Genomic DNA, 53506 nt, shown 5'->3' with positions numbered 1-53506 from the left:
TGTATCTAAAATTTATATCATTCAAAGCTCTATTGGCGTACAGTCTGCAGTGTAGATGGCTCAGTCTAGCTGCTCTATGAGCTTGTTAGTTGCGTTGTGGGTTTATGTGACGACGTATGTTGATTACATCTACATTATACGCAGGACGCGATGTCATAAGTTGTACTGACATAATGGCGTTAAAAGGTTCTATGGTTGGCTTTCTGTACTGTAGAGACGCTTGGTGTATCGAGTAGCATATGACCGCGGATGGCTACCTTGATACATATGAGACGTTAAGGCGTGTTTAGAATCGAGCTTTTTGTATGCTTTCCACAAAGCTGCCTAATACGTTTAAACGCATTTGTATGTGCGCGTAAGTACTACCAAGCAACCTACGCGTTCGATGGAAGGGGAGAGGACACTGCCGTGAGATTGATGAATGACGTGATTCAGAGTATCTACGCTCTGCTTGTAGGGTACGTCTGCTTTCTAATATAGGAGTTACAGTTACCGTTTTCTACACTTACTCGCCACCCTTACGTAGCTGATAGACATCGAAAAGAAGCATCTTGCTAAGAACAAGTAAAGCCAGTTGGCAGATACCAACTGGCTTTAGATTTCTTACAGATTAAGAGATGTTTTTAATCAATATCTGATACACAAATACTAGCGTTAGTTACCCAGTCTCCTTCTTCATAACTTCCACCAAAAATATTCATATTTTTACTAATATGGCTGTTCGCTGCTTTTCCACTATCCTTAGTCCAATATTCAAGTCCACCATTACCGACTGGCCAGCCAAAAGCGTTACCGACATCACCTATAGTCGACTGAATAGTTTGTAATTCTTCTTCTGTAGCTAGCCTTTTTCCCGAACCTGTACAACTAGCAACCGAATCCTGCCATGTACCGACACCCCACCAAAAATCATTTTCATAATGATTATGGGACCCATCTGGATTTAACATTAACTCAGATAAGCTGTATTCATGCTTTCCTAAGGTAAATGTTCTATTAAAATCGATGTTAGTGAGATTGATAAGGTTACTGGTTACTTTTGTTTTATTATCACCGATGGCAAATATAGCCGCTGAGCTTTGGTCATGCGAAATAGCAAGTACAGTACTGCCAAATAAATAAAAAGCTTCCTCTTCTTGATTTAGCTGCCATTTGACATTATCTGTGATATCTAACGAAACAGTATCATGCGAATCATTGATAGTGTACTCTCCGATAGCCTTATAAGTTCGACTTTTATTATATGGAACGGTATTTAGATCTGGGTAGTTAGGGTAGTTATGTATTTCTGAAATTGTAATGCTTTTAAGTTCCCCCGCAACAACGTTAAACTCTTTCGATATATTATAATCTTTACCATTAATTTCTGCATTGATGGATATGTTGTTAGACTCTTTTATTGGCATGAAAGTATTATGCCCCGTCTGTTTTATAACTGTCTCGTCTGAACTTGACCAGTCAACAAAGGGCGTAATATCCGCTGTTATTTTATTGTCAACATTTTCATTACTTTGATAATGACCGATTGCGGAAAGTGAAAATTCAACATTGTTAACCAAATTATTTGTGCCAGTAATTTCAATATATTCCAATGTGGAATCAGAAATTGTCATTTCTTGTGGATTACTTTCGACATCAAACATTCTTGCAGATATAGTAGCTTTGCTTTTGCCTACTCCACTATCAGCGGTAAAAAGATTGTTACCCTCAGCATTATTGAATACATCTGGTGCACTTGAGATCCATCTTACATCTTTTGTGATATCAATATGCTTTACCTGTTCATCTCTTGGATCTTGATAGACACCCACTGCAGTAAACTCTAGGCTTGTTCCGTACAAAGCGCTGCTTAATTGAGTTGTCTTCTCAGAGTTAGTGGTTGGTCTAATAATAATCTCTTTTAGCATCGCATCGCTTATTGTTAATGAAATACTATTACTTGTAAAACCATCAAAATTAGCCGTTAGGTCTGTTATATCTGCAATATCACCTATAGCTTTGAAGCGACTTTTTTCAGACGAGCTTTGAGAAAAACTGTTGTTATCTAGAGTCCATGAAATATAACTTGTGCCATCACGTTTTGAACGGTCACTCCACTCCACGATACAATCAAGTTTTATCGAGGTGCCATTTGGCACATAAACTGTTTGGTTATTATCAAAATCTATTGTTTTGGCCCGAGGCGAAATTGTAATCGCGACAGGCTCTAATATAGAGAGTGACCAAGTCGCACTAATATTGGTTGCTTTTGCGATAATAGTTGTTTGTCCGGTTTGATGTGTCTTTAATTGTGCTGGTTTATCAAAGCTGGCTAAATCAGGTTCACTGCTGACCCACTGTACTGACGATGTGATATCACTAGTGCTATTATCGTCATAATACCCGATTGCTTTAAATGTTAATGTTGTATCTAATAAAGCCTCATTAGAGTCTAGGATATTATTGTTAGAGACTTCTTCGATGGTGATCTTTTCTAATCTCTTTGTATGTGAATCATCCTTGCTATCACCGCCCCCTCCACCACATGCAGTTAATGATGGGATTATAATGAATAAAATAAAAATTAATGAAATCGACTTCTTAATATTATTTTTTATGTGCTGTGAAAACATATGAAAAATGACACCTCAGTGATAAATTAGAGGTGTAAATTATATAGTGCCCAAATTTTGACAAGTAACAAGATAGAGACAATAAATAGCAAGAAGAGGACATATTTCGTATCAATGTGAATTATTGTTAATGGAGCTAAGAGGGGGATTTGGTTACATCGTAGGGGAAACATAGTTTTCATTGATACCTTGTCACCAAGAACAATTTGTATTTGTTATGAAAAATTGAGCAGTATCGTTCGCGATAAGGGGAAGCTCTAGGCTTAAGATATTAAAAAGCAGAGCATTTAGGCTCTGCTTTAGTATTCTTGAATGTAGTTAATTAGACATGGCTTATTTTGCCACGTTACCTGCAACGTTCAGTGCATCCCAAGTACGAGCAAATGGTGGGGCGTAGCAGAAGTCCATATAGCCTAACTGCTGAGTGGTCATTTTCGCTGTGATGGCTACAGCTAATGCGTTGATTCTGCCCACAGCTCCTTTCTTACCGACAATTTCGCCGCCTAGAAGAACGTTGGTCTCTGGGTGATAAACCAGTTTAACCTTGATGTCTTCTTGCCCTGGGTAGTAATCGGTTTGGTTCTTGTCTGAAATTGTTGATACTTTCACATCTAAGTTATGTTCTTTCGCCAAAAGTTCATTTACGCCAGTACACGCCAGTTCATAATCGAGCACCTTCAAACAAGACGAACCTAAGAAGCCTGACATATAGGTATCTTTACCTGCTAGTTTGTCAGCCATCATGCGCGCTTGTTTGTTGGCTGTAGTTGCTAGAGGAACATAAACGGGTTTGCCTAGCGCCATATGATGGACAACGGCACAGTCACCGACTGCATGGATATAAGCGTCTTCTGTAGCGCCATATTCATTTACCAATAACGCGCCATTTGCTGCTTTTGGTAGTTCGAATGCTTCAGTATTTGGTTTGAAACCGAGTGACAGGATCACGACATCGGCTTCTACGTTGCCGTTATCAGTTTCAACAATGTAACCACCTTGCTCCGCATCGCGAATAGCAGACACGCTACAGCCTGTTTTAAGCTCAGCACCTGATTCACGAATCGCACCTTCGACCACTTCAATGATCTCTGGGCTGAACTGACGGCTCATGATGTGCTGTTCACGTTCGATGATCGTCACGTGTTTGTCTAAGCCATGTGCCGCATCAAAGACTTCCAGCCCGATAAAGCCTGCGCCAATGACGCACACGCGTTGTTTACGATCATCTTTAAGCGCTTCTTTTACTGCTAAACCATCTTCCATGCTTGTTAGTGTGTATACGTGTTCCGGATTGAATTCACCGAATGAGGGGACGATCGGACGTGCGCCTGTCGCAATGACCAACATATCGTAATCGATAGTGCTCACTACGTTTTGGTGACGTACTGTAATATGTTTTTCAGTACGGTCGAACGACACCATTTCTGTTTCTACGCGTACATCTAAACCAGATTTGATTGCTTGTTCTGGCGTACGAGAGATCATTCGCTCGGTATCATCAAACATGCCGCCTGCAAAGTAAGGTAAGCCACAGGCTCCAAAAGAGATGTAACTGCGCTTATCTAATACGATGACTTCGTCTGATGGTTGATTACGTTTGTATTTTGCTGCGAAACTCATACCAGCGGCGCTACCGCCTATAACAACAACTTTCATATTTATTACCTAAATAGCCTGAACTCAGGAAAAACAGAAGAGCACTCACGAGGAGTGCCCTTAATTAAGTTTGAGAATTATACTGCTGCTTCTTTTGATACTGTCGCTGTAACGTCAGCGTCGTATTGTTCTGTGTTTAGCGAGCCGTTTTTCTTAGCTGTTAGAACACCAGACAACATAGAGCCTGAGATGTTTAGCGCTGTACGAGCCATATCAATTAGTGCTTCGATAGACACCAGAATCGCTACTACTGTGATGTCTAGGCCCATGATGGTCAGTACTGCTACTGCTGCGAACGTTGCACCGCCACCCACACCCGCGATACCGAATGAAGCAATCGCGATAACAGCAATCAGTTGTAGGATGAAGCCTAGGTCGACTGGCATACCCATTACTTGAGCCGCCATGATGGCTAGCATTGCTGGGTAGATACCCGCACAGCCGTTTTGACCGATACTGGTACCAAATGTCGCTGACATGTTTGCTGTTTCTTCGTCTACCCCTAGGCGTTGAGTTTGTGTTTCAACGTTTAGTGGGATAGCCGCCATACTTGAGCGAGAACCGAAGCCGAATACCAATACTGGCCAGATTTTCTTCATGAACTTAGCCGGAGACAAGCCGAACATCGATACCATCACGAAGTGGATGCCGAACATTACGCCGATTGCTACGTAGCTCGCTAGAAGGAAGCGGCCCATTTCAGCGAGCGCGAACAGGTCATTCGTCATCATGAACGTGGTCATCAGAGCAAATACACCGTAAGGCGTTAGCTTCAGGATTTCACGAACCATTGAAAGAACCACTTCTTTTGCAGAGTTGATGAAATCAACGAAGTTTTGCACTTTCTCTGGCTTACGGTTCTTCACTTGAAGGATACAGTAACCAAGGAACATACCGAACAATACAGTTGATAACGTAGAAGTACGTTGAGAACCCGTTAGCATGTCAAAGATGTTGGTTGGAATGATAGACAGAGCCATACCAGACAGACCACTGCTTGCCATTGCATCTTGTGTTGCTACCAGTGAATCACCGCGAGCTTCAATTGCACTGTTGGTGCCGATTGTGCTGACTAGCGCGTTTGCATCGATACCAAATAGGTAAATACTCGCGATACCAACGGCTGCTGAGATTGCACAAGTGAAAAGTAGAATACCGATGATCTTTGGTGCGATACGAGATAGCGCACCACCGCCTTCAACGTTCATGATCGAAGAGATCATCGCCACGAATACAAGTGGGATAACGATCATTTGTAGAAGTTTGATGTAGCCTTTACCGAACACAGAAATCAGTTCAGCGAAGCCAGATGTCGCAACGTTACCGACACCGAAAACAAGTTGAATAGCGCCACCGAACAGTAAGCCAGCAGCAAGCGCACTAAGTACTCGGAAGTTAAAACTTTTCTTTTGCTTTTTGAAGTTCGACAGCAGTGCGTAGAACCCAAAGAACAGTATGCTTAATCCAATAAATGAAACGCTCATGAGAATCTCCTATGATACCCATTAATACCTAAGTCGGTTATTTTTTGTATGCGATGGCTTCAACTTCAACCAGTGCGTCTTTTGGTAGTCTTGCTGCTTCTACACAAGAACGAGCAGGTGCGTTCTCCGTGCCAAATACTTCGGTGTACACTTCGTTAAATGCAACGAAGTTTTCCATGTCTGAAAGGAAGCAGGTTGTCTTCAATACTGTGTCTAGCCCAGCTCCGCTTGCTTCTAAAACAGCCTTCAAATTTTCAAGAGACTGGCGAGCTTGCTCTTTAATACCGCCCTCAACAAATTGCATGGTTTCTGGAACAAGAGGTAATTGACCTGAGGTATAAACCATTTCGCCGTAAGACGTACCTTGTGAGTACGGCCCGATAGCTGCTGGTGCTTGTTCAGTGGCAATGATCTGTTTCACGATGTAACTCCTAAATTATTGGTTTTATTCTGATTTAAATTCACGGATAAACTTGTAAACCGCCTGACGGCTGATCCCAAGTTGTTCTGATACTTGTGTCGTCGTCTCTTTTAGCTCAAATACGCCGTTATCAAACAAACAACGAATGATGGCTTTGTTGCGACTTTTGCAGGAAATCGTTTCGTCTTGTTCCACTTCTTTTATTGCAGCAGTCAGTGCTTGTTGAATCACATCGTTTGCACTTTTGCTGAAAGTCTCACTGACTAGTGTTTGAGAGACGTTACACGTTGGCATTAACGTTTTAACGATTTCAGGGAATGGGAAGGATAAGTTCATGTTGATACACAGCATGCCAATCGGCTTTTTCTGTGGACCAGCTAGCACACAGGTGGTCGATTTTAGTAGGGAACCATCTGCTGCATTCGTGAAGTAACTCTTTGGAGAAACTTCGCCAGTTTTCTCGAAGGTGCTCCACATACGTAAACCGAGATCTGTGATTGGAGAACCAATTTCACGACCTGTGTGATGACCGTTGACGATTTTCACGACCGAGTTTTCTAAGCTTTCAAATGAATGAATGACTACTTCGCAGTAGGGGCCAATTAAATCAGCGAGCGTGTCTGCTAAGCGAAAGTAATTGCTTAAACATTCTCTATCTTCATCGGTGAATCTAACTTGTTTTACATTCATAGTTTCGGTTTACATTTTTGAACTCGATGACTGGAATCTACTCCTTTGGTGGTATTTGAACAAGATGCAGTAAACTTCTGTAAACCGATAAAAGGCGCCTAAAACACCAACAAATAACGGAACTTTAACCTAAATTAAGAGTGAAATTTGAACAGGATCACCAAACCATCTTCAATATGGTTTAATTTCTTAAACTTCATCAAAGTTTAAATATTTAAAACCAAAGATTGCATTTTTGAACACTTTAATGATCTAGAACAAATTCTAAAGGGGCATAAAAATCGGTTCTATGGATGTTTCTTATGTCCGGAAATCTAGCTAGTAATTCTGAGATTGAAATTATGCTGGTTGGTATGTTTTTTGGGGCGGAAGTAAGGTTTAATCGAAGAGAATTCAGTAACAAAGGATAGTCAGTGGAAGGATCGTAAATCAGAACTTGGATAACAAAAAAAGCAGCCTAAGTGGCTGCTTTTTTTGGAATTTAACAACTAAAAGCTAACAACTCGCTAGTTGGCTAGCTTAGCCTCAACTTGCCCAAGCGCGCGTCGGTACATAAACCATGCACAGATACCGGCAAACACATTACCGACCATGGCACCCCAGAACAGACCTTCAATTCCGGCAAGATGAGAGCCAATCCATAAACAAGGTAAGAAGAAAGCGAACAGGCGCAGTGCTGAAATCGTTAATGCGGTATAAGACTTACCTAGTGCGTTGGACACCGATACCATCAACATGCAAATTCCCAGAGGACCAAGGCTGATAGGGACAATCATTAGGTGATAATTGAGGATTGTGGTCACATCACTATCACTGGTCATCAATCCTGCTAATCCACTTGAGAATACCCAAGTCACCAGCGCAATAACGACTTGAAAGCCGAGTACAAAGGTAGCAGCGATCTTAATCAAGCTACGTATGTCAGTTAGGTTCTTTTCCCCCAACATGCGGCCAACCATTGGTGGCATCGACATGGTCAATGCTAACACTGCTACAATGGAGAAGAACTCAAAACGAGAACCCAACGCCCAAGCTGCAACGGCTGCAGTGCCATAACCAGCAAGCAGCTTAGTCGCTAACATAGAAGAGACTGGCGGCAGCAGTTGGCTGATCATCGCTGGGCCCATGATGTTACCAATCGAGCGAACACTCTTGCCGATATCAAGATCGTGCCAGTCAAACGTCATCCAATGTTTCTTGGTTACTTTGGGAGCTACAATAAAGATGCCTGCACCAAACGCCAAAATCGTCGCGATAGCTGCACCATTGATACCCATGTCGAGAGTAAAGATAAAAATCGGGTCCAATATCAGGTTAATGATACTAGTCGCGATCATCATCGAGCCGGGCAGCATAGTATTACCGTTGGCACGACACACACTGTAGTAAAAGTAGAGTAGTGCGCCTGTCCAAGAACTAATTAACCAATAGATCCAGTAAGAGTCGATGATCGGCAATACGCTTGCTGGTGCGTCGAGCAATTCTAAAATGGGGCCGCGAAGCAGATAAATGATGACGGAGAAAAGCGCAACACTCACGCTGCCCATTGCAACTACTAATCCACCTAACTGCTTAGCGTAGCGAATTTCGTTAGCACCAATCGCTCTCGCTATCACAGCAGTTGTCGCGATGCCTAGCCCGACTTGAATTCCGATGATGATCATCTGTATAGGCAGAGTGAAACCTTGAACAGCAAGCGGCAGAACGCCGAGCTGACCAATGAAGGCACTGTCTACAAGTTGGAAGCTCATCAGGGAAAGTACCCCAAACAGCATTGGCCATGTCATGGTATAGAGTTGTCGGCCAAGTGAAGGCGAAGGGGTTGCGGTAGTCGAATTCATATCTGTCTTATTGGTCTTGAAGAGAGGCTCATTGTGAAGAAAGCCTATCTGTGAAGAATTGGGTAAAGGATAACGTAAGGTCAGCTCGATACCAATCATTGTTACCGGATCTCGGCATATTCCTTACTTTAGATTAAGGTGGGCTTAGAACATTTGGTGCTGTGTCTTTATGGAACTACCTCTCAAACCTTAGCTATTTTATAGGCTTATCGTTATTGGTTGATGTAATTATCAAATCTATAAACTAATATCGTTATAGGAAAACGGATAGTGTATCCGACAGTACAGAATGAACTGCATATTGGAGAGGGAACTAAGATATGCCGACCACAGAAGAAATTCAGATTAGCCAAGAGCAAGTTAGGAAGAATAAGGCTAAGGTGCTCGCCAAGATAAACCAGCAAGGCATCATGTCTCAGGGCTTTCGTCTAGTTAACGTCAAAGATTACCAACAGAAGCTACAAGCTCTAAAACAGAAGGTCGAAAACTTCGATTACCTGAATGAAGCGAATAAAAAGCAAGATCAGGTCATTCTCGACATCATGACGCAGAAAGAGAAGATTCATAATTACTTGGATGAATCATCGAGTCAGAAGCTAGCAAACGGTAACCTAGATTTTGGTTCTCGAAATCAGGTTGCCAATGCCGCGCTTAAGAAAAAGCAGCTTTTCATGATGTTTATGGAAACCGTTGAAGCGCAAGAAGCGCTCAGAGAGTTTGCTGTTAAAGTGGCTTCAGTATGTAACGGTACACTCAAACAGCCGCCGGGAGCTTATCTTGGTGTAAAAGATTTCCATGGGGCGTTAGACAAGATCACTAACCGTAAACGTCATTACGATATTGGTGACCTGAAAGATGCAGCCCGCATGACCATCGTATTCGAAACCATGGAAGATATGATCATAGCCAAAGCGATGATCATCCTGACCAAAGAGTTTGTCGAGCTGAAGCATCACCAATCTGCAATGAAAGATCGCTACGGTACCAGCCAAGGCGACAACGCGAAATTCAACTGTGGTGCAACAGACGCTGGCTACAAAGACATTAAGTTCTTCTTAAAGATGGCCAATGGGCACATTGGTGAGCTGCAGCTCAATACCAAGAACATGATGGTGGCGAAGAAGAACGGCCACATCATCTATGACATCCTTCGAGATGGAGGCAATCTTGATAAGGCATTTACCATTACCAATACTGAGGTGCTTGCCAAGATAAGTCGTAATATGAGTGAAAAGTGGTTCACCTTTATGAATACTCGTGTGCCTAAAGCGAGAGATGATTTGCAGGCAGTTCAACAGCTCGTTGACCGCCTAAGAGCGAATTTAGGAAGAGGGCAAAACTCACTTCAAGTGAGCATGGAAGAGATAACCATACTTTCGCGTGTCAGCCTGTATATCTATGAGCAAGGTGATAATGCCAGAGCCCTGCTAGACTAGAGATTTATTGTTGATTCCCTTGAAGTCCGGTCGTTTGGCCGGACTTTTTCGTTTTAGTTCGATAGCTTGGTGCTGTGCACCCCAGCCAACCTTTAAAGGCACGGTTAAAGTTACTCAAATCGCTGTAGCCCACCTGCCAGCTGATCTCTTGCACGGATAGCTCTGTTTCCTCAAGGAGCTTTCTCGCTTTGTTTTCCCGCACCTTTTCCTTGGCTTCTTTAAATAGAATATCTCGACTCTTCAGGTTTCGTTGCAGTGTCCGCTTTGTCATGCCGAGCATGCTGGAAAACCATTCGATGTTGAACCAAGGCAAGGTCGCATAGGTATTAATCAAAGTTTCGACTGCTTGATGCCAGTTCTGTGAGGCATCTTGTTCAGAGATAGCTCGATAATCATCCGTTAGAGGGACAGCTATTGCACCATATGACTGTTGAAACTGAATGTTAGTGTAGTGGAAATGGTGCGGAAGTCTGTCGGCGTTTTTGCCTGAAGATACAAGCTTGGCGTGTGAAGGTTGCCAGCGCTCAGCAATAAAAAGGCGGCATAGGCTAATTATGGTAAGGGCTCTAAACCATTCAGCTTGCTCAAACCCTACGGTAGAAGGGTGATAGCTGCTGCGATGACATAGCCACCACATTCCATCTCGCTTTTCCGTCCAAATGGAGACGTGATTATTTAAGGTAGGCATCTCCGCAATTAAGCAGCGTATCGCTTGCTCAAGGGATGCACATTGGCTGATTTTCCGACTTAGTTCTGGTGAGAGTTGTTCAAGCGTCGCTTTGCGTCCAACCTCAATCCCTATCGAATAGCCAAATGTACGCTCTAAGCCATGAATAAAGCGAATCAAGTCTTGGGTTGGTAGCCACTGGTTAGAGTGCGTCAGTTCAATTGGCAGCCCACATTCGGTAGCAACCGAGCGCCAATCAAGTGAACGCTCCTCGCAATATTGAATATAGGGTGCGATGTTACTGGTGGAGCTCAACAGTATGTTGGTGGTGTTCGATGATGCTTTCATTGCTGTTTACGCTTACTCTCTAAATGTCACCAAATGACCTAATTAAGTGTAGCGCAACTCCATATACTTCTTCCAACCCAAATGAGGAGAAGAACATGAAACTTAAACCCCTTACCCTAATTATCTCATCACTCACGCTTTCATCGCTTGCTGTGTCATCAACTGTATTTGCAGAGAACCCAGTTGAAGCAGCACTTAAAGTTGAAGGTGCTCAAGTGACTTTGACTGTCAAAGATGCACCAAAGGCGTTCACCCCTGAATTTGTCAACGCAGCACGTGAAAACTTTAATAACTTCCATTGGCAAATGGGTGGTGACCACAGTGTTTACTATAACTTGCACATGAGTGAGTTCATGCCAACGGCGTTTGCTGCACCGAGCGAGAATTACAAGCCGCTGGTTAAAAATATTGACCCACGTCTTGCCAAGCTCAAGGTAGAAACAGACACCAAGGGCGAGCTGACTATGGCTGATTACCTAGCTGATGAACAGTTCAGAACTCAAGGTTTCATGCTAATTCACAAAGGTGAGATCGTTTACGAAGCGTATCCAGGTATGAGCCCGACAGACAGTCACGTTTGGGCTTCAACAGCTAAAACCACCGTCGGCACAGTTGTCGCAATGCTGGTGGAAGAGGGCAAAGTCGACCCAGAAAAGAGCATCACTCACTATGTTCCAGAGTTGAAAGGAACAAACTGGGAAGATATCACGGTCCATCAAGTGCTCAATATGTCTACCGCTCTTGATAACGAAGAGACGCTTGAGTCGATCTTAAACCCAGACTCTGACGTTGTGCGTTTCTTTGCTGCTTCATTCAATTCGCCAAGAGCCAAAACAGGTGAAATGGAAACATGGATGAATGTCGCTAAAGGCGCTCAGAAACTCGAAGGTGAGCAAGCAGGCGACCATTTCCGTTATGCGTCTATCAACACCATGGTACTGACCAAAATGGTGGAGAACATCGAAAACAAAACATGGACTCAAGTGTTTGAAGACCGTGTTTGGTCAAAAGTACATGCCCGCCAATCGATGGAGTTCAACCTAACGCCTGACGGCATGGCGATCGCCGTTGGTTTGGTGTCGACAACAGTTGAAGACATGGCGCGCTGGGGCACTCTGTTTACCCCAAGTTGGAAAGCAGTAGCGGATGAGCCAGTTATCTCGCAAGCCGTGATTGATCGTATTCGCAACGGTGGTGATCCAAAAGCCTTTGTTGGTACTAGCAAAGAGAGCAGCTCACTGCACGCCTACAACGAAAAAGCCGATTACAACGCCTACCAATTCGACTTCATCTTCAATGATGGTGCTATGTCGAAAAGTGGCAACCTTGGTCAGTTCATCTACATCGATCCAGAGCGTGATTTTGTTGGCGTAATGTTTTCGAACAACCCTTACCACTCTGGTTTCGGTGAGAACAAAGGCCCTGCACTGATGCGTTCTGCTGCAAAACTACTTGCTGACAAATAACAACCCATTTGAGACAGAAGGACTTTCTAGCTTCAAGGAAGAAGCAAACGACTTTCGAGAGATATAATGAAAAAGTTTGCCCTTATTATTCCATTGAGCTTAGGTTTATCGATTCCCGTACATGCTGAGTCCGAGCGCGTTATCGACCCTGCCGACGTGACCAAGGTGTATACACAGACTGCGCTGATGGTGAGCGGAAGTTCTGATATTCAATTTCAGGGACAGGTTTCTGGTGGTATGGATAACGGTCATCAGTTTGCGTTACTCGCAGAAGCGACCTTTGTTGATGACAATGATGAAGCACAGCGCGATCCGAACGACTTTGGTTCGGAATACAGCAATTCGCGAATCCAGTATTTCCATGTTTTCGAGACAGGTACTAAGGCTACGCCTAAAGTGGGTCTGTCGTTAGACTACGTCAATACACGCACAAGCATTAAAAATGATTTGTTGTCGGTCGGCGGTGTTGTAGCAATCAATCCAGCTTATACCGGTGGCTTCTTGGTTTTCCCAAGAGCTGGTTTGATGACAGGCAGTATGGAAATTCCCGCTATGAACTCATCTAAAGACGACTTAACAGGTTATTCGCTTGGGCTTATCACGGCAAAGCACTTAGGTGATTCAGGTGCTTATGTTTCTTTAGTGCCAGAGTGGCAAGATCTATCGGGGAGTGATATCAACATGCAAAACTTCTCGTTGAAAACATCACTGAATGTACCAATGAACAGTGCCCGCACTTGGTGGTTGAATACTCGATATGACATCACTAAAGGTGATATCGATGTGAATGGTTTGTCTATGCCGAGTGAATGGCAAACTGAAGCTTGGGTAGGCGTTAGATACTACTTCTAAAGTGCTCCGTGTTTCGTCCTAAAATACAGTAAATAAAAAAGCCAGTCGTACTGACTGGCTTTATTCGTATCTTGATTAGAGAAGGTTACTTGCTAGCAACGTTGCCTAGCTTCAACCATGTATCGATAACTGTATCTGGGTTTAGGGATACAGAGCTGATGCCTTGCTCCATTAACCACTCCGCTAGGTCATCATGGTCAGATGGGCCCTGGCCACAAATGCCCACGTACTTACCCGCTTTGGTTGCCGCGTCGATAGACATTTTCAGCATCGCTTTCACAGCTGGGTTACGCTCATCGAATAGGTGTGCAACGTCACCAGAGTCACGGTCTAGACCAAGCGTCAGCTGAGTCATATCGTTTGAGCCGATAGAGAAGCCATCGAAGTACTTCAAGAACTCTTCAGCCAAAATTGCATTCGATGGTAGCTCACACATCATGATCACTTTCAGGCCTTGGTCGCCACGGCGAAGGTCGAATTTAGCCAGAATGTCGATAACCGATGCCGCTTCGCTTGGTGTACGAACGAATGGAATCATGATTTCAACGTTCTTAAGACCCATTTCGTTGCGAACACGTTTGATCGCTTGAGTCTCTAGCTCGAAACAGTCTTCGAATACTGGCGAGATGTAACGAGATGCACCACGGAAGCCCAGCATTGGGTTCTCTTCATGTGGTTCAAACGTTTTGCCACCTACAAGGTTGCTGTATTCGTTCGACTTAAAGTCAGACATACGTACGATCACACGCTTAGGCCAGAATGCAGAAGCGATAGTCGCGATGCCTTCTGTTAATTTGCTTACGTAGAAATCGATAGGATCTTTGTAGCCGCGAATACGTTCGTTGATTTCCGCTTTTAGCTCATCCGTTTGCGCATCGAAGTTAAGCAGCGCTTTAGGGTGAATACCGATCATCTTGTTGATGATGAATTCAAGACGAGCAAGGCCAACACCTTCGTTTGGAATCTGCGCGAAGTCGAAGGCGCGATCTGGGTTACCCACGTTCATCATGACTTTGGTTGGCAGCATTGGTAGCTCATCAACTTCAGAACGTTTAATTTCAAAGTCGAGTTCGCCGTTGTAAACGTAGCCTGTTTCGCCTTCTGAACATGACACTGTCACGGTATCGCCATCGTTTAGGCTGCTTGTCGCTGTACCACAGCCAACGATTGCAGGAATGCCGAGCTCACGAGCGATGATTGCTGCGTGGCAAGTACGGCCACCACGGTTAGTGACAATCGCAGAGGCTTTCTTCATCACAGGTTCCCAGTCTGGGTCTGTCATGTCTGTTACCAATACGTCGCCTTCTTGAACCAGCGACATTTGGTCTAGTGAATCAACCAAGCGAACTGGGCCTGAGCCGATGCGTTGACCGATAGCACGACCTTCAACCAAGACATCCGCCTTGTTGTTTAGCTCGTAACGCTCAATAACGTTTTGGTCGCTTTGAGAACATACGGTTTCTGGGCGAGCCTGAACGATGTAAAGCTTGCCGTCGATGCCATCTTTCGCCCACTCAATGTCCATTGGACGTTGGTAGTGCTTCTCGATGATCATCGCTTGTTTTGCTAGCTCTTTGATCTCTTCATCGTTGAGTGAGAACTCGTTACGCTCTTGAGCGTCGGTGTCGATGATATCAACTTGCTTGCCAATCTCTTGATTGGTCGAGTAGATCATTTTGATCAGCTTAGAACCAAACGTCTTTTTAACTATTGGGTAGTGACCCGCTTCTAACATTGGCTTGTGAACGTAGAACTCATCTGGGTTCACTGCGCCCTGTACAACCATTTCACCCAAGCCCCAAGAAGAGGTGATGAATACCACTTGGTCGAAGCCAGACTCAGTATCAAGTGTGAACATCACACCTGAAGAGGCTTTGTCTGAGCGAACCATGCGCTGGATACCCGCAGACAATGAAATGCCACGGTGGTCAAAGCCTTGGTGTACACGGTAAGAGATAGCGCGGTCGTTAAAGAGTGATGCGTAAACGTGCTTGGTTGCTTCGAGTACCGCATCGATACCTTTCACGTTAAGGAAGGTCTCTTGCTGGCCTGCGAAAGAAGCATCTGGAAGATCTTCTGCGGTTGCCGATGAACGAACCGCTACAGATAATTCTTCGTTGTCTTCAATTAGCTCACGGTAGTTCTCACGGATATTTTGCTCTAGTGATTCTGGGAAGGGGGCGTCTAGAACCCATTGTCGAATCGTTGCACCTGTCTTACGCAGTGCGTCAACGTCTTCAACATCAAGTTCGTCAAGTAATTGGTGAATGCGCTCATCAAGACCTTTGTAGTCAAGAAAGTCGTTAAACGCATGAGAGGTGGTAGCAAAACCATTTGGTACAGAAACACCAGCATTGGATAGGTTAGAAACCATCTCGCCCAGTGAGGCGTTCTTACCGCCGACTTTGTCGACATCTTCCATGGATAGGCCATTGAACCATAGGGTATTATTTTGCATTTATTTCTCCAGAAACATAGCAAGCATTGTAGGGATTTAAAGGCAAACGATTACGTATTAGTTTAAAAAAATGTAAATTATTTTTAAAAGCTGTGGGGGACGTAATAGTCAGCAGGGTTTTGTTATATATATTATGGTTACCATCCTACTCAAAATAATTTTAAACATTAAATAAAAAATGCAAATTGATATTCAAAGTCGTGATGTATTCTATGTTTCTGATGGAACGGCCATAACATGTGAGACTTTAGGGCATGTTGTTCTAGGTCAATTTCCCTTCAAAGCCAATGAGAAAACCTTTCCTTTTGTTGAAAGCGAGGACAAACTTTCTGATTTATTGAAAGAGATTGAAACTTCGTACCGTGAGAGTGGCCAGCAACCTTTGGTGTTCTTTTCGATTGTGATTCCTGAAATCAAAGCGAAGTTGCTTGAAGCGCCTGCTCATTGCTATGACGTGTTGGAAAGTATTGTTCAGAAGGTACAAGATGATATCCATATGGCGCCGACTCCTAAGCTGCAACGCTCACGCAGTGTAAACAAGGACTCGGTGAAGTATTTCGACCGCATTGCCGCAATAGAGTACACGCTTGCGCACGATGATGGCATTACGCTTAAAGGTCTAGAGGAAGCCGACATCATCTTACTGGGTGTGTCTCGAAGTGGTAAAACCCCAACAAGCTTGTATATGGCGATGCAGTTTGGTTTAAGAGTGGCAAACTACCCGTTCATTCATGATGATTTGGCACGATTAAAGCTGTTGCCAGAGTTTGAGATATACCGACATAAGCTGTTTGGTTTAACCATTGATGCAGAAAGATTGACTGAAATCCGTGAGAATCGTTTAGCGGGCAGTGAATACGCGAGCGACTCACAATGTCTGTATGAGTTGCAAACCGTAGAGGCGATGTTCCGTAGAGAGGCAGTGCCGTATATCAATACCTCATCGTTATCGGTTGAAGAGATTTCTACCCGTATCCTAGAGCGAACCGGCTTGAGAAGGCGCCTGTTGTAACAACAAGAGCTTGATGTCATCGAAATAGTGAAAGATAAAAAAATCGAAGCTAGCAGGTGGAGATACCTGATGGCTTCGATTTTTTGTTTGTGCTTGTTGTAATCGTTCTAGCGAAGAAGAGACAGTTTTAGCTTTTCACTCTGCTTTTCTAACCAACGTTCTAGAGCTGGTGGCCATGTGATGCTTGGCTCAACGCAGAAGCCACGCAGCATAGAGAAGTACACTGCTTGGTCGATAAGAGGCAGCGAAGACTCCCCGTTCTCTATGTTAAGTAGCAGTTCTGCATCTTTCAGAAGCGGGTTAATCTGTTCAACAAACTGCGGTGTTTGTTCAATCAGCTTGTCGAAGTTCAGCTCTTCGGTTTCTTTAGCTGCGCGCCATGCTTCTTTGCTTGCTGGTGATTGGTACTCAGCAAGGTCCAGTTTCCACCAACGTGGCAAACCGATGCGCTGGCTTAGCGGGAATGCGCGAGTTTGGAACAGGGTCACTTGCTCTGATGGCTCACGCTGCTCGTCACTAGATTTCAAATCCATGAAGTAAGCGATGATATCTAGGCTCTCAGCCATGATAGAGCCATCGTCTTTTTGTAATACGGGTACCATCTTTTTACCGATTAAATCGATAAGGGTTTGGGCATCATCATAATCCACAGAAATAAGTTCGATGTTTAAGCCTAGAGATTGAGCGATGTAGGCGACTCGTGCACAGAAAGGGCAGTGGTCGTAAATATAAAGCTTCATAGCTTCCCTCAGTTCATGGTCATTGTGAGTATAAGGTGATGCTAATGTACCAGAAAATTCTGTAAACACTAAACATCAATAGAGAGTGCGTATCAGTAGGCAATAAGCCTTTGTTGTTACGCTTTAATTCATTCTATTGTCTGTTGGAACTGACTTTGCTGCAATGACTAAACCTGTAGGAAGGCTAGCAGATATAAAAAAGGCCCTGGCTGTTAACTCTAATGCAGAAGAGTAAAGCAGCCAAGGCCTCAATTTTGTTACCTTTAGCAGAGTGACTACTAAAAGAGCAGAGCGGTTAGACTATGCTTTTTTAAGATCTTGCATTGGGTAAGTAAGCGGCATTGCGCCTTCTACTGTTGTAACGTGAACGTAGTAACCACCAGCACTTAGACCAGTTACTACCATTTCACCAAGTTCAACACCTTTTGTTGCTACAACGCGATCGTCAACTGAAAACACTTTACACACCTTCAATAAATTAAATAAATACGATAGATATCGAACGCGGATTTAATCAGATAGCCCTCTGATCAACTAATCCGGTTATTTGTCGTAAGGATTAAATTTAGTTATGCATAAACTGATATGTGACTAAAATCAGAGTGTTAGCTTAATGGTCTGTATTATTTATCTGCAGGATAAACGACACCAACCTGTTGACGCATCTTTGTAATTAACTTGGCAACGGTTAATGCGCGCTGTTTAGCATCGGTTTGTGTGGTGTGATCGCCAGCAATACAATCAGCAAAGGCTTGCGCTTCGTAACTCATTGAGTTTTCGCTTTGTACTTGAGTGAGATTTTCAATGCTTCCATCACGGTAGCGGATCTTAACATCGGTACATTCAGCGATGTGATCAATGATGATCGCACCTTGCTCACCCTGGATCTCGCTTGGCGCATATGAGTCGCTGACCTTAGAGTGTGCAAGGGTCACGTCAAATTCAGGGTATTGGAAGATGGCACAGCCATGCGCATCAACGCCTGATTCCAGCAGTTTTGCAGATGCCTGGGCGTTATCAGGTTCACCAAACAGCGCTACCGTTGCTGCAACGCAATAGAAGCCGATATCGACCAATGAGCCATTTGAGAAAGCCGGATTAAAAGTGTTTGGGTTTTCACCATTCAGGTATTTTTGGTAACGCGATGAATACTGGCAGTAGTTGATGTGCGCTTTATGTACCTTGCCGATTTTTTCTAGCCCAAGTTGGACTTGTTTAAAGTTAGGTAGGAATTGAGACTTATACGCCTCAAACAGTACCACACCGTTTTTCTCAGCGACTTCAAACATGCGTGTGGCTTCCACAATATTCGATGCAACAGGCTTCTCACAGATGACGTGCTTACCATGCTCCATCATCAGAATCGACTGCTCACAGTGCAGTGAATTGGGTGAGGCGATGTATACCGCTTCAACCGTATTGTCGTTGGCTAATGCGTCAAGTGAGTCATATGTGGTTTCAACACAGAATTCTTGTGCGAACTGCGCGGCGCTGTCTAGGTTTCGTGAATAAACAGCAGTCAACTGCATCGATTGTGATTCATGTGCAGCTTGAACGAACTTTTGTGTAATCCAATTGGTTCCAATTACAGCGAACTTAATCATAGAGGTGTCCAGTCGTTAGTGTATTGATTCTGCAGAGATAGTAGCACTCAAAGGCTGGTAATGTGCCTGAGATTTGCGGAACAATTTCCCCAAACTTAGTGCCTAATATTTATCACATGCCTTCACAGAGCGTCTGAGTCGACCAGTGGAACGGTGCACATTTAAGCCATTTTTGCTAAGGTGTTATTGAATTCAAACAAGGTGATGATATGCAAATTCGGAATGCTAAGGTAACTGACATCAACGCGATTTTAGCGCTCTCTGATCAGATAAATCATCAACATCATCTCGGTGCGCCTATGGTGTTTGCGCCGCCGTCACAAAGCAAAGCAGACAGCGAGGAGTACTGGCTGGGCTTAATGATTGACCCGACTGGGGCCTTCTTTGTCGCTGTTGAACAGGATGTAGTGATTGGTTTTCTCGTGGGTAAGGTCACGCAGAACAAAGGCGTGAGCTTTATTCAGTCTCATAAGGTGGCGAGAGTGAACACTATTGTGGTGAGTGACCAAATTCAGAGTAAAGGCGTTGGTCGAGCGCTAATGAAGTCATTCAATCAATGGGCGCAAGCTCAAGGAGCGATCGAATTAAGATTAGAGGTGATGGAGTTTAATCAACAAGCTCAGAGCTTTTATGAGTCGCTAGGAATGGAGACTCAGTCCCGAATCATGTCGATGCGTTTTGAGGAGATATAAGGGTGCGTCCGTTTTTACCACTATCACTATGCTTATTCTTGATGAGTCCGATTGTACTCGCCGAAAAGGTCGTCGTTGAGAAGATAGTGTCTGACGCTACCGCTATTGAAACCATTGTCTTTGAGTCAGCACCAGCTCATTCACAACGCATCTCAACTTCATCTCCTAACTCTACTGGTACGTCAAAATCAAAGCATGTGATTGATGTAGATGAGGTGCTGGGTGAGGGGCAATCCACTCACATTGCTCAACTGGCACAAGGTTCATCGCAACGCTTACCTAAAGCTTCTGCTCAAGCTTCATTATTAGAACCCTACATGGCGCCCGATTCTTTTTCTGAAATTGATCCTCTGTTGCAAGTAGTGACCTTAGTGAAAGTCGATAAATCGAAACGCAGAATGTACCTACTCAAAGGGGATGAAGTGGTACAAGAGTTTCGTATCGCTTTGGGTAAGGAACCGAAAGGTCATAAACGCTTTGAAGGGGATAACCGAACGCCAGAAGGGGAATACACGCTCGACTATATCATGGAGCGCTCTGAGTTTTACCGTTCGGTACACATCAACTATCCGCGCTCTTCTGATAGACAGTGGGCTGAAGAGAATGATGTTGACCCAGGTGGTAACATCAAAATTCATGGTATTAAAAACGGCGAACGTCGTGCACCAGGTTTTATCCAAAGTTTCGATTGGACAGATGGCTGTATCGCATTAACCAACCAAGATATGGATGAGTTTATTCAACTAGTCAAAATGGGCACTCCTATCCATATCGAGTGGTAGGTACGGGTACCCATCTTCCTTTCAGAAATTAGACCGTTCGTTACAACAGAACTCGACCTGCACTAAAGAATGCAATCACGATAAGTAGCCCGATAGTGACAGGCTTAAATTTCTCTCCACCAAATCTCTCGAACAGTTTCGAACCGACATAGCCACCAAACATACTGCTTGGTAACAGGGCCAGTGTAAGCCAAACCACATCACGGTCGACGAGCCCTGCAATGGATGCAGAAACAAAGGCACTCGAATCCGCCAATACAAAGAACGCAATCAAACCTGCTCTGGCGACGTGCGGAGCCACAGGGCTCGCCAATGCGTGGGTGCCAATTGGTGGGCCAGACATAGAAGCCGCACCATTCATTATTCCAGCAAGGCTTCCTAGGATATAGGGAGCAAATTTCGGTTCACTTTTATATTGAAAGCCTCGGTAGATCATAAGTGCAGACGCAAAGATAAAGGCGCTGATGATCAAGATAATGGTGTCTTGGCTAACTGATTTGAGTAAAACCAGGCCAACAGGTGTGAACACAAGGCAAGGGATAAATACTTTTGCTACCCAGCGCCAATTGACATGTTTTTTGACCTTAGGCAGTAATTGAACGTTGCCAAGCAGGTCGATAAGCATGAACACAGGAACAAGCTCAATAACCGGCACGAATAACGCACTTAGAGGCAATGCGACTAGGGTGAAACCGAAGCCTGAGAAGCCACGAACGATAGCGGCAAAAATGAAGATTGCACCCAAAATTGGGAAAGTTGGACTAAAAATGAGATCCATAAATTAAGTAACCAATAAAGCTGCCTAAATAGTGCGAGCTAATGAAACCAAGTGAGCAGCGGAATGTACTCCTACTCACTTGTGTTTGCTACTTAATTTTAAGGTTTATCGAGGTAAATTTTCCCGTCTTAAACGTTTACTACTTTGGTATTTGCTTGGTCAATTTTTCGCGCTAAATCTATCTGGAAAATCAGTGAATATCGCATCGACGGTGGATAGGAATTTGAACTTAGACGGATCATTGACGGTGTAGCACCATGTTTGAATCTTTGCTTCGGCAAGCGTATCAAGATCATCCTGATTGACGTTTTCGTAATTCATATGACAACTGAACGCTTTCACCTGATCAATAAGCAAAAGATCGTCTTGAGAGAGCTGCTCTGTGATCACGCCAATGCGGTATCTTGGTAAGTGGCGAGCCATTTCTGCAACAACTTCATGGCTGAAACTTGAAAGCAGCACTCTGTCCGTGTCTATGTTTGAGCGGATCAGCTCACTGTGTAGAAGATCAACCACATGAGGGGCTTGGTGTCGGCTATCGACTTTTATCTCTAGGTTAACGCTTAGGTTATGTTCTTCAACAAGTTCAAGTAACTCGCTAAGTGTGAGTATTCGTTCTCCTTCGAACTGTTCTGACTTCCAGCCACCAAAATCAAGCTGACGCAGCTCTGCCAAAGTGTGTTCATCAACACGGCCCTTGCCATCACTACAGCGTTCGAGAGTGTGGTCGTGGCAAACGACAAGCTCATCATCTTGAGTTTGCTGAATATCGACTTCAATCCATTTCAAGCCAAGTTTAGCGGCTTGTTCAATACTTGCTTTGGTGTTTTCTGGGTGAGTACCCGCTACACCACGGTGACCTACGATGATAGATGACATAATTAATCCTTCTTGAATGCGCATCGTAAATATTTATTAAATATCAGTTTTCCCGAATACGCCAGAGTAATTGCTGGGCAAGAGTCTCTACACAGGATTCGGCTCATAAAAGTGATATTTTCCTCTTAGTACTTTCCTAGCAGTACTAAGAGGAAAAGCCTCTCAAGTGGAGAGGCTTTGGATGAGATGAGGCTTTGACCCGAACCTCGCTTTAGTGAGCGATATCGAGTTGGTTGTCTTTCACGCCGTTGATACGGAACCAACCTGCGATACTGAATCGTTCTGTGTTGGTTGGCAGAACTTCGTGTGGGAACTGCTCTGATAAGAACACAAACAAACGGCCAGACTTTGGCGGAATGGTTGCGATGTGATTATCTTGTAGATCGTAAACCATAAGCTCACCAGCGTCTTCCTCTGTCCACTCGTCATTCATGTAGAACACGGTAGTCAGACGGCGGTTCTCATTGCCTTTGAAGCAGTCTAAGTGCTTTTGGTAGAAGTCGCCTTTTTCGTATTTAGCAAAGTGCGCTTCGTACTCGAACAGACCCAAAAAGAACGCTTTGTTTGCTTCTAAACGAATCTGCTCCATTTTATCTAGGAACAGAGAAGCAGGCTCACCCATGTCGCGGTGTACCCACTGAATTTTGTCGCTACGAATGGTCGACTCTCGCGTTACTTCATCGTTACGGCCAATCCTAGCCTTTTTCCAGTTCTCTGGAATGCAATCCCTCAATGCCACCACTTCTTCATGCGTTAAGAAGTCATCCCAAACAAAGTAGCCTTGGGTAGAAAGAGCATCGATTAGTTGGTTCATGTATAGCACTCAGACAATAAATTAGAGGCGCATATATAGTCCTAATAACTCAGGTCAACAAATCACGTATTTTGTCGTCACGATAAAAGAGCGGAAGAGCATGGTACTTTGATGTGATTTTGTAGTTAACAAATTTGTTACAAATAAATATGAGTTTGCTATGGTATAGGTCTGACCAGTTGAATTATCACAAGGAGTGGGTTTGCAACTGCATACCATTAAAGGCTATATCCAAGACATGTATTTGGTCGAGTATCCGGACAAATTACTGTTGCTTGATGGCGCATGTCGAGCCGACATCCCGCATTTGAAGACTTTTATTGAAACCGAACTTATGCGTGATTTTTCTGATCTCCACACGGTTGTGGTGACACACATGCATCCTGACCATGCAGGGGCAGCGCACAAGCTAAGAAAGCTCACGAACTGTAACTTGGTGGCAGCAAACCGAGATAAGGATTGGTATCACGGTATCGATGGTATCTTGATGCATTTGACCGATCTCGCATTAGCAAGATGGATGGCAAACCGCTTAGGAAAGCCGAAAGCGAACTTGTGGTATTCAAGAAAGTTAAAGCCGGACTACAAACTGTCGGATGGTGAGAGCATTCCGGGTTTTGATGATTGGTTGGTTCTAGAAACCCCGGGTCACACCGACAGAGATCTTTCGGTTTATTGCCCATCTCACAGCGTTGCCTATGTGGCAGACCTCATGGTGGAAGTGAAAAAGAAGCTGATTCCGCCTTTCCCTATCTTTCACCCTAACAAGTACCGAGAGTCAGTATCTCGCATCTATGACATGCAACTTGATACCTTGCTGGTGGCGCATGGAGGACAAGTCGATTTTAGTCAGACAGCTTTTGAACACTTATTGATGAGCGCCCCAAGAAGACCGGTGACACATTGGCGGGTAACAAAAATCAAAGCCAAGAAACTGTTGTTATCGATTTGGCGTTTTGGTTTTCAATCTCATGGTAAATCTAAGAAATAGATCAGCAAAAAGTGGCAACTCGAAATTAAAGAATTGAAAGCAATAAGGCCAGTCATGAGACTGGCCTTATATCGTTGTGACGAGCTTTAGTTATAACCTGTGGAGCGGTTACGATGACTCTGATTAGGGCATGTTGATCTTTCGAGCTGATTTTTGCAGCGAGTTGCTGGGTATTTATACAAGGCAGAGGCATCGATGTGTAGCTAGCCTACATGAGAAGCCGATAACGCAGTAGAAATGACCAGCAAACGCTGCCCGAAGGGTTCGGCTAAAAGCGTTTTACTCTTTGTTGAGGGAGATTTGCTTAGAATGACTAGGCTACTTCTCCCTCGCCGCGATTAAAACGCTTTTATCTCGAACAAAATTTAACCGCGAAAGGTCAACACGCCCTAGTGAGTCAGCAGGAATTCACCCGCTGGGTCAACAATCACTTTGTCACTCATGCCTTGACGACCAAGCAACATCATGTAAGTCATGTCTTGACGGTTGCTTAGCGTGATATCGATAGGCCATTGTTGGCCACCGATTCTCAGCATGGTCTCAATCACACAACGGTGTTCAACTTCGCCGTTAGATGATTTGATTTTCTTACTTGTTTTCAGTTTCGCTTTGCAGCGCACTGTCTCTTCTAGGTGATAAACGTCTGGGTGAAGATCAAACTCAACGAAGTTCTCACCGTCTGTTTTTACACATAGTAGATTGTCTACGTGTAGAGAAGAGGTTTTAGCCCCTGTATCAACACGTGTATGTAGTCCAGTTATCCCTAACTCTGGTAAGCAAAGTGCTTCGGTATTCCCTATGATCATTTTATTGTTCATTTTCTTTCCAATCATGAGTTAACGGTATTCAATCAGCCCTTGCCACGAGTACGGTTAGCGTTTGGCTTTGCATTTTTTTCGATGAACTCGAAAATCATGTCTGCTACATCTTTACCCGTTGCTTTCTCGATGCCTTCTAGGCCTGGAGAAGAGTTTACTTCCATTACCACTGGGCCGTTCTTAGATTGTAGAATATCTACACCACATAGGTTTAGTCCCATGATTTTCGCTGCATTGATTGCTGTTGCGCGCTCTTCTTTGGTTAGTTTAACCAGTTGAGCAGTACCGCCACGGTGCAGGTTAGAGCGGAATTCACCCTCACCAGCTTGACGTTTCATTGCAGCAATTACTTTGTTGCCAACAACAAAACAACGGATGTCTGCGCCATTTGCTTCTTCAATGAACTCTTGAACCAAGATGTTCGCTTTTAGGCCCATGAACGCTTCGATAACGCTTTCTGCTGCTTTGTTTGTTTCAGCTAGAACTACACCGATACCTTGAGTACCTTCAAGTAGCTTGATTACAAGTGGCGCGCCACCCACGTTTTTGATCAGGTCTTGAATTTTGTCTGGGCGGCTAGCGAAACCTGTTTTTGGTAAGCCAATACCTTTACGAGACAACAGTTGTAGTGAGCGCAGTTTGTCGCGAGAACGACTGATAGCTACTGACTCATTGATACAAAAAGTGCCCATCATTTCGAATTGGCGAACAACCGCAGTTCCGTAAAAGGTAATGGAAGCGCCAATACGTGGAATAACAGCATCGTATTGAGGTAGCTCTTCACCCATGTAGCGAATCTTCGGATTGTTACTCGCGATATCTATATCACAGTGCAACGTGTCGATAACATCGACCTGATGACCACGTGCTTCTCCAGCCTGCTTTAGACGAGCGGTAGAGTATAGATTTTCGTTGCGAGAAAGAATTGCGATACGCATGGCGTTTCCTTAGTTAATACCTGATTGGTAACTGCAAATAAATTAGTTGTTAGCTGAGCTTTCAGTTTTTTCTGAGGCTCCTTGCTTGCTTCGGGGCGAACCTTAAGGCTTTTCGTTTAACTAAGAAAACGAATTAAATTTGTCGAGTCGACAACAGAAATTTATCGAATGTGTGAGCTATTGGTACAGCAGGCTTGAGAGGGGATTTAGAATGGAAAAGCGAGTTGAGACCTAACTCATATTGGGGGTAGGAGCATATTAGGTTGTGCTCAACTCGCGTTAACTCGTGCTAAAAAGTGTACTAATAACGCCAGTTACATAGCTCTATAAGTGTTCGTAGTGCTTCTCTTTCGAGCTTGCTACAGGTGCTTTTTAACTTATTAAGATAGTATTTTCTCATGGTCATTACTCTCTCTGGTTAGGCTTTATTTACAACCTATGGTTTGTTGCTGACCCGTTCATTATGGATAATTAAGAGGAACTAAAAAACAGATGTTATTTTTATTGGTTGTTCCTGTTTTGTTCGTATTACACTACTTTTTGATGAATGTGTTTTATAATGGGCTTAATTAGGAAGAGCTATCTTTAAAAGGTTCATTATTTGTCTGATCTAAACATGATGCGTTACTACACGCGGCTAGAGTCGTTCGAGCCAAACATTTCTCATTCAGTCACCCTAACCGAAGTAGCGGATATGCTGTTTACAAGCTTGCGTCACGCTCGAACCTTACTTGGTAAGATGCATCAAGCTGAATGGGTGGTGTGGGAGCCAAAAGTTGGCAGGAATCAACGCTCTAACTTAACACTGCGTTTTAGCAATTCAGAGTTGGCGCAGCATGTTGCAAGTAAACTGATAGAGCAGGGCAAGTACGAAAAAGCACTTTCCATATTGGATAATGACCGCGCTGTGTTTGGTTCTTTACTGCAAGAAACTTCCGGCGCGACCATGCGTGAAGGGCTGCTGCACGTTCAATTAACCTATAAGCGTAAGTTTGAGGATTTGTTTCCGCACCATATACACCGCAGTAGCGAACGATTTTTGATCAGACAGGTTTTTAGCTGCCTAGTGACGTGTAATGGTAAAGGTGAGTTAAAGCCTGAATTAGCTCACCATTGGGAATATGACACCGAGCAACTTGTTTGGACTTTCTATCTGCGCCCCGGTCTGACTTTTCATGATGGTCAGCCAGTAGATGCCAAGCAGCTGGTTGCTTTGTTTACTGCTTTACAAGCTCTGCCTTTCTATCAAGCTGAGTTAGATCATGTCGCTTCCATCTACAGTGAGCAGCCATTAAGGATCAGTTTTAAATTAACCCAAGCGGACACAGGTTTTGCGGGGTTGCTTGCTGGTGTTAAGTATTCGATTCAACCCGCCGAGCAAGTGATGCGTGAACCATTACCATTGAACTCAATGTCTCATGCTGTGATTGGTACTGGCCCTTTCAGAGTGGTTGAAACCAATAGTGAGCGCATCAAGCTCTCGGCATTCGAACACTTTTACGGTTGTCGCTCTTTAACCGATGAAGTGACTATTTGGCAGTTTGAAGAGTCGATGACTGGCAGTGCTCGATTCGATGATAGCCAGATGCAGGTGTCACCTTATGAAGACTCCGCCTGTTTTCACCAATTAGGGAAAAGCGACACAAAGCTGGTCTCGGCTGAAACAGACGGGCTTAGTAGTCGAATCGAAGATGGTTGTTTGTTTGTTCTTTTCAATCAAAACTCAGCAGTGAATCCGTTAAGCGACGAGCAACGTAAGTACCTATCAGCCCTTGCAAACCCTCAGGCTATTTTGGCGCAACTGGAGAAAAACCAAGGATTATTCAGTGTCTCTTTGGCTCAGAACATATTGCCAAGTTGGCAGAAGCTGTATCGAACGCCTTCCAGAGAGAGCGAGTTGCCTAAGAAATTGAGCATTGCGGTATATAACTACTATGCACTTTATCGGTGTGCCATTTCCGTGTCGGACATCCTTAAACGACATGGAGTGGAAGTTGAAGTGAACACCTACAGCTTTCGAGAGTTGGCGCAGCTTTCTCAGCGGGGCGACTTAAAAGAAGATTTGGTGCTGTGTAACCTGAATCTCGATGATAATGCGCCATCTTCGCTGTTCTCGTGGTTGATGAATGACCCTGTATTGCATTCCGCGCTCGGAGAGATGAACAGCGATTGGCTCAAGCAGCGCTTAGATCAGCACAAAGCAACGGTTGAATTACCGGATTACTTGGCTGAGTTGGAACCTATTGCATCGACATTGATTTCTGATTATTGGTTAGTCCCGATGTTCCATCACTTACAAACCGTGCGTTTCCAAGGGATTCTTAAAAATGTAGCCATCACCAACTGGGGATGGCCAGATTTCAAGAATGTATGGTCTGCTGATTAACTTGAATGGAGTGGTCAGCGTATTTCATGTTCCATTGAAGCTAGCATTTGAATTGAGAAACCAAACTCGTTAAATGCATTGCTTTGGCGCGTAGGTGCTGACACTCCTGAGCCGTTTTCTCTATCATGCGATCGCTCTCTCTAGCTATTTCAGAAATGCCAGAGATATGCGGTGAGATCTCGTTGATGACGTTCGATTGCTGACCCGTTGCTGAGGCGATCTGCATGTTCATGGCATTCATCTCGTCGACACTATGAGAAATACTCGAGAGTTGTTTCTCTGAGTTGGAGGCTTCAACCTGACAATTACTGCCAAGGGTCGTGCTGGTCTCGATAGCTGTCACGGCTTGTTGAGTGCGTTGCTGAAGCTTTTCAATAATACCTCGTATCTCTTCGGTCGATGCTTGGCTTCGTGAGGCGAGAGTCCTTACTTCGTCTGCTACCACTGCAAAACCTCTACCTTGTTCGCCGGCTCGAGCGGCCTCTATCGCGGCATTAAGAGCTAATAAGTTCGTTTGCTCAGAGACACTGTTGATGACATCTAACACGGTATCAATGGAGTTCGCATCTTGAGCGAGTTGATTTATAATCTCCGTTGTGTCATCAAGCTGCTTGTTCATATGCTCGATGCTTTCTGAAGTGACAGAAACGGACTTTTGACCAATGCTAATCGCACTCGCTGCATGTTGTGCGCTATCGGCGGCACCATTGGCATTTTGTGCGATTTCGTCAGAACTGGCTCCCATCTCGTGAATGGCTGTTGCAACTTGTTCTATCTGGCTGGTTTGTTGCTTGATGTCTTGCTCCATCGACTGCGCCATGTGATCGACACCTTGAATAGATTCAGATATTTGGATACCCGTGTTTGAGACATCTTTGAGTAAATCACTTAGATATTGCACGAACTGATTGTAGCCTTTCGCGATCTGTCCTATTTCATCATGTCGCGAATCATCTAAGCGAAAGGTGAGATCACCACCGCCTTTCCCTATCTGTTGTAATCGCTCAGCCACTTCTACAAACGGCAGTAAGAGCTTGTTGGTCGCCCATGCAGCGATCGGCGTATAGATGGCAGCAATGAGTAGCGCCATAAAGATGATGGTTTGGCTGAAGCCATTTAATTCACCTAGTACGTCTTGTTTGGGAATCTGAGTAATCAGAGTCCAACCAATGCCCGGCATTGCTTTAGAGCCTAGGATCTGCGGCTGTCCTTCGACGATAGCTTCATGAACGACAGTTTGTTTACTGCCGATTAACTGACTAGCTTTAATGCCTACAGAGTCTAGTGAAAGTCCAATCAGGCTCTTATCTGGGTGAACCTTGATGATCCCTTGTCGATCGACAAGAAAAACAATACCGCTTTCTCCGACGCTATAGTTGCTGATCAATTGAGTAATACTTTCCAACGTTAAGCCAATACCAGTTACGCCAATACGTTCGCCATTGCGAGTGACTGCATAGTTAACAAACAGTGCCGGGATTCCGGTGGCTGCATCAATATCTAAAGAGAGCTCAAATGGCTGATTTGACTCGATGAATCGATAGAACCATTGGTCGCTTTGTTCATTGGTAGAGATCGTTTTTAGCACGCCGTTATGGGTGTAGTAAGTGCTTGCTTCGTTGGAAACGTAATAGGCACTGATCGCGTTGAACTCATTTTTAACAGATTGAAGATAGGTTTGAAGCTCTTCTTGCGAAAGTCTGGTTTGTTGCATTAAAGGTGAAAGCGTCATCATCTTTGATGCAAGAATAGGCGTTTCCAGCTTGAGATTGATTTCATTGCTCACCTCGCCAAGTGACGCGGGAAGCTCTCTTTCAAAGGTTCTGTCAATCAGGATGGTTCGGCTTGATTGAAATGAATATATCCCCATCACGCTAATAATGGCCAGCGCAGCGATGATCGTCGCCAATATTGCTTTAGTTCGTATCGTAAAGTGCAATTTAGATTCCCTTCTAAAAACATTCAATTCCATTTGTAAATGTAATGTTAATTAAAACCTGACTTTCTGGTCAATAAATGAAGTCTGGAAATGAGTGCTGTGCGATATTTGTACAGTTTTAAGATGTCCACATTGGTCTTTGCTCGGCATACGGAGCGTTTCAGATCCAAATTCAACGAATAAAAATATTACACTCACTGGTTTACTTTTGTTTTTTGGCATGTAAACTATCCAGTGTATTTTTTGGGTTGGGCTTTCCCAACGGTTGAAGAGAGACTAATGAAAAAATATCTATTACCGATTTTAGGAGTACTTGCCGTGGTCGCTATCGTAAGCACAGGTTCACAATCAAATGACAATCTAGATAAGCTTCCGAAGAAGTTTGTTAACAGTGAACTGGAATACAAATCGGGTATGTCTGATATTTTTTCAATATTGAAAGCTTACGTGACCGTGGAAAGAAATGAGCCAGTACCGCGCGCTGAATTGCCTTTGATTCCAATGACAGCCGAGCAATTGATCGAAGAACAACAAGATGTTGCGTACCGTTTAGGTCACTCAAGCGTGATGATGAAGCTGGATGGCAAGTTAGTGATGACCGATCCTGTATTCAGTGATCGTGCATCACCCGTGCAATGGATGGGACCAAAGCGTTTCCACCCAACACCAATTTCACTACAAGAATTACCTGATATTGATGTGGTAGTGATCAGCCATGATCATTACGACCATTTAGATAAAGGTGCGGTTAAAGTATTAGCCGACAAAGTAGGGATATTCTTAGTGCCATTAAGAGTGGGCGCACTGTTGGAAAAGTGGGGCGTGGATAAAGCAAAGATCATTGAGTTGAACTGGTGGGAATCGGCAATAGCCTCAGATATCGAGTTCACTTTGACGCCGACACAGCACTTCTCTGGCCGTGGCCTACTTGACCGTGACCAAACTCTATGGGGTAGCTGGGTGATTAACGCTTCAGATAAGAAAGTATTCTTTAGTGGTGACTCTGGTTACTTCAATGGTTTTAAAGAGATTGGTGAGCGTTTTGGACCGTTTGATTTAACCATGGTAGAAACGGGCGCATACAACTCACTTTGGGCCGATATTCATATGTTCCCAGAGCAGAGCGTTCAAGCGCACATCGACCTTCAAGGTAAGGTGATGATGCCAATCCACAACAGTACGTTCGATCTTTCTATGCACGACTGGCAAGACCCAATGGAACAAGCTCTGGCGATAAGCAAAGAGCGAGATGTACAGATGGTGATCCCTGTGATGGGTGAACGACTCGTCATTTCAGAGCCAGTACCCGTGCAAGCTTGGTGGAAACTGGCATCGAATTAGAGCTTGTATCAAGATAGATATAGCTAAACTGTACAAACCCAGCTCATACACAAAACGCCACCGATCATAGGATTCGGTGGCGTTTTTGCTTTTTGAAACGAGTGGCTTGTTCGAAAGGGCTTCTTCTTATTTAGAGCAACTTTCCAGATTCTTAGCCATTTTGTTGGCGACCTTTCGGAACTGTTCTAGTTCATCTTCAGCCATGCCTTTGGTCATTCTCTGCAGCATCTCTCGATCAATATTCGAGACCTTACCCATGATCTCTTCACCCTTATCGGTCAGAACCAATAACTGGCTGCGCTTGTCTTCTGGATTTGGAGACTTCTTCACAAGCTCTTGATTGATCAAGGCGTTAACTAATCTCGTGACCTGTGCTTTATCGCGATTTAAGAAGTGCGCGATATCGATAGCCGTACATGGAGACTTCTTAGTGATGATCTTCATGACACGAATGTTCATGGGTGCGATCTCAGAATCCAAGCTCTCAATCTGCTCGCTCATTTGACGTTTCAAAGAGTGCACTAAGCGAAAGATGGACTCTAGCGATGTGTTATCAGACATAAACGACCCTCAGAAAAGTAGTTGACATTATCAACCACTATATTTATAGTTGACATTATCAACTTAATTGTTCGTAAATTCAAGACAGGAAATAGATATGACGATTCAAGCAACACTAACGCCAACTCTTCCTGAGCAAAAAGGCACACCCGTTTTATACAAAATTATGGTCATGATGAGCTTAATGCTAACCATTGGCGGCAGCTTAACGGCCGTGATGACCTACATGAATGTCGGATTCGGTGAGGCATTCATCGGCAACTGGCTCTCTTCGTTAGCCCTAGTTGTCGTGATTATGATGCCAATTGGCATGGTAATGATGACTTTGGTGACTAAGTTGGTCGCCAAGGTATTGCCCAATTACGGCGAGAAAGCTCGCAACCTAATCGTGGGATTGATTATGGCTTTTATCATGGAGTCCATCATGGCATTTGTAACAGCGGCAAATAACATTGGATTTTCGGATACATCGGCGTTTACCAGTGGATGGTTTAATGGATTTATTGCCGCACTTCCGATTGGCCTTGCGATCATGGTCGTGATGTCGATGACGGTTAAACCTAAGCTCGAACGATTCATGAAGAGCTAACCAAAACACTTTTTAAGCATTTTAGGAAATCCACATGAAAGCATTCACAGGCAAACACAATAACTACCGTATCACTATCGAAGAAGTGAATATCAAAGAAGATCGTGAACTGCAAACCATGCAGTTTGAAATTGAAGATAGAGAAAATATGTTCGCGATTGTTGAGAAGATCAAACAAGACAGCGGCTTAGACGAGCAATCAGCAGCGCGACTAGGAGTGAGTATTCGCTTGCTAGGTCCATTGATGATGCAAGATAGAAAACACCCTCTGTTTGTTGATTTCATGCCTCACTTCAGAAACTTCATGCAGAATCTGAAGAAGACGTTGAAAGGGCAGTAAAGCCCAATCATCAGCAATACATCGAAAAGCCAGTAAGCAACTTACTGGCTTTTATGTTCTTTAAATCAAAATAATTTCAGTTGTTTGCGTCTAGAATATGTGAAAATTGAGGACTGAATTTTCGGTGGTGCATCGTTGTTGAATTGTCTATTCAAGCTTCAATAAATCCGATATTATACGGGTCATAAAAATAAAGGTGGTATTATATGACAAATGTATTTAGACAAGCGGCTGAAGAACTGCTAAGTCGCCGCGTTGCGGGAACCAAAGCACCAAGATTGAACGAACAGTACCGTCCGAACAACTTGGAAGATGCGCTAAAGATTCAATCATCAATGATCGATCTCAAGAGCGATAAAGTCGGTGGTTGGAAGTGTTTGCTTCCTCTGGCTGAAGACAAGTTTGTTGTTGCACCTATCTTTTCGGGTAGCGTTCAACAAGGTGAAGTTTGCGAACTGTTTGCTGACAACGACGTAGTGCGTGTTGAGCCTGAAATTGCATTCACGCTTGCTAAGAGCCTGCCTGCAAACCAAGAAGGCTACAGCGAAGAGCAAATCAACGACGCGATCGGTTCTTGCCACATGGCACTTGAGCTAATGCAGTCTCGTTTTGCTGATGACAGCGGCGCTGAGTTCTACGAAAAGCTTGCTGACGGCCTAGTAAACCAAGGTTTGTTCATTGGTCCAGAGATTGATCGTGAAAAAGCATTCACTTCTGCTGAGATCAATATCGAAGTGACTCAAGGCGAACAAGTTCAAGCGTTCGCAGGTAAGCACCCAAATACATTACCACCAAGCCCTATCTACTGGCTGATTAACTACATGACTCGTCGTGGCGTTGATTTCCAAGCGGGTGAAGCCATTATCACGGGCTCTTACTGCGGTATCGTGGAGATCGGCTTCGATAAGCCGACGACTTTCCACTACGAAGGCATTGGTGAATACCAAGTGACGTTCAAACAAAAAAGCTAAACTAGCAAGCGCACTAAATAAGCAAAAGCGAGTTTCTGTGTAAACGCTATCTATTCTCAAAAGGCTATTTACTGGTGAGTAAATAGCCTTTTCTATTATGTGATGTTCAATGGTGTGCTTATTACTTTGCATTAAATTGGGCGTTTAGACGTCTAGACGTTGACAAGTCCTAAGTGTGACATTAGTCTGCTCTCCTTCCTGTTCTATAGTGTTGTCGTTCCATGTCCAATTCAAAAAATTCTAATGCGGTAATTGCCCCTTCGGCAGTGGCACTTATCCCTCTGATTGTGTTCCTTGCGCTGTTTATTGGCGTAGGTACCTACCTGTCGTTGCAAGGCGTCGATTTTGCTTTCTATCAACTTCCAGCTCCGATTGCGGCTCTACCTGCTGTGATGTTGGCGCTGCTGTTGAGCAAAGATAAATTGAACCGTGCTATCGAACAGTTCTTAAGTGGAGTAGGTCACAAAGACATTATCGCAATGTGTATGATCTACCTATTGGCAGGTGCTTTTGCGGCGGTTGCTAAGGCTTCTGGTGGTGTTGATGCGACGGTAAATCTTGGTCTATCTGCGATTCCGACAAGCATGATTCTACCGGGTATCTTCCTTATTTCGGCTTTCATTGCAACCGCAATGGGCACATCTATGGGTACCATCGCAGCTGTAGCACCTGTAGCACTAGGCATTGCTGATTCAGCAGGCATGAGCATTCCACTAACTGCAGGCGTTGTTTTAAGTGGCGCGATGTTTGGTGACAACCTTTCTATCATCTCTGATACCACGATTGCTGCGACGCGCTCGCAAGGCTGTGAGATGAGAGACAAGTTTAAAGAGAACATCCGTATCGCACTTCCTGCTGCACTAATCGCGATTGTTATCTTTGCTTTTAACAGCACGGCAACTCAAGTGCCTGAAACGGGTCCTATCGAGTGGCTGAAAGTACTGCCTTACATCACTATCTTGATTCTTGCAGTATCAGGTATGAATGTGTTCGTTGTGCTAACCATCGGTATCTTACTGGCAGGTGGCGTTAGCTTAGGTTCTGTGGAGAACTACGGCTTAACGGATTACGCTCAAGATATCTATGCAGGCTTTGGCAACATGCAGGAAATTTTCTTACTGTCGATGCTGATCGGTGGTTTGAGTGAGCTGATGCGTCGCCAAGGTGGCCTAGCTTTCTTGACTAACCTAGTCAGTAGCATGATTCGTGCATTCGGCTCTTCACACTCTAAGCAAGCGAACGGCCGCGCAAGTGAGTTGGGTATTGCTGGTTTGGTGTCTATGGTCAACATGTGCACGGCAAACAACACCGTAGCGATTATTGTGTCTGGTAGCGTGGCTCGTCAATTAGCAGAAGAGAACGATGTATCTCCACGTCGCTCAGCAAGTTTATTGGATATCTTTTCTTGTGTGATTCAAGGTGTGTTGCCATACGGTGCTCAGGTATTGTTATTAGGTTCGGTATTTAACCTATCTCCGCTAGAGATTGTTTCTAACTCGTACTATTGTTTCGCATTGGCTATTGTTGCTATCGTTGCTGTGTTTATTAAGCATCCTGCGCGTCAAACTGCCGCAGCTTAATAAGAAATTGTTTCTAGTCAGAAGGCGCCTTAATCGGCGCCTTTTTTGTGCTTTTAATAGGTAGACCGTCAGTTTAGGTGGCAATCACGAATCAGAGAGCTTGCCACTTAGGCGGAGCTTGATTAAAGCAGCTTCTCTAGCTCGTTTGCTGTGGCAACGTTGCTATAACCAAAGCTAAGTGCTGCCATGAATGCCGCGTGAACATGTGCTGCCGGTACTTTAACGCCATTGAACTCCATATCCAGTGTGGTGCAAGCATCATGGGCGACGTGACATTCATAACCCAAGTCAGTTGCTGCGCGAGTCACTGCGTCAATACACATGTGGCTCATCGCGCCGACAATGATTAGCCTTTCAACGCCTTGTTCCTTCAATACTTTGTCCAGTTCTGTATCTCTAAAGCTATTGATCTGCTGTTTCACAATCACTGGCTCACCTTGCAGAGGTGCTACGCTGTTATGGATTTGAGCACCATCGGAATGTGGCAAGAAGAACGGTGCTTCATTGGTTGGAAATTCATGGCGTACATGAACAATTGGTAGTTTCTTATTGCGGAATGTCTCGAGTAATTGCGCGCCTTTTTCTGCCGCTTTTTCTGTTTCAGAGAGTGCCCATTTCGCGCCTTCGTATGAAGGAAAGTAGTCGTTTTGGAAATCAATAAGTAGTAGTGCAGTATTGCTCATAATTCATACCTTTGTTGTTAATGTCTTGTGGTGTAGGGATATTATGACTACTCTCTGTTTTTTAATGCACGTCAAAAATGACATACTCTATGGCAATAGTGACAAAATCAGTAAAGGTCGAAATCATCGATTACCCAGGCTCTCTGCAGAGCGCTGTGTTCGGAGTAAAAGAGTTCCTTCAGATGGCGAACAGCCTTGATTCTGAAAGTGAAACGGTTCAGTTCCAGGTTGAGATCAAGCCTTATGGCGACTTATCGGTTTCATCGGGTAACTCAAATGAAGAGTCTAAAGCCGATATCATTTTATTGCCGCCCAACCTAGATGGCAGCTACTACCTAGAGCGTGATGATAGGCTAACGGATTACCTGATTGACTCTCATCAAAAGGGTTCAATATTGTGTTCAGCGTGCGCAGGCGTGTTCATTCTTGCTCAAACCGGATTGCTAGAAGGGCGAACCGTCACCACGCACTGGCAAGCTCAACAACTGTTTTCGGAGCTCCATACTGGAATCGAAGTGGATATCGATAAAATTCTTATCGATGACGATGACATCATTACTGCTGGTGGTTTGATGTCGTGGATGGATTTGGCTCTGTTTATCCTGACTAAATACACGACGCCAACCAATACGCGTAATTTGGGTAAATATCTGGTGTTGGATACGGGGCTGAGAGAGCAGCGCTACTACCAAAGTTTTGTGCCTAACTACGCTCATGGGAATGACAAGATTGTGTCAGTGCAGCGCTTTATTCAAAAGAATCACCACCTTCCTTTGACACTAGATCAATTGTCGGAGGAAGCCTTCATGACGCGACGAACCTTTATTCGACAATTTACCAAAGCGACGACCTTGACTCCGATTAACTATATTCAACATGTGCGTGTTCAAAGCGCGTGTGAGCTACTGGAAAGTTCCCATAAACCAGTAGAACAAATCAGCTACTTAGTTGGGTATGAAGACGTCAATAGCTTCCGAAAAGTCTTTATGAAAATCATTGGTTTAACACCATCAAGGTTTCGCTCTAGATTTTTGTCAGAGGAATGATTTACCATAGATTGATATTCAATATGTATCACTGGTTCGCTCACTTACTTCGCTAATGAAGTGCTTTGAAGAGGAAGTGATCTTTTCTCGAACTTAAACGGACTGTTGATGCTTGCCATTCCTTTACCATTTGTCGCGGCGCTGTTGTTATTGATGACAGGTGTGTTGTTTCGATGCCGTTACCCACAAACCAGTCAAAAGCCATTTTGGTTTATCATTCTCTGCGCGTTGATGGTGACGGTAGTAGGCTTGCGGTGGACGTTTGATATTGCGTTGTTTCGCTTCTTACAACCCATTCTCGGTGCCTGTGTTCCTGTGGCGGCTTGGCTCTGTTTTTCGGGAGCTCATCGAAGCCAACCTAGTGCACATTTGCATTGGCTAGGCCCGATTGCTGTTTTAGTTGGCTCACTTTTCTATGTACACCTCTGGGCGGGAACTATTGATGTATTGCTGATCTTCCTCTATCTCGGATATGGTAGCTTGCTGCTGAAGTCGTCGCTGCGTTTGCCGGAACAAGTGCGGCTGACCGATGTATCGAAAGTGTTGGTTGCTGAACGGGTTGCAGGTGTAATGCTACTATTCTCCGCTTTGGTAGACAGTGTGCTCTTTTACGATATCTTGCTGTTGAACGCGCAGCACACCAACCTGATTTTATCGATTAGCTATCTGGTTCTTATTCCAGCCATTGTGTCCGCTGTGATGGTGGTCAGTATTAGCACGCCTACCGAAGAAAAAAATCAGCAAGCGCAGGTTTTCTCTCCCATGTCACAACGCTCGCCAGAAGAGGCGAGCAGCTTAGATAAAGACCAAGCTGAAGAAACTACTCAGATCATGGCTAAGTTCGATGCATTGATGAGTGAGCATCAACTGTTTAAAGATCCTGACCTGTCTCTCAATCGCTTGGCACGAAAGCTAGGTATTCCTGCTCGCAAGATATCGTCTGCGGTTAATCAAACTCACCAACAGAACATTTCGAAGGTGATTAACGCCTATCGAGTTGAGTACGCTAAGGCGCTCCTGAAGCAAACGGATGAAGCGATAACTGACATCTTCCTTAGTTCAGGCTTTCAGACTAAGTCCAACTTCAATAGGGAGTTTTCAAGGATTACTGGGCAAACTCCGAGTGAGTTTCGAAGTTCGCCACAAGTGTTAGATTGAGTGTGTTTGCTTTTCGTTTATCGATTCAGAAAGCGAGCGATGTCATTGAAGAAGAGTTTATGTAACTGGTCGCGTGATGTACCAACGCCATCTTCACAAATAATGCCATCGCCTGGTACCTCTTCATTAAGCAAAGGTATAGCTCCGGGTTTACAGCCTTGAATGAAGCTGAAATGGGTGGCGTTTTCATAGACCTTGTAGCGTCTTGAGTTCAGTGGCATGTGCTCGGCAATATAGCCAGACTCTAATGCCTGAGGAAGATCTCCTATATCGATCCCAGCAGCCAGTATTAAAGTTGGTACTGTGATGCCATTTAAGCTGCCGACTGAAAAGCTACGAGCAAGCCCTAAATCAAGGCTGACCACACGTTGAATTCTTGGATCTGAAAGATCTTTATTGTTTGATTCTTTAGCTTGGACTTTGGATAGCCCTAACTCTTCGGCAAGCCCACAAGTTCTCGGATTGTTATATTGCTTACATTCCGATTCAAACGTTGCTCTATCTATTTTTGCTCCCGCCAATTGCATCACAGTCCAACCACCCAATGAATGCCCGATCGCGCTAGCATTGTTGGCGCTAGCAGACTGCTTCCACGGGGCTTCGGATAACAAGTAGTCCAGCATACGCGATACATCTCGGGGTCTTTCCCACCACTTTGCTGCTTGTTCTGGAGACTGGTCGAAAGAGGTGGTACCCGGATGATCGGCGGCTGCTACGATGTAGCCACGACTCGCAAGTTTGGTCGCCAACCAGTTTTGATTTCGCCAATTCCCTCGATAGCCATGCGATAAAAGCACCACAGGAAAGGTACCTGATTGAACCTCCCCATCCCTGATGACTTGCGTACCGATGAAGGCGGGGTTATCGCCAATCAAGGTTGTGTCTGATTTATCTGATGTGGGATACCAAATGGCAGTATTTAGCGGGCGATTAGGGTCGTCAGTTAAGGTTACTTGAGTGAATCCGACACCGGAAGCAGTGGCTGAACTGCAAAGGAAAAGTAGGGATGTGAACAGTAAATGTGTCCGTTTCATAGTGTTAACTCCAACTGAGATAAGTGGAGCTAATATGCGCTAAGGCTAGGTATCACGAGACCTAAAACACGATCGAGGACGCCCTAAATCGCGTTTAAGTACAAGATTAGATATTGGAACAACCCTAATTTAGCTTCGTCGTCACATACTCTTTGTTTCTAACCATTAGCCACATTAAGCCGCCTAGGGTGCCGACGGATAATTGGATAAAGCCGAGGTTTTCAATCAACGAGTCTGGGCGGATTGAAACTAAGACCATGCCTAGCGAGCCACAGATCATGCTAAAGAATTGAATCAGTGCAACTGCAGAACCTGTGTCGTGGTCTTGTTGGTTCAGCATCAAGTTAGTGCCGGGTACTCGCATGATGATCGCCATCAGTGTCGCTGGTGCAGCGATGAACATGAAGAACCAAGGGGACAGGTCACCAATAGTTAGGGTGAAGATGCCCGCAAGCGCCAATAAAGCAAAACATCCGGTGATGACTTTTTGAACTGGCATACGATAGGACAACTTCATATAAATGGTTGGTCCGAATGAAGCGCACAATGCGTTGAATGCAAACGCGTAGCTGAACTGTTGTTCGGTGAGTCCGAAGTCATTGATGTAAATGTACGATCCGGCAGCCAGAAAGCCCATCAGCGCCATTGGTGTGATAGAGAAAATAACCAGTAGCTTGACGAAAGAGCGGTTTTTCATGACCACAGCCATTCTTCCCCATGAACGGAACATAGAACCTTGATACTTGGTTTCGAGTGTTTCTCTATAGCAGAAAGCTAATACTGAAGCGAACGCACCAAAAATCGCGAGAGTGACGAACATCATTCTCCAAGATGCGATCTTTAACAGGAAGGCGCCAAATACAGGCGCGACCATGGGTGCGATGATCACGAGTGACATGATGGTCGCCATGATCTTTTCTCGCTCGCGCCCGTCATAAAGGTCTTTCACTATGGCGGTCGCGATCACTGTGATGGCACTGCCTGCAAACGCTTGGAAGATGCGAGCGCCAATCAATTGTTCGATGCTGTTGGTCATTGCGCATATCACGCTCGCGACCATATAACTCGCCAAGCCAATCAATAGAATCGGCTTACGGCCAAATTTTTCACTGAGTGGTCCCCAGAATAACAGGCCGACTGCATAGGTAACGAAGTAGCTGCTTAGGGTTAGGTTGACCATCGATTGATCGGTATTGAACACCTCGACCATTTGCGGAAGTGCAGGCAAATAAAGGTCGATGGTTAGCGGAGGAAACGCGCTGATAATCACGAGGAAAAATAGCATACCGGTCTTACCCAGTACTGGTTGTGGTTTCTTCAAGGTCTCTCCCCGTTATCCAAGAAAAGATTTCTAATGGATGTAATGTTGTGTTTCAGAAGGCGTAGACACATCAAACATGGAGAATGGATTCGCCAAAGAAGGTGGCGAAAGCCTCTGAGATATTGTCCGAGTGCTAATTGTATTACAAAATATTATCGCTCTTATAGTTAATAACTTCAACCAGTTAGTGATAAGTGTTGTCGGTAATATTTAACTTCTGAACTTGTTATCTTTTTCTCGGACGCTTTTCTACGAGCCCGTTTCTTTCTAAGCCACGTCTTACACTGCTGCATAGCTTACCGAAGCGACGCAGTTCTTCGAAGTTTGGCCCTTGTCCCATTGAAATACTGTGTTCCCAGTACATCAATTCTGTGTCGACCATCTCTAGCAGTTTCTTAGAGCAACCCGAACAGTTTCCTTTTGGCCCACAGATAAACGTTTCTGATTCGTACAGAGGGAGTTCGTTTTTCACTTCTTCGATCAGATTTAACATGGCCGAATTCAGATCCGGTTTTCTGGTCGTAATTGTTTTTAACTCTTTTGGTGTTTGAGCAGCAATCAAAGAAGATGTCTGAGTATTAGGGTGTAGATTCAAAGCAGCTGATGACATATCAAAGGCCTCAAGGAAATGTGAAGAGGGGCATCCTACACCTCAAAATGAAGTGAACCTTGATGTAGTGCAATAAGCGTGGAGATATATCCGAAAGAGGTAGGTGAAACGGGGGCGTGAAATGTTGGGGAAAGGGGAGAAGAGGAGCCACAAATGGTGTGACTCCTTTCATTAAGACTCGTTATTGATGAGAATCTTTAGAACTCTGCATCGAATTGGAATTCCATCCACTCTTTGGTAATTGGGTGGTGTAGAGCAAGTCTTTCTGCATGTAGGTGAAGACGGTCAGCTTTGTTTCCGTACAGACCATCACCGACGATAGGCATATGCAGCCCTTCTTCATGTGAACAGTGAACGCGTAACTGGTGTGTGCGTCCTGTTTTAGGGTGCAGATAAACCTTGGTGGTCTCTTGGTTGCGTTCAATCACTTCCCATTTGGTTTCTGCAGGTTTACCGTGTTCGTAGCAGACAATCTGACGAGGACGATCGTACAGGTCACCACGTAGCGGTAATCGAACATAACCTTCATCTTCTGCTAGAACGCCTTCAATCATTGCGACGTATCGCTTCTCGACTTCACGAGTAATGAACTGCTTCTGCAAGCTTTTGTTTGCGCGTCGAGTCAGCGCGAATATCAGAATGCCAGAGGTCGCCATGTCCAAGCGGTGTATCACGAACGGTCCTTCCACATCGGGATGCATTTCCTGAACGCGAGTGTAGGCAGAATCTTTGATGGTCTTGCCCGGTACCGAAAGGAACCCTGCTGGCTTATGTACCACAACGATATGCTCATCTTGAAACAGGATATCGAGTTCTTTGCCTTCTGCTGGGTTCTCTAATAGTGGATTTGGGTCCACTTCAAGACCTTTCATCATATGACCAAGGATCGGTACACATTTGCTTTGGCAAGAGGCGTAGTATTTCTTGTGTTTGCGGATTTCCGATTTCGGTGAACGCCCCCACCAAAACTCGGCAAGTGCCAGTGGCGTATAGCCATTCAAATAGGCATATTGCAGAAGCTTTGGAGCAGCACATTCGCCAGAACCTGCTGGTGGAATCTTGTTTGGTGTGTTTTCAAAGATCTGGTTAAGGTCTTCGATATTTCCTTCCGCATTTAAGAAAGCGTATTGTGAAAACAATTTGTGTTGAAGCTGGTGAGAGAGGTGTGCTCTTCGCTCTTTTAGTTCAGCCAATTGAGCCGTAAATACATCCACCTTGCTTTGTAGCTCATTTAGGGTTTGTTCCCAATTGAGCTTGAGGTATTTCTGTTGGTTTTTATCTGCCACGCTGGCTTTGCTTAGCTCTTGGTTTAGTTGCTCAAAAGCTTGCTCCTCAAGGCTCTCTTTACCTTGCTCTCGTTGCTCTTTGCGCGTTTTACGGCCTTCAATGATCAACAAGCGTTGAGCTTCGATTTCTTGCTCTGCCTGTGCTTTTTGCTGTGCCAATTGTTCACACAGCTCAAGGTATTGAGCGTTGACCTGCAGCGCTTTAAATTCGGCGTTTACCGCCATCATATCTGCGGTTTCTTGACGGAAAAAGCTGTCACTGCTCAGCATGTCGAATACCGGAGGAACAAAGTGAGGCAGTAGGTTTTGATCGGCGATTTTCCCTGAGAATGCAGAGAAGTAACCAAGCTCACCTTCAGGGCTTCTTACTAGTAATACACCAAACATCTTACCGCGACCTTCGTCAGAATCTAATCCGAAGTCGTGCTGCCAATCGGTTTGGGTTTCTAGATATTGTTGAAGCTGGTGCGACGCAATTTCACATAGTGGGTGTGGTTCGTAATAAAACGGAAAGGTGAAACGCTCTGGCAACGAATATGACTCGATCGGCTGTTGAAAGCGAGTGAAGCAATGCTCAGGTGTGTGGCTGTTTTCTGAGTCGTGTGCGGAGTTTGATGAGTGCATATAGTTGTCTTACTTAATGGTGATAAATGGCTACGAGTCTACTGTGCTTTGAGAGCTTAAATACAGTATAAGGCAGGCGATTCTACTCTTTATCTAAAAGCGCCTCAAATAAGAAATCGCACCGTGGTTTTATACAGTAAAGTTGATTGTTCGCATAAGGTTGGAGTGCTCAGGGGAGGAATACGAATTAATGATTGGTCTCTCGTTTTTCATCATCGAATACTACTTACTAATGGAAGGGTGCTAGGCTTGCTCGCTTCGTGTTCAAAATAAGGTAACGTTATGATTCCACTCAATACTTCGATTGTGGCTGGTGTCGCTCTTTCTGAGATCGACGGACAAACGAAAATGCTATTAATGAAACGCGTAAAGGGCGGCTATTGGTGCCATGTTGCTGGCTCGATTGAAGCGGGTGAAACTGGTTGGCAGGCAATCGTACGTGAGTTTGAAGAAGAAACCAAGATTGAGGCAAAAGCGCTGTATAACGCTCAATTTCTAGAGCAGTTTTACGAGGCTAACGTAAATGTGATTCAACTCATTCCAATATTTGCCGTGTTGTGCCCACCTAACCAAGCGGTAGAGTTGAACCATGAGCACACTGAGTATCGTTGGTGCAGTTTAGAGGAAGCGAAAGCGTTGGCACCATTCCCTAACCAACATGCGGTTTACGAACATATCTGGTCATACTTTGTTGATAAGCCTGCAAACCCACTCTATCGAGTTAAAGTGGATTAGGTTCCGCTTGTTTAGTGATAAGTCGGTCGTTGTCTAGGTAGGCAATAAATTAGCTGATAGCTGTTATGACTTACCAAGGTACGGGGTTAAAAAGGCACTCACTTGTGCTTGGCATAACCCCACATCGACTTTGACGCCATGGGATTCTAGTATTGCTACACCGCGCCCGTTATTGCGTGGGTCTGGGTCTAACATAGCAACGACAACGTGTTTTACGCCTGCTTTCACCAATGTGTTAGCACAAGCCGGTGTCCTACCGACAAAAGAACAAGGCTCTAATGTCACATAGGCTGTTACGCCTTCCATGTCGCCATCATAGTGATTGAGTGCTTCCACTTCAGCGTGGTTGCCGCCGACTTTTTGTGTATACCCAACAGACACAACCTTATCGTTTTTCACCAAAATGCAACCCACCGGAGGGTTTGGTTGGCAATCAGGCAGGGCTTGGTGCGAAGCTTGAAGTGCTTGCAACATGTATTGTTGGTTCATGGTCGTTACTCAGTCAGATGATAGGGCGCACTGTCCGTGAAAGGCGCGTTTGATTTGAGAAAGGCGAGCATGTTCGATCTGATTGGACTTTTAGTCAATCGTTTTAGCCTTGAATTCGACTGTCAGTTAATTGGTGCCAGAGCTAACTTTGGTTAGTCGTTAGCTGTTTTCAATCGTTAACTTTGGCCAATGAGTTAACCAGTTTTTAGATTGGACTCTTTGGTCAAACGTATCACGACTACGATTGGGGTTAGGCGTGATCTTCAAATCAAATAGGCTTTCTAAGCCAAAAGCCGATATACATTCGATATGCCCGCTGAGGTTTTGTTTTACGGCGATGGCTGTTTCTTTCTCGGGCCAGTAGCCCATGGCATTTAATGTGCTTTGATAAGGAGTATCGTTATTTCGAGTGTGCATGTTGGCTTGATTACGAACCTGCCAATTGAGTTCAGGTAGCCACTCTAGAAGTTGGGCTTCGTATTGAAGGTTTAATTCGTAGTCACTATCACTGCGTTCAAAATAGATCACATCAATGTCGTTGAGCGGTGTTGGGACGTCAAAGCCATGCAGGTGATCCCAGACGAGATTCCGCACAAAGCCGGCTGCCACATAGCATTGCGGCAGCTCGAGTTGAGACACGCACTCTAAAACCTTCATCCGCAGAGGATCTTGTGAGATCAAGGCTGCGATTTGGCTGGCTAATGCTTGGGTCATGATGGTGTGGTCACATCGGTCACTTGATAGTGACGTGTCACGTTCTTGGTTATCTTGCCCCAGTCGGAGGATCTAACTCTACTTTGGTGGGCTTGAAATGCCTCACGACTGGTGAACTCTTCATAAACTTCGAAACGGTTAGGCTGAAGTGTGCTTTGGCTGACACGAAATACAATACAACCAGGTTCTGCCAGTGTGAGTTCCTTATGAACGACTAGCGCTTGTGTTACCAACTCTAGTTCGTTGTCTGGCACGAGAATATGTCCTTGTAGAATGACCTTACTCATTATTACGTCCATTTAAATTTACTATTACTCGCTTTTTTACTAAAAGCGCCATCCGTGACAAACATAATCCCATTTTGAGTTTGTATCGTATAGACCGGTGTGAATAAAAATAGCGAGATCCCATTGGATTTAAGTTACCGTGTAACTTGTTGTGGGTTGCCAACAAATTTTGGGAACTAAACTTGAGGTAATCCGGTCTATTAAATAGGTATCATAGAACTGTATTGATACTGAAATGAGTTTGTCATCTGAGATATTTAACCTTAAATTCGTAAAACGGCTCATACGATGAAATTGAGCCACAGTTGATATCTGGGTCATACTTTGATGTAAATGGTACTCAGAACTCTTTATATTTTGTGATTTGTATCATTGAACTAGCCGTCAAACACCGTTAGATTCGAATGGTTGGCAATAAAAATAGCTCATGAAGAGCAGCTAAATGAGAAGGAAATATACCTTATGAAAAAAATGAGAAGAGCACAGCTTCATCGCGTTCGTATCCAATACTGGAAAGACACATCGAAAGAAGCTTCAAAGAAATAAGCTTTATATCTCAAACGATAAAGCGACAAACTTGAAAAGCTGATAGCTTTTCAAACAAAGCCATTTACTGGCGCTAAAACGCAACAAACCGATTTCAATAGTGCTCTCAAGGACCTTCATCTGGTCGGCGACTAAAGAAATCGTCCCTCAAAGAGCTGGCAGGCATTCGTTACGATGCAATTTAATGTCAGCTCATTAATACTCTCTTGGTTCATCTTCTCCTCGGCTTACTCTCTGCTTCCTTAAACTATTTCAGATCCAACTACTACCTGAAACTAATTGGCAATAAAAAAGCTCCCGATTTCTCAGAAGCTTTACTACCTTTCTTGTTCTATCGTGTTGCTTATTAGCAGCGATAACTCTATGGCTGGAACAGTGTCTTCAAACTCACATCGTCTGTTCTATTGAGTTTTAGGCTCAGTAGATAGCCACCGATACCAAGCAAGACGTAAATACTCAAAGATAAGATAGAGACCTCAGAAAGCGCACTGAATGGGTTGCTTGCCGTAAGTACTTTCATCGGCAGTGAAGCGATAATAGAAAAGAAATCATTGATGCCATAGAAGCCGAATAGCGCGATAGCCAGCCATTTGATTGCAAAACTTGAAACAAAGATCACTAACAGCGGTGAGTTAACCAATTGGGAAATCGCTAGGGTGACAGTGGCTAAAGGCAATAACACGAGAGCCACTAACAACATACGGCCAAAGAACACCACCCAATTACTCAGTACGTAAAACAGTGATTGTTGCTCGACTAACAGCGCCAATTGCTGCTCGCTAGACACGTTGAGAACCCAGAATAGAACGTCGGCAAATAGAACCAATAGTGCACAGATAGCTGGGATCACCACTAAACCAAAGCCTAGCTTCACGCCGTGAGTCAGAGCATTCGATACCGGCATGCTTCTCCAAAACATCGAGCTACCTTCTTGGCGCTCTTTACGCAGTGTTTTTGGGATATAAAGCGTTGAAAGTAGGAGTGAAATTAAGCCTGCGCCAAAGTAGATCACTGAGTTAAGGTCTTTTGCGAATTCTCTGTGGATGTCGCTCACATCGCCGTTAACTTCCATCTGGAAGAAAAATTCATGCTGTGCCGCGCCATTAAAGAACAGGCTAACGAAGAGTAAGAAACCACACAGTGCGACGAATAGAGGCAATCGAGTATTGATTTTGTGCTCGATAAGTTCTTTTTCTAGCATATAAAAACTTGGGTGCATTATGCCTTCTCCGTTTGTGTTGCAAGGAATAGGTCAGCCAGACCAACGTTGTAGATGTTACCTAGTGATTCAACCTGTGGTCTGTACTGACCTTCCAATAACCATTTCGTTGTGCCTAAGCCCGGTTGTGAGGTCAGTGGTTTCAATTTTTGGATGTCGCTTGAGTGGCTGTTTGCTACTTCGATGATGAAATAATCACTCTCTATCGCTTCCATACTCTTCTGCAGCACGCAGCGGCCTTGTTTGAGAATAAGTACATCTGTCAGTAGATGTTCGATCTCAGAAACCTCATGGCTAGCAATGATCATCGCACGCTCCCCATCGTGGAACCATTCCAACAGGTGGCGGTAGAAGGTGTCTCGGTAAATCAAATCTAGGCCAAGTGTTGGCTCATCCAAGATGAGTACCTGAGTGTCAGTTGCGATGATGATCGCAAGGTGCACTTGTACTTTCATCCCTTTAGAGAGCTGTTTGATTGTGGAAGAGAGTTTAATGTTCGTGCTACTCAGAGTTTGCTCGGCTTTTTGTCGGTTGAAACTCGGGTGTACGCCTTCGGTGTAACGAAGTAGTTGTTTGATGGTCATCCATTCAGGAAGCACATTCACATCAGAGATGTAAGATAGGTGCTGCATGAGCTCTGCATGCTGGTGGATTGGGTGGTAGCCGTTAACTTCAATTTCACCCTGATAGTTATGCCCACCAAGCAGTGACTTGATGAGAGTCGATTTACCAGCGCCATTGTGACCAAGTAAACCTAGTACTTGTCCTGGCTTTAGCTCAAAGCTGATGTTCTCTACACCCACTTGATTCGAATACGTTTTGGTTACGTTTTTCACGGAAAGTAAAGTACTCATGACTTGTCCTTGATGTGTTGTTCTAGCTGTTTCACGAGTTCTTCGACACTCATATCAATGATGCCTAGCGTCTCAGCGATGGCTGGGATCTGTGTGTTGATGAAAGTTTGGTGTGCGGACTCTTTCAGTTTTTGAAGTGCACCTTCGGCTACATACATACCTTGGCCTCGCTTCTTTTCAACCAAGCCTTCATCAACCAGTAACTGGTAGCTTTTCATGACGGTAAGGTGGTTGATTTTAAGATCAGCAGCAACAGCGCGCACAGAGGGCAGGGCCTGTTGCTCTAGCCAAATACCTTGCAGAATCTGGTCGCTGATCTTAGTGGCAAGCTGCCTAAAGATCGGTTGGTCGTCTTTCCATTCGGTCATAATTAAAACTGCATGGTGATATACATGTGTATAACACTAACCTTTTTATTCGTATTGGCAAGACTTTTATAAAAATTAATAGAATATTTTTATGGTTGGATGTTCAGTAAAAATAACGTTACTATATGGAACTCCGTACTGTGATGTTGAGTTCGTATGTTGCACATTAATGACAAAAAATTGGTCTGGTTTACCAAGTATTTGCCAATAACCATCATCATCTTTTCTGCGATCATCTTGAATATGGCGATGTTCAAGAGTGTGAATCAAAAGGTTAAGGCGTTGGTTGAGTTAATTCGAACCGACTATATTGCCGCCCAAAAAGGCTCTATTGAGGCGCAGGTGCTTCAGGTTTCTCAGCAAATTACACACACTCAACGCCTTGTTGAAGATGAAGTCAAAAAGCGCATTACTCGACGGTTAGATAGGGCATACACTGCGGCTCAAAATATCTACTCTTCGAACCAACACCTGCCAGAAGACAAACTTAAACAACTGATTTTAAATGAGATCAGAAAGCTGAGTTATGCTGAAAAACAAGAATATATCTACGCCTATGACATGCAGGGTACGTCACTCGTTCATCCTCTTAACCCAGAAATTGAAAACACCAATCAACTTAAGACAACAGACACTCAAGGTGTGGCTGTCATCAAAGAGCAAATTGAACTTCTTAAACGGAGTAATGGCGCGTTTTCTCGGTATTTCGTTCCGCGCCCAGAACTAGAGGGGCGAGATATAAAGAAGCCGTATATCGAAAGTACGCACTATGAGAAATTAACCTATATTCGCCGATTCGAGCCCTTTGACTGGTACTTTGGTACGGGGGTGTCTTTGGATGATGTGAAACGAGCCAGCTATCAAAGGATTCTAGAGATATTGTCGAGAGTCACGGTGGGCGACAATGGCTACCTGTTTGTTTTTGAACAAAATGGTGACAGCTTACTCCACGCAAATCGAATCCTTATTGGTCAGGAGCTCAATGTTTATGAGGATCTGGGAGATATCTTTCAACATGATGTGCTCACTCAGTCTGAAGCGGGTGGATTCGTTGATTATGTTACCGCTGATAAAAATGGCGTTATTGGCCCTAAAAGTAGCTATGTCAAAAAGGTCGGTGATTGGAATTGGATTGTTGGAACTGGCGTTTATTTGAATAACGTCAACGCTTCGATAGAGAAGCGTAAGGATGAGCTATTGGCTGAGTCTCGTAACGAGTTTGGGTTGGTCCTCGTTTTAAGTGTGTTAGTCACCATGAGTTGTATTTTTATCAGTGCTCTTATCAGCCGAAGAATATCGACACGCTTTTCTCAAATGGAGCAGAGGATTGCGGATGATTTCAACCGAATCCAAAGCAGCCGCCGTCGATTACAGCATATGGCAAAACACGACTCGTTGACGGCACTCCCCAATCGTTCTGAACTAGAGCTTCAAGTTAGCCGTGCCATTGCTCACTCAAAACTTGAGGGTAAGCTGGTGGCGTTAGTCTTTGTTGATTTAGATAACTTTAAGCGTATCAATGATCAATTTGGTCATGCGAGTGGAGACGAACTGCTCAAGCAGATAGGTCAGCGCTTTGAAGAGATTTTAGGAGAGAACGATGTTGTTTCTCGTTTTGGAGGGGATGAGTTCGTTTTCTGTTTACCAAGCATTCATGATCTTATTGAAGCTGAGCGGAAGGTTCAACAAATACAAGATGTCTTCAAGCCATCCTTTATTCTCAAGGGGACAAGCGTTTCTACACGGTGTTCGGCAGGCGTGTCTATGTACCCTTATGATGGTACGGAAGTCGAAGAGTTACTGACCAAAGCGGACATTGTTCTCTACAAGGCAAAGGAGTCGAACAAAGGTGATGCGGTGTTTTACGATGATGTGATCAATCGAAAGGTGAAGTACGACTATTCGGTTGAAAAGCAGTTAGAAACCGCCTTAGAACGCGGCGAGTTCAGCGTGTTCTATCAACCTCAAGTGGACTCTCACTCCAAACAGCTCAAAGGGGTTGAAGCGCTGTGTCGTTGGAACAATAGCTTACTTGGTTTTGTGTCTCCGTTAGACTTTATTCCTGCGGCAGAGCGAGTCGGAAAAATTCACGAGATTGGTGAATTTGTGTTGAGAAAAGCATGTGAAGACACCCTTAATTTGATGCCAAACGGACCTGGGGCTGTGTGTGTATCGGTGAATGTGTCCCCCAAGCAGGTATTCGAACTTGGTTTTGACGAGAAGGTGATTTGTCTAGTGGAACAAGTCGGCATTGCTCCTCAGCGAGTGACTCTTGAACTGACGGAAAACATCCTAATTAAAGACCTGCATATCGTCGAGCCGATACTGAGAAGGCTTCGAGATTATGGGTTTGGTATCTCACTTGACGACTTTGGTACCGGTTTTTCATCACTCAACTACCTTAATACGCTTCCAATAACAGAGATCAAGATCGACCGATCTTTCATCGGCAAACTGAATTCCAGTCAGCACAGTGAGACTTTGGTAAAAGCCATTATTGATATTGGCGCCTCTTGCCAGATGAAAGTCGTGGCAGAAGGCGTAGAGACCCCTGAGCAGATGGCAAAGTTGCAGCAATACCATTGTGACTTACTACAAGGTTATTACTTTGATAAGCCACTGACTGCTAAAGGATTACTAGACGCCTATTTTCCTGTGAACTCTGAAAGCCTCAAGTGCAACAACGCTTAATTCAATCGATGACTTTGAGTCCACAGGTACCTTGATACGGTTAAGCGTTCACAAGAGATTAGCTCGTTGTACTTTGAGGGCGGCTATAAAGGTAACCTTGATGCAAGTTGTAGCCCAATTGACACAATATGTACTGTTGTCTGCGCGTTTCAACACCCTCATAAATCATCGTGATGTTTGATAAGCGGCCAATTTCAGAGATGTTCAGTAGTACACCTTGTTGATGTTCCCCTGATTCAATGTCTTTAACGAAACAGCGATCTAGTTTCAGGTAGGTGGGGGAGATCACGCTAATGATTTCGATGTTGTTGTTACCTGTGCCAAAATCATCCAAGGCGATGGTGATCCCGAGCTTCTTGATCGCTTTGATGTTATCGATGACTTCACAGCCATAACCAATGTTTGAGTACTCCGTGATCTCGACGACAAACTCATTCGCTTCCATTGCGTCCAAATGCTCTTTGAGTTTGGAAAAATTATTCCCTACTAACGCACTCGGGCATACGTTGACACCATAGATCTCGTGGCTGTTGTGCAACTTGGCGTTTCTTACCGTTTCAATAAGCAAAATGGTATGAAAAGTCAGTAGGTTGGTGCGTCTCATCGTATTAATAAAGCTAAGAACACCGACATTACGTACCCGAGACAACAACTCGTAGTATAAAACGGTGTTGTCTTCTGTATTGATGATTGGTTCTTCTTCAAACGAGATGTGCTTCCAGCGAAAGAGATAGATAAAGAACCCTAGAATATAAGAGCGATAGAGTAGGATTGCGAGCAATAGTGACAGCACGCCCCATAGTGCAATGATATCGTCACTATAGAAGGTGATGGTAGCACCGCTTGGTAGTGGTGAGGTGTAAATTGACTGGCTGTTATTGCCAAGGTTGAGAATGTAGTAGCCATTCTTTTGAATAGAGACGGAATCAACCAGCAGAGGCAGTAATGAGTTTCTGTAACGCGCTTCAATAGAACCTTTGGAAATACGAACCGTTAGCTTGGTATTATTTTCAGGGTTACTGAAACGAGAATAAACAAAGTCAGCACTATCGTAAAAATCATCAATCTGATCGAGCTCAACATACTGAGAACGACTCTTAGAGATGTAGCATGAACCATAAGGTGTAGTCATAACCACCGAATCGAGGTTAAGCGAGTGCCTTAACGAGTGTACCGCGCCCGCGCTATCACAGCCGTAATCCATTACCTCTTCTGCTATGTGCTTGGTGTTCTCGCTGTATTCATTAGCAATTTTCGTTGTATAAAGGATTTGGAAAAAGTAGACAACGAATAGAGAGAGTGAAGTCACAGTGAGTACGGTTATCAGAGACCTGATCAACTCCTTGTAATAAGTGTTGAGCATCAACTTTAGCATCATTATCTGGCTAGGTTTGAACTGGTTGATGTTGTGCTTGGGGGCGATGCGGTTTTCTGAGCTTTTGTCGAGATCAATGAAGTATCCGACTTTATAGAGATTGGAAATGAGTTCGCTATTATTATCAACCTTTGCCTTCTTACAAAGGTTTCGGTACTTCTTTCTTATAGAAGCGATAATGTTTTTTAATGCATATAAACTAAATTCTTCATCAAAATGTAATTTAAATGACTCCTCAACATCTCGGGCAGATTGAGGATTTGAAATTGAAGCATTTTCAATTAAATACTTGAAGACAAAACTCTCTTTACTATTAAGAGTTTCCTCTGATATCTTATTACTGTCTCTCTTTATGTAAATTTTTTCTTCATTATAGATTAGTTGCAAGCTTTCGTTATTGTTATTTATATTGAAAGAACAGTGCATAGCTCAACTCCTAAGCGATAGTTATTATATTTGTGTGATTGATATGTGATGGCTGGGATTGTCATTCAACCCAAGAGTCCGTTCTAAATAACATAACTAAAATGTCACCATTTCTCTCAAGATGTTGATACTAATCGCAGAATTCGGGCTGTAATGAAAGGTTGTAGAGATGTTCACCCAAAAGTTGAATTTATAAATGAAAGCCGTGGTTTTACAAGAGACAAGGGGGATTTATCCATTTGTTTTGGTATTTATCCATTTGTCAGCTTCTATATCGGCGGTTTCAGCTGCAATTTTAGGTAGTACTAATATTGATGGGCGTGGTGTTTTTGATGTCTACTTATGAGGTAGATT

General features: G+C 44.1%; 47 protein-coding genes. 17 read left to right on the top strand and 30 right to left on the bottom strand.

Features of this window, described 5'->3' with window-relative positions:
• Positions 1-623: 623 nt before the first annotated feature.
• The 6 genes from OH460_RS24195 to OH460_RS24170 all read right to left on the bottom strand — a co-directional run bounded on the left by OH460_RS24195 (position 624) and on the right by OH460_RS24170 (position 8704).
• Positions 624-2612, bottom strand: coding sequence for a hypothetical protein (locus tag OH460_RS24195; protein ID WP_269999810.1), 1989 nt, complete (start codon positions 2610-2612; stop codon positions 624-626).
• A gap of 333 nt (positions 2613-2945) precedes the next feature.
• On the bottom strand, positions 2946-4268 hold the full coding sequence (locus OH460_RS24190) for a CoA-disulfide reductase (RefSeq protein ID WP_269999809.1): 1323 nt from the start codon (positions 4266-4268) through the stop codon (positions 2946-2948).
• A gap of 77 nt (positions 4269-4345) precedes the next feature.
• On the bottom strand, positions 4346-5752 hold the full coding sequence (locus OH460_RS24185) for a cation:dicarboxylate symporter family transporter (RefSeq protein WP_017111551.1): 1407 nt from the start codon (positions 5750-5752) through the stop codon (positions 4346-4348).
• Between the two features lie 37 nt (positions 5753-5789).
• On the bottom strand, positions 5790-6173 hold the full coding sequence (locus tag OH460_RS24180; RefSeq protein WP_269999808.1) for a RidA family protein: 384 nt from the start codon (positions 6171-6173) through the stop codon (positions 5790-5792).
• 24 nt (positions 6174-6197) lie between these two features.
• Positions 6198-6863, bottom strand: a complete 666-nt coding sequence (locus tag OH460_RS24175; RefSeq protein WP_239918319.1) for a helix-turn-helix transcriptional regulator — start codon at positions 6861-6863, stop codon at positions 6198-6200.
• Positions 6864-7369: 506 nt separating this feature from the next.
• The gene (locus OH460_RS24170) at positions 7370-8704 is read right to left on the bottom strand and encodes an MATE family efflux transporter (RefSeq protein ID WP_269999807.1); all 1335 of its coding nucleotides are present in this window, start codon (positions 8702-8704) and stop codon (positions 7370-7372) included.
• Between the two features lie 320 nt (positions 8705-9024).
• On the opposite strand from OH460_RS24170, the gene OH460_RS24165 reads away from it, so the two are divergent.
• Positions 9025-10140: a hypothetical protein gene (locus tag OH460_RS24165; protein ID WP_269999806.1), complete on the top strand. Its 1116-nt coding sequence runs from the start codon at positions 9025-9027 to the stop codon at positions 10138-10140.
• 4 nt (positions 10141-10144) lie between these two features.
• Here OH460_RS24165 and OH460_RS24160 read toward each other — a convergent pair whose 3' ends face one another.
• The gene (locus OH460_RS24160; RefSeq protein WP_269999805.1) at positions 10145-11155 is read right to left on the bottom strand and encodes a helix-turn-helix domain-containing protein; all 1011 of its coding nucleotides are present in this window, start codon (positions 11153-11155) and stop codon (positions 10145-10147) included.
• 95 nt (positions 11156-11250) lie between these two features.
• On the opposite strand from OH460_RS24160, the gene OH460_RS24155 reads away from it, so the two are divergent.
• Entirely contained in the window at positions 11251-12621 is a 1371-nt protein-coding gene (locus OH460_RS24155; RefSeq protein WP_269999804.1) for a serine hydrolase domain-containing protein, read from the top strand.
• A gap of 66 nt (positions 12622-12687) precedes the next feature.
• Complete coding sequence (locus tag OH460_RS24150; protein WP_269999803.1) at positions 12688-13473, top strand: hypothetical protein; 786 nt, start codon at positions 12688-12690, stop codon at positions 13471-13473.
• An 85-nt stretch (positions 13474-13558) separates the two neighbouring features.
• Here the strand turns inward: OH460_RS24150 and ppsA are convergent, their stop codons facing one another.
• Entirely contained in the window at positions 13559-15931 is a 2373-nt protein-coding gene (ppsA, locus tag OH460_RS24145; protein ID WP_269999802.1) for a phosphoenolpyruvate synthase, read from the bottom strand.
• 178 nt (positions 15932-16109) lie between these two features.
• Here ppsA and ppsR point away from each other — a divergent pair, with 178 nt between their 5' ends.
• Entirely contained in the window at positions 16110-16943 is an 834-nt protein-coding gene (gene ppsR / locus OH460_RS24140) for a posphoenolpyruvate synthetase regulatory kinase/phosphorylase PpsR (protein ID WP_008221770.1), read from the top strand.
• A gap of 107 nt (positions 16944-17050) precedes the next feature.
• Here the strand turns inward: ppsR and grxB are convergent, their stop codons facing one another.
• The 3 genes from grxB to OH460_RS24125 all read right to left on the bottom strand — a co-directional run bounded on the left by grxB (position 17051) and on the right by OH460_RS24125 (position 19287).
• On the bottom strand, positions 17051-17683 hold the full coding sequence (gene grxB / locus OH460_RS24135; protein WP_269999801.1) for a glutaredoxin 2: 633 nt from the start codon (positions 17681-17683) through the stop codon (positions 17051-17053).
• 300 nt (positions 17684-17983) lie between these two features.
• Positions 17984-18142, bottom strand: a complete 159-nt coding sequence (locus OH460_RS24130) for a hypothetical protein (RefSeq protein ID WP_008221767.1) — start codon at positions 18140-18142, stop codon at positions 17984-17986.
• A 164-nt stretch (positions 18143-18306) separates the two neighbouring features.
• A complete protein-coding gene (locus tag OH460_RS24125; protein WP_269999800.1) occupies positions 18307-19287 on the bottom strand; it encodes a Gfo/Idh/MocA family protein in 981 nt (326 codons plus the stop codon).
• Positions 19288-19496: 209 nt separating this feature from the next.
• Between OH460_RS24125 and OH460_RS24120 the strand changes: the two genes are divergently transcribed.
• Together OH460_RS24120 and OH460_RS24115 are read left to right on the top strand one after the other, a co-directional pair.
• Complete coding sequence (locus OH460_RS24120; RefSeq protein ID WP_269999799.1) at positions 19497-19979, top strand: GNAT family N-acetyltransferase; 483 nt, start codon at positions 19497-19499, stop codon at positions 19977-19979.
• Positions 19980-19981: 2 nt separating this feature from the next.
• On the top strand, positions 19982-20761 hold the full coding sequence (locus tag OH460_RS24115) for a L,D-transpeptidase family protein (RefSeq protein ID WP_171761649.1): 780 nt from the start codon (positions 19982-19984) through the stop codon (positions 20759-20761).
• 40 nt (positions 20762-20801) lie between these two features.
• On the opposite strand, the gene OH460_RS24110 is transcribed toward OH460_RS24115, so the two are convergent.
• From OH460_RS24110 to OH460_RS24100, 3 genes are all read right to left on the bottom strand, one after another.
• On the bottom strand, positions 20802-21539 hold the full coding sequence (locus tag OH460_RS24110) for a sulfite exporter TauE/SafE family protein (protein ID WP_269999798.1): 738 nt from the start codon (positions 21537-21539) through the stop codon (positions 20802-20804).
• 159 nt (positions 21540-21698) lie between these two features.
• Positions 21699-22418, bottom strand: coding sequence for a glycerophosphodiester phosphodiesterase family protein (locus tag OH460_RS24105; RefSeq protein WP_269999797.1), 720 nt, complete (start codon positions 22416-22418; stop codon positions 21699-21701).
• Positions 22419-22629: 211 nt separating this feature from the next.
• The gene (locus OH460_RS24100) at positions 22630-23232 is read right to left on the bottom strand and encodes a 2OG-Fe(II) oxygenase (RefSeq protein ID WP_269999796.1); all 603 of its coding nucleotides are present in this window, start codon (positions 23230-23232) and stop codon (positions 22630-22632) included.
• A gap of 202 nt (positions 23233-23434) precedes the next feature.
• On the opposite strand from OH460_RS24100, the gene OH460_RS24095 reads away from it, so the two are divergent.
• Positions 23435-24223 (top strand): MBL fold metallo-hydrolase, encoded by a 789-nt coding sequence (locus tag OH460_RS24095; protein WP_116870929.1) that lies wholly within the window; start codon positions 23435-23437, stop codon positions 24221-24223.
• 389 nt (positions 24224-24612) lie between these two features.
• On the opposite strand, the gene OH460_RS24090 is transcribed toward OH460_RS24095, so the two are convergent.
• Positions 24613-25041 (bottom strand): ATP-dependent zinc protease family protein, encoded by a 429-nt coding sequence (locus tag OH460_RS24090; protein WP_008224746.1) that lies wholly within the window; start codon positions 25039-25041, stop codon positions 24613-24615.
• 32 nt (positions 25042-25073) lie between these two features.
• Positions 25074-25979 carry a 30S ribosomal protein S6--L-glutamate ligase gene (gene rimK / locus OH460_RS24085; RefSeq protein WP_004740040.1) on the bottom strand — a complete coding sequence of 302 codons (906 nt, stop codon included), beginning with the start codon at positions 25977-25979 and terminating at the stop codon, positions 25074-25076.
• 601 nt (positions 25980-26580) lie between these two features.
• Between rimK and OH460_RS24080 the strand changes: the two genes are divergently transcribed.
• Complete coding sequence (locus tag OH460_RS24080; protein ID WP_269999795.1) at positions 26581-28365, top strand: SgrR family transcriptional regulator; 1785 nt, start codon at positions 26581-26583, stop codon at positions 28363-28365.
• 40 nt (positions 28366-28405) lie between these two features.
• Here the strand turns inward: OH460_RS24080 and OH460_RS24075 are convergent, their stop codons facing one another.
• Positions 28406-30304 carry a methyl-accepting chemotaxis protein gene (locus OH460_RS24075; RefSeq protein WP_269999794.1) on the bottom strand — a complete coding sequence of 633 codons (1899 nt, stop codon included), beginning with the start codon at positions 30302-30304 and terminating at the stop codon, positions 28406-28408.
• A gap of 279 nt (positions 30305-30583) precedes the next feature.
• On the opposite strand from OH460_RS24075, the gene OH460_RS24070 reads away from it, so the two are divergent.
• Entirely contained in the window at positions 30584-31645 is a 1062-nt protein-coding gene (locus OH460_RS24070) for an MBL fold metallo-hydrolase (RefSeq protein ID WP_269999793.1), read from the top strand.
• A 126-nt stretch (positions 31646-31771) separates the two neighbouring features.
• On the opposite strand, the gene OH460_RS24065 is transcribed toward OH460_RS24070, so the two are convergent.
• Entirely contained in the window at positions 31772-32206 is a 435-nt protein-coding gene (locus OH460_RS24065; RefSeq protein ID WP_102541557.1) for a MarR family winged helix-turn-helix transcriptional regulator, read from the bottom strand.
• Between the two features lie 97 nt (positions 32207-32303).
• Here OH460_RS24065 and OH460_RS24060 point away from each other — a divergent pair, with 97 nt between their 5' ends.
• The 4 genes from OH460_RS24060 to OH460_RS24045 all read left to right on the top strand — a co-directional run bounded on the left by OH460_RS24060 (position 32304) and on the right by OH460_RS24045 (position 35686).
• On the top strand, positions 32304-32795 hold the full coding sequence (locus tag OH460_RS24060; RefSeq protein WP_017631361.1) for a DUF2798 domain-containing protein: 492 nt from the start codon (positions 32304-32306) through the stop codon (positions 32793-32795).
• Positions 32796-32829: 34 nt separating this feature from the next.
• Positions 32830-33135: a DUF3861 domain-containing protein gene (locus tag OH460_RS24055; RefSeq protein ID WP_065584990.1), complete on the top strand. Its 306-nt coding sequence runs from the start codon at positions 32830-32832 to the stop codon at positions 33133-33135.
• 206 nt (positions 33136-33341) lie between these two features.
• Complete coding sequence (locus OH460_RS24050) at positions 33342-34106, top strand: hypothetical protein (protein ID WP_061031302.1); 765 nt, start codon at positions 33342-33344, stop codon at positions 34104-34106.
• A gap of 221 nt (positions 34107-34327) precedes the next feature.
• On the top strand, positions 34328-35686 hold the full coding sequence (locus OH460_RS24045) for a Na+/H+ antiporter NhaC family protein (protein ID WP_061031301.1): 1359 nt from the start codon (positions 34328-34330) through the stop codon (positions 35684-35686).
• A 122-nt stretch (positions 35687-35808) separates the two neighbouring features.
• Here OH460_RS24045 and OH460_RS24040 read toward each other — a convergent pair whose 3' ends face one another.
• Positions 35809-36369 carry a cysteine hydrolase family protein gene (locus tag OH460_RS24040; RefSeq protein WP_269999792.1) on the bottom strand — a complete coding sequence of 187 codons (561 nt, stop codon included), beginning with the start codon at positions 36367-36369 and terminating at the stop codon, positions 35809-35811.
• An 89-nt stretch (positions 36370-36458) separates the two neighbouring features.
• Here OH460_RS24040 and OH460_RS24035 point away from each other — a divergent pair, with 89 nt between their 5' ends.
• The gene (locus tag OH460_RS24035) at positions 36459-37415 is read left to right on the top strand and encodes a GlxA family transcriptional regulator (RefSeq protein WP_171761651.1); all 957 of its coding nucleotides are present in this window, start codon (positions 36459-36461) and stop codon (positions 37413-37415) included.
• A gap of 108 nt (positions 37416-37523) precedes the next feature.
• Positions 37524-38573, top strand: coding sequence for a helix-turn-helix domain-containing protein (locus OH460_RS24030; protein WP_269999791.1), 1050 nt, complete (start codon positions 37524-37526; stop codon positions 38571-38573).
• 17 nt (positions 38574-38590) lie between these two features.
• On the opposite strand, the gene OH460_RS24025 is transcribed toward OH460_RS24030, so the two are convergent.
• The 4 genes from OH460_RS24025 to OH460_RS24010 form a co-directional block, all read right to left on the bottom strand.
• A complete protein-coding gene (locus tag OH460_RS24025; RefSeq protein WP_269999790.1) occupies positions 38591-39607 on the bottom strand; it encodes an alpha/beta hydrolase family protein in 1017 nt (338 codons plus the stop codon).
• A gap of 124 nt (positions 39608-39731) precedes the next feature.
• Positions 39732-40928 carry a multidrug effflux MFS transporter gene (locus OH460_RS24020; protein WP_443088695.1) on the bottom strand — a complete coding sequence of 399 codons (1197 nt, stop codon included), beginning with the start codon at positions 40926-40928 and terminating at the stop codon, positions 39732-39734.
• A gap of 226 nt (positions 40929-41154) precedes the next feature.
• On the bottom strand, positions 41155-41538 hold the full coding sequence (locus OH460_RS24015; RefSeq protein WP_061031296.1) for a hypothetical protein: 384 nt from the start codon (positions 41536-41538) through the stop codon (positions 41155-41157).
• A 197-nt stretch (positions 41539-41735) separates the two neighbouring features.
• Positions 41736-43448: an RluA family pseudouridine synthase gene (locus OH460_RS24010; protein WP_269999789.1), complete on the bottom strand. Its 1713-nt coding sequence runs from the start codon at positions 43446-43448 to the stop codon at positions 41736-41738.
• A 282-nt stretch (positions 43449-43730) separates the two neighbouring features.
• Here OH460_RS24010 and OH460_RS24005 point away from each other — a divergent pair, with 282 nt between their 5' ends.
• Positions 43731-44183, top strand: coding sequence for an NUDIX hydrolase (locus OH460_RS24005; protein WP_008217356.1), 453 nt, complete (start codon positions 43731-43733; stop codon positions 44181-44183).
• A 63-nt stretch (positions 44184-44246) separates the two neighbouring features.
• Here the strand turns inward: OH460_RS24005 and OH460_RS24000 are convergent, their stop codons facing one another.
• The 6 genes from OH460_RS24000 to OH460_RS23975 all read right to left on the bottom strand — a co-directional run bounded on the left by OH460_RS24000 (position 44247) and on the right by OH460_RS23975 (position 48660).
• Entirely contained in the window at positions 44247-44672 is a 426-nt protein-coding gene (locus OH460_RS24000) for a bifunctional diaminohydroxyphosphoribosylaminopyrimidine deaminase/5-amino-6-(5-phosphoribosylamino)uracil reductase RibD (RefSeq protein ID WP_008217355.1), read from the bottom strand.
• 159 nt (positions 44673-44831) lie between these two features.
• Complete coding sequence (locus OH460_RS23995) at positions 44832-45386, bottom strand: nucleotidyltransferase family protein (protein ID WP_269999788.1); 555 nt, start codon at positions 45384-45386, stop codon at positions 44832-44834.
• Positions 45383-45673 carry a putative quinol monooxygenase gene (locus OH460_RS23990; protein WP_116870919.1) on the bottom strand — a complete coding sequence of 97 codons (291 nt, stop codon included), beginning with the start codon at positions 45671-45673 and terminating at the stop codon, positions 45383-45385. Before OH460_RS23990 ends, OH460_RS23995 begins: the two co-directional genes overlap by 4 nt.
• 907 nt (positions 45674-46580) lie before the next feature.
• Positions 46581-47438 carry a hypothetical protein gene (locus tag OH460_RS23985; RefSeq protein ID WP_269999787.1) on the bottom strand — a complete coding sequence of 286 codons (858 nt, stop codon included), beginning with the start codon at positions 47436-47438 and terminating at the stop codon, positions 46581-46583.
• A complete protein-coding gene (locus tag OH460_RS23980) occupies positions 47438-48292 on the bottom strand; it encodes an ABC transporter ATP-binding protein (RefSeq protein ID WP_269999786.1) in 855 nt (284 codons plus the stop codon). The genes OH460_RS23985 and OH460_RS23980 overlap by 1 nt, the downstream gene beginning before the upstream one ends.
• The gene (locus OH460_RS23975) at positions 48289-48660 is read right to left on the bottom strand and encodes a GntR family transcriptional regulator (protein ID WP_004740059.1); all 372 of its coding nucleotides are present in this window, start codon (positions 48658-48660) and stop codon (positions 48289-48291) included. Before OH460_RS23975 ends, OH460_RS23980 begins: the two co-directional genes overlap by 4 nt.
• A 156-nt stretch (positions 48661-48816) precedes the next feature.
• Here OH460_RS23975 and OH460_RS23970 point away from each other — a divergent pair, with 156 nt between their 5' ends.
• Entirely contained in the window at positions 48817-51351 is a 2535-nt protein-coding gene (locus tag OH460_RS23970) for a bifunctional diguanylate cyclase/phosphodiesterase (protein WP_269999785.1), read from the top strand.
• Between the two features lie 58 nt (positions 51352-51409).
• Here the strand turns inward: OH460_RS23970 and OH460_RS23965 are convergent, their stop codons facing one another.
• A complete protein-coding gene (locus OH460_RS23965) occupies positions 51410-53152 on the bottom strand; it encodes an EAL domain-containing protein (RefSeq protein ID WP_116870915.1) in 1743 nt (580 codons plus the stop codon).
• Positions 53153-53506: the final 354 nt, after the last annotated feature.

The sequence above is a fragment of the Vibrio sp. Makdt genome (assembly GCF_027587015.1).
Taxonomy (GTDB): domain Bacteria; phylum Pseudomonadota; class Gammaproteobacteria; order Enterobacterales; family Vibrionaceae; genus Vibrio; species Vibrio chagasii_B.
The sequence above is the reverse complement of the archived record's forward strand: the minus strand, read 5'-3'. Positions and strand labels throughout refer to the sequence as shown.

What these genes read in the sequence shown, in the direction of transcription:
- OH460_RS24155 (WP_269999804.1), top strand. Translation starts at nt 11,251, where the DNA reads ATGAAACTTAAACCCCTTACCCTAATTATCTCATCACTCACGCTTTCA.
- OH460_RS24000 (WP_008217355.1), bottom strand. Translation starts at nt 44,672, where the DNA reads ATGAACCAACAATACATGTTGCAAGCACTTCAAGCTTCGCACCAAGCC.
- OH460_RS24015 (WP_061031296.1), bottom strand. Translation starts at nt 41,538, where the DNA reads ATGTCATCAGCTGCTTTGAATCTACACCCTAATACTCAGACATCTTCT.
- OH460_RS24185 (WP_017111551.1), bottom strand. Translation starts at nt 5,752, where the DNA reads ATGAGCGTTTCATTTATTGGATTAAGCATACTGTTCTTTGGGTTCTAC.
- rimK (WP_004740040.1), bottom strand. Translation starts at nt 25,979, where the DNA reads ATGCGTATCGCAATTCTTTCTCGCAACGAAAATCTATACTCTACCGCT.
- OH460_RS24065 (WP_102541557.1), bottom strand. Translation starts at nt 32,206, where the DNA reads ATGTCTGATAACACATCGCTAGAGTCCATCTTTCGCTTAGTGCACTCT.
- OH460_RS24170 (WP_269999807.1), bottom strand. Translation starts at nt 8,704, where the DNA reads ATGAATTCGACTACCGCAACCCCTTCGCCTTCACTTGGCCGACAACTC.
- OH460_RS24110 (WP_269999798.1), bottom strand. Translation starts at nt 21,539, where the DNA reads ATGGATCTCATTTTTAGTCCAACTTTCCCAATTTTGGGTGCAATCTTC.
- OH460_RS24175 (WP_239918319.1), bottom strand. Translation starts at nt 6,863, where the DNA reads ATGAATGTAAAACAAGTTAGATTCACCGATGAAGATAGAGAATGTTTA.
- OH460_RS24005 (WP_008217356.1), top strand. Translation starts at nt 43,731, where the DNA reads ATGATTCCACTCAATACTTCGATTGTGGCTGGTGTCGCTCTTTCTGAG.
- ppsR (WP_008221770.1), top strand. Translation starts at nt 16,110, where the DNA reads ATGCAAATTGATATTCAAAGTCGTGATGTATTCTATGTTTCTGATGGA.
- OH460_RS23990 (WP_116870919.1), bottom strand. Translation starts at nt 45,673, where the DNA reads ATGAGTAAGGTCATTCTACAAGGACATATTCTCGTGCCAGACAACGAA.
- OH460_RS24100 (WP_269999796.1), bottom strand. Translation starts at nt 23,232, where the DNA reads ATGAACCAACTAATCGATGCTCTTTCTACCCAAGGCTACTTTGTTTGG.
- OH460_RS24150 (WP_269999803.1), top strand. Translation starts at nt 12,688, where the DNA reads ATGAAAAAGTTTGCCCTTATTATTCCATTGAGCTTAGGTTTATCGATT.
- OH460_RS23985 (WP_269999787.1), bottom strand. Translation starts at nt 47,438, where the DNA reads ATGCACCCAAGTTTTTATATGCTAGAAAAAGAACTTATCGAGCACAAA.
- OH460_RS23970 (WP_269999785.1), top strand. Translation starts at nt 48,817, where the DNA reads ATGTTGCACATTAATGACAAAAAATTGGTCTGGTTTACCAAGTATTTG.
- OH460_RS24060 (WP_017631361.1), top strand. Translation starts at nt 32,304, where the DNA reads ATGACGATTCAAGCAACACTAACGCCAACTCTTCCTGAGCAAAAAGGC.
- OH460_RS23980 (WP_269999786.1), bottom strand. Translation starts at nt 48,292, where the DNA reads ATGAGTACTTTACTTTCCGTGAAAAACGTAACCAAAACGTATTCGAAT.
- OH460_RS24055 (WP_065584990.1), top strand. Translation starts at nt 32,830, where the DNA reads ATGAAAGCATTCACAGGCAAACACAATAACTACCGTATCACTATCGAA.
- OH460_RS23995 (WP_269999788.1), bottom strand. Translation starts at nt 45,386, where the DNA reads ATGACCCAAGCATTAGCCAGCCAAATCGCAGCCTTGATCTCACAAGAT.
- OH460_RS24070 (WP_269999793.1), top strand. Translation starts at nt 30,584, where the DNA reads ATGAAAAAATATCTATTACCGATTTTAGGAGTACTTGCCGTGGTCGCT.
- OH460_RS24090 (WP_008224746.1), bottom strand. Translation starts at nt 25,041, where the DNA reads ATGAACAATAAAATGATCATAGGGAATACCGAAGCACTTTGCTTACCA.
- OH460_RS24190 (WP_269999809.1), bottom strand. Translation starts at nt 4,268, where the DNA reads ATGAAAGTTGTTGTTATAGGCGGTAGCGCCGCTGGTATGAGTTTCGCA.
- OH460_RS24165 (WP_269999806.1), top strand. Translation starts at nt 9,025, where the DNA reads ATGCCGACCACAGAAGAAATTCAGATTAGCCAAGAGCAAGTTAGGAAG.
- OH460_RS24050 (WP_061031302.1), top strand. Translation starts at nt 33,342, where the DNA reads ATGACAAATGTATTTAGACAAGCGGCTGAAGAACTGCTAAGTCGCCGC.
- OH460_RS24035 (WP_171761651.1), top strand. Translation starts at nt 36,459, where the DNA reads ATGGCAATAGTGACAAAATCAGTAAAGGTCGAAATCATCGATTACCCA.
- OH460_RS24040 (WP_269999792.1), bottom strand. Translation starts at nt 36,369, where the DNA reads ATGAGCAATACTGCACTACTACTTATTGATTTCCAAAACGACTACTTT.
- OH460_RS24030 (WP_269999791.1), top strand. Translation starts at nt 37,524, where the DNA reads ATGCTTGCCATTCCTTTACCATTTGTCGCGGCGCTGTTGTTATTGATG.
- OH460_RS24120 (WP_269999799.1), top strand. Translation starts at nt 19,497, where the DNA reads ATGCAAATTCGGAATGCTAAGGTAACTGACATCAACGCGATTTTAGCG.
- OH460_RS23975 (WP_004740059.1), bottom strand. Translation starts at nt 48,660, where the DNA reads ATGACCGAATGGAAAGACGACCAACCGATCTTTAGGCAGCTTGCCACT.
- OH460_RS24160 (WP_269999805.1), bottom strand. Translation starts at nt 11,155, where the DNA reads ATGAAAGCATCATCGAACACCACCAACATACTGTTGAGCTCCACCAGT.
- OH460_RS24010 (WP_269999789.1), bottom strand. Translation starts at nt 43,448, where the DNA reads ATGCACTCATCAAACTCCGCACACGACTCAGAAAACAGCCACACACCT.
- OH460_RS24025 (WP_269999790.1), bottom strand. Translation starts at nt 39,607, where the DNA reads ATGAAACGGACACATTTACTGTTCACATCCCTACTTTTCCTTTGCAGT.
- OH460_RS24105 (WP_269999797.1), bottom strand. Translation starts at nt 22,418, where the DNA reads ATGTCATCTATCATCGTAGGTCACCGTGGTGTAGCGGGTACTCACCCA.
- OH460_RS24195 (WP_269999810.1), bottom strand. Translation starts at nt 2,612, where the DNA reads ATGTTTTCACAGCACATAAAAAATAATATTAAGAAGTCGATTTCATTA.
- OH460_RS24045 (WP_061031301.1), top strand. Translation starts at nt 34,328, where the DNA reads ATGTCCAATTCAAAAAATTCTAATGCGGTAATTGCCCCTTCGGCAGTG.
- ppsA (WP_269999802.1), bottom strand. Translation starts at nt 15,931, where the DNA reads ATGCAAAATAATACCCTATGGTTCAATGGCCTATCCATGGAAGATGTC.
- OH460_RS24125 (WP_269999800.1), bottom strand. Translation starts at nt 19,287, where the DNA reads ATGATTAAGTTCGCTGTAATTGGAACCAATTGGATTACACAAAAGTTC.
- grxB (WP_269999801.1), bottom strand. Translation starts at nt 17,683, where the DNA reads ATGAAGCTTTATATTTACGACCACTGCCCTTTCTGTGCACGAGTCGCC.
- OH460_RS23965 (WP_116870915.1), bottom strand. Translation starts at nt 53,152, where the DNA reads ATGCACTGTTCTTTCAATATAAATAACAATAACGAAAGCTTGCAACTA.